The following is a 57,671-nucleotide window of genomic DNA, read 5'->3' as shown; positions in this document are numbered from 1 at the left end:
GTTTTCGTATGTTGGCCCTGATGTAATAAGTATTCGGGTGTCGGAAAGTTCAGCGGGCGTCTGGAAGTGATTGATGACTTCTTGTAAAATGTATTCAGGCTCTGCCATTCGCCCTTTTCCGACCAAATGGCTGGCGAGCTCACCGGATTCTGGCTCAATGATTTTTACACCCCAGTTTCGAAGAAGTGTCAGTGAGTGTTGAGTAGATGGATGGGCAAACATGTCAAGGTCCATCGCAGGAGCTACCATTGTGGCTGACTTATTGGAAAGATACGTTGTGATCAGCAAGTTATCCGCTACACCTGATGTCATCTTCCCAAGTGTGGTGGCTGTCGCAGGAGCTATAATCATCAAGTCCGCCCATTGCCCTAAGTCAACATGGCTGTGCCAAGCTCCCGTGCGTTTCTCAAAAAAATCCCATACAACAGGGTTGCCACTAAGTGTTGATAGTGTTAGGGGGGTAATGAACTCTAGTGAGGAAGGAGTCATTACGACCTGAACTTCTGCCCCCTCTTTGATGAGTAGACGGACTAGGAGTGCACTTTTGTATGCGGCTATGCTTCCTGTGATACCGAGAACGATATGTTTACCTTTTAGTCGCATTACTGTCCAGCCGTATTTTGATCAATTGGAGTTGATACTTGGTGTCTCGTGGAAAGTCACTGTTCATCATCCAATGGAAGTAGTTAGGCTCTTCTTTTAGTACATGCTCTACCGACTTTCCTTTGTATTTGCCAAAGTTGAATATTTCATGACCTTTTTCATCGTATATAAATCGCCCTGCAAAGTCAACATTGCGATTGAAGTGCGTATACTCATCAAGTCCATCAATGTCGGATGGAATATCATCGTATCTATGCAGTTGTCCTAGTAAAACCTCGTATGTTGCTCTCGTATCGGCAGTTGCGGTATGGGCATCCTCCAACACTTTGTCGCAGTAGAACTTGTAGGCGGCAGATAGCGTGCGTTGCTCTTTTTTGTGAAAAATCACCTGAACATCAACTATCTTTCGGCTCCGAAGGTCTATTGGGACCTCTGCTTCAAGAAAGGATTCGGCTAAGAGGGGTACATCAAATTTTAGGCAGTTGTATCCACCTAGGTCAGAGTTTTCAATGAATCCTGCAATCTTTGATGCGAGATCGGCAAATGACGGTGAGTCTGCTACGTCTTTATCGGTGATTCCATGCACTGATGACGAACTTTCCGGAATAGGACATTTGGGGTTGACTAGCGAATGAAATGTCTCTTCTGTGCCATCCGGGTGTATCTTCAGCATTGAGATCTCAACAATCTTGTCTTTTGTCGGATCTACTCCTGTTGTTTCAAGATCAAAGAATACAACAGGTCGCTTTAGGCTTAGTTGTCTAGACATAGTGGTGATATATAGCCGGGTTGATTAGATCATGGGCATTACAGCAGCTAATGCCTCCACACCCTCGTTCATTTCCACTGGCTTGATCAGCATGGGTCTTGCACTGTCGCCAAGTTTCATTAGGATGTTTTGGCTCGGAAGGCTCTGCAATGCATTTTTCAGGTGTAGTGACTTCACACCAATGCTCATGGGCTCACTGCTACTGAATGATATGGGGACTTTTTCTTCGCTACTTGCGCTGTAGTCATTGTCTCGAGCGGTGATTGTCAACTCACTTGACGTCATCTGTAGGTTGATCAAGTCCAATACTTCGCTGGCAAAAATGGATACGCGACGTACAGCGGACAAAAACTGCTCACGATCCGCCACCATTTCTTTATCATTCTCTACCGGAATCACACTCTCATAATTTGGGTACTTACCATCTAATAACCTAAACTGTAGCTCAATGCCATTGAATAGGATCTCACCCATGTTGTCGTAGATTTTTATTTTGACCTCCAAGTCGTCGTCTCTCTTTTGGATTAATGCTTTCAGAAGCAGTACGATTTTTCTTGAGAGAGTGAAGGTGTCTTTAGTGTTCTCTCTTGGAACGGAGGGGTCTGCGCCGGCACCAATCTCGTGATGGATGTTGTGGTTACGACACATGGCGAGCAAAAAGCCATCAGTGCTTACAAAGGTAACGTGATCTGGACGTGCATCAACGTGGACACCGGTTACCAATGGTCTTGATTCATCGGTGCTGGCCGCATATACTGAGAGGTCTATCCCTTGTTGCAATTGATCAACCCTTAGATCTAGGTCAAATTTCATGCCACCTAGAGGGTGAGCCTCCGGGTAGTTGTCACCAGCGGTGTACATGAAGTTGAAAAAGCCACCTTGATAGGTTACATTAATACTTGATGAACTTGGATCTAGCGTCATTGTTATGTTTTGTGCAGGAACCTCTTTCAGTGGTTCGAGCAGTTGATCCGGTCTAAGGCAAAAGGATATAATCTCTCCTTCCACACTCTGGATAGGCATAGTCATGAGCAATCTAGTATCATCGTCAGCCGCTGTGAGTTGTAGCTGTTCTCCCTTTATCTCAAAGAGCACAGAGTATGTGATGCCTATGCTGTGTTGTTTTGATCCGGCGGTCAGCCTATTTGCAACTTGTAGTAGGTCCAGTAATTGCGAGCTCGATAATGTAATGATCATAGTGAGTCTATTTATCTTGAGTGATGGTTTATTTTTATCCGTAAATGTACAAAGAAAAAAGGATCTCCTCTTATGTAGGGATTGGGCTGATTTTCTGTCTGATGACCTAGAGGCTAGAGTATGAATGGGTATGCTACCCGCCTGCAATGACAGGTTTACTTACTGTCATTTCCTTCAAAAAGTCTGCACCATGTCAAAAACTTGATCGCATCGTCCTCTGACTTTTTTTGTAAGTCCAGCAGGATACTTTCCGGTTTCTTCTTTTTCTTTAGGTCTCCACTTTTTGAATAAAAGCAATCGGCATAGCAGATGATCTGCTCCTCAAGGGATATCGGTACCATTTCACGAGCCGGTAGTGGAAGTCGTTGGCGAATGATTGCCTCCAGAGTGAGTCCTACTCCTGTGTGTCGCTCACATACCAGTGCATGCCGTTCAAGCCCTTCTTTCCTAAGTAGGTCTGCCCCTAAGACTCCGTGCATGATGTATGGGAAATCCCCTGTACAACCGATGCTTGGTGCGTCTGTGAAAATCATACCAACGTCATGCAACATGCCTGCCTCGTACAGAAAGCGCTCATCTAGCTTCCACTCAGGATGACGGTTCGCAATTTCCAGGGACAACGCTGCCACACATTCGCTGTGCTCCAAAAGGGTAAGGTAGGCTTTGCTCCCTTTTTGGTAGTACTTTTTGTAGATCTTTTTAGGTAGATCAGATGTGATTTTTGGGACCTGTTTCACCCCTCTTTAGCTTCTATAACTTGAGGTCATACGACATTCTGCATAGCCAAACTTTAGCTTGGCTTTAATCAAAATCGGTGTCAGGCTTTCATCTCTCGTTAACCATACTTGTACCGACTTCCTTGAGTTTTCAAAAGCCTTGTCGTTGATGTTGATATCAACCTTTAGAGTTGAAATAACTTCTCCATTTTCAAGTTTGTAGCTTTCGTACCCACTCAGCTCATAATCTGCATAGACGATGTTTTTCCCATCGGGGACCACAAACTTGTACCGTGTGCCAATCCTTAGTGTTTCTGGGTTGATACTCCTTACGAGTGCCATGGTGGAGAGCATGTCCACTACAGCGACTTCTTTATTATTGATGTGGTATACAGTGTCTATTCTTACTGCAGTCGGTGTCCACTCTTTTATTTTGGCAACGATTGCTCCGCTGTCTTTATAAGAAAATACGGTCTCGCTGATGAGGTAAAAGTTTTTTTCATTGGTCCTTTTCTCAAACCTCATCAGTTGCTTCGATGGAGAATACAGTGCCTCAAGAGTATCTCTCATGGGGTAAAATTGATCTCCTATGCCTTGGGTCTGAAAGAGTAGTTGCGTGAAGTAGTGCTTGTTCGTAGTTGGCTTGTTGATCAACCTAGCCTCACCTACTTTTCCTCTAATAAAACCCCACGAAAAATCCACGTCGTAGATCAGTGTTTCGGTTTTTCCAAGGCTTTTTGAGTTTCGGAGTGCAGAACGCTGAGCATGTGCCACCTCGGTGCACATGCTTATTCCAATAGACAATAATATAAAAGCTAGTGTGTATAGGCCTTTATTCATGGTTTTTTGGATGCGGAATGAGGTCAAATCCTGTGTATGGACGGAGGGCTTTGGGGATAAGGATTCCTTCGGGGGTTTGATTGTTTTCCAGCAGCGCAGCCACGATTCTTGGCAATGCCAGTGCACTACCGTTGAGTGTATGGCATAACTCTGTTTTGCCATCTTTTTTGTACCGGCATTTTAGGCGATTAGCCTGAAAACTTTCAAAGTTGGATACAGAGCTGACCTCCAACCATCTTTCTTGTGCAGCGGAGAACACTTCAAAGTCAAAGGTCAAAGCACTTGTGAAACTGATGTCTCCACCACATAGTCGGACGATTCGGTAGGGTAATTCAAGTTTTTGGACTAAACTCTCCACGTACCTTACCATCTCATCAAGTGATTGATAGGAGTGCTCGGGCGTGTCGATCCGGACAATCTCTACCTTGTCAAATTGGTGAAGACGATTCAGACCCCTCACATCTTTCCCATAGCTGCCTGCCTCTCGCCTAAAGCACGCTGAGTAAGCTGTTAGTTTGATCGGAAGGTCCTTGGGGTCTACTATGACATCTCTGAAAATGTTGGTCACCGGCACCTCGGCTGTTGGGATGAGGTACAGATTGTCCTCATTGATGTAGTACATCTGTCCTTCCTTATCCGGAAGTTGCCCAGTGCCAAACCCGGAGTCTTCGTTGACAGCTAGAGGTGGTTGTATCTCGAGGTATCCTGCTTCGCGAGCGTTGTCCAGAAAGAATGAGATCAGTGCGCGCTGCAGGCGTGCACCGTAGCCTTTGTATACAGGAAATCCGGCTCCGGTTATCTTTACACCCAGTTCAAAATCAATGATATCATACTGCTTTGCCAGCTCCCAGTGAGGTAGTTTGTTGTCTGGTGACAGATCCGGCTTCGTGCCTCCCATCCGCTCTATCACGTTGTCTTCTGCTGACTTTCCGCAGGGTACAGTTTCAGACGGTGCGTTGGGAAGAAGTACAAGTACATCGTACAGGTCTTTTTCTGCGGAGTTTTTCTTCTCCTCTAGCTCTTTTGCTTTTTCCTTCAGGCTATTTACTTGCTCACGGAGTTTTGTTGCTTCATCTCGTTTGCCCGAGCGCATGAGTTCTCCAATCTCCTTGGACATCTTATTTTGTGTCGCAAGTGTGTCGTCAAGGTCGCGCTGGCTGGATCGCCGGATTTCATCAAGTTCTCTTATTCGGTCAATTGATTCGCGAGCATCTACATTCTTGATACTCAGTCTCCTTATCGCTTCCTCGCTGTTTTCAAGTAAATATTTTGTCGTTAGCATAATCTCTCTAACCGGTTACATGATGTGTTGTTTTGGGAGTGCAACCACGCAATCCCTTTCGCAAAGATAGTTTTTTTCGTTGATATGGGTGCAGAGGAGGAATGACGCATGAGAGTCCAAAAAGAATAGGGTGTACCAAAAAGCTACTTTGGTACACCCTATCTATTATGTTGTAGGCACTTTCTACCTACCGGAGTTTAGTGCTTTCCGAGGTAGTCAGAGACTGATTCGTGTGTTTCGCGGATAGCCTCTTTTCCTTCAGACCAATTGGCCGGGCAAACCTCGCCAAACTCTTCGTAGTGGTGTAGTGCGTCAACCATACGAAGTGCTTCGTCAACGCTACGTCCCAAGGGCAAGTCGTTGATCACCATGTGGCGTACAATACCCTTTTTGTCAATTAGGAACAGCCCACGATAGGCTACAGGATTGCCTTCAAATGTCAGGTTGCCTTCCTCGTCAATATCCTCCTCGCCAGCCAGGACACCGTAGTTCTGTGCTATGGTTTTGCTAAAATCCGAAACGATAGGGTAGGTAACTCCCTTGATACCACCCTGCTTGAGGTCTTGGTTCAGCCACGCAAAGTGAGAGAAGTGCGAGTCTACCGAGCACGCAACGACCTGTACGTCTCGTTTTTCAAACTCCTTTAGCTTGTCTTGGAAAGCGATCAGCTCCGTAGGACATACAAAAGTAAAATCCATCGGGTAAAAGAAGAAGAGGACATACTTTTTGTCTCTAAACTGACTTAGGGTAAAGTTCTCAATGAAGTTGGTGCCTTGTACGGCGGTTGCCGAAAAGTCGGGTGCTTGTTTTCCTACTAGTGTGTACATAGTTGTTCTGTCTAATAAATTGTTCGTTACTTAATTCATGACCATCCAAGCAATCTGCCCGGAGTGTCTCGATTCATCCTTATAACATAGTATTGGATGGATTTGTTCATTCAGATTGTTTCTAGACGGATTTGTGGTGAGGTCGTGTCGATCGTTTTGTTTGCCAAGTGGTGCTCACGCTTTTGGAGTTGCCAGGAAATACATTAACTTTGGCTTGGGGAAAATGCACCGATTTCGTTTAACTTCACACAGTGGCAGGAATGACAAAAATCTCTTTTTCACAGTTTGGAGAAAACTCTCCTCTCTCTCGACTTTTTGGGATACAATACCCTATTATATCCGGCGGAATGGCATGGTGCAGTGGTCATCATCTTGCAGCGGCTGTGTCGGAGGCTGGAGGTCTTGGACTGCTAGGAGCAGGCTCGATGTCTCCGGATGTACTGCGGGAGCATATTCGCAAGACCAAGAGTGCAACGAGCAAGCCCTATGGTGTCAACCTGCCGCTCGCATTTGGCAATACCGAGGAGAATATACGGGTGATTATGGAGGAGAGAGTGCCAATTGTCTTTACGTCAGCCGGCAATCCCAAGACCTACACCTCAACACTAAAGGAGGCCGGAATCAAGGTCGTGCATGTGGTGAGTAGCTCTAGGTTTGCAGTCAAGGCCGAGGAGGCCGGAGTGGATGCAGTGGTCGCAGAGGGGTTCGAGGCCGGAGGACACAACGGTAGAGAAGAGACTACAACTCTATGCTTGGTTCCATCGGTCGTAAAATCGGTCTCGATACCTGTGATTGCGGCCGGTGGTATTGCATCGGGTGCGGCTATTGCGGCAATGTTTTGCCTGGGGGCTCTAGGCGTCCAGATTGGTACCGCATTTGCGCTGACAAGTGAAAGCTCTGCTCACTTGCGCTTCAAGGAGTATTGCGTCTCGCTAGGGGAGGGCGATACCCAATTGCTGTACAAGGCAGTGTCTCCGACCCGCCTAGTGAAGGGCCCTTATTTTGACCTGATAAAGGAGGCAGAGGCTCGAGGAGCCGATGCGGATGAGCTCAGAGCCATCCGCGGGATCGGCCGTGCGCGCCAGGGAATGTTTGAGGGTGACCTAGAGCATGGTGAACTGGAGATGGGACAGGTACTCTCCGAGGTTTCCGAGATACGTTCGGTGTCGGATCTGATGAAAGAGCTCGTACAGGACTATTGGGATACTGCTGAACGGTTGGACGGCTGACAGTTGGTTTTTCTCTCCCTAAATTTCTAGCTTCCCGATGAGATCGTTTATGTCAGAAATATTGTGCCTGGTCATGTACGAAACGATCCCGTCAATGATCTTGAGCGGGGCCAGAGGATCAACAAAGTTGTAGGTCCCTACTTGGATGATCCGTGCACCACAGAGCAAAAACTCTATTGCGTCCTCGGCTGTGCAGATTCCACCCATACCGATGACCGGTATCTTCACGGCATTGTAGACTTGCCAGACCATCCGCAGAGCTATCGGCTTGATGCACGGTCCGGAGAGGCCACCGGTGACTGTCGAGAGTTTTGGACGCCGCCGCTCGGCATCAACGGCCATCCCTAGAAAAGTATTGACAAGTGATACGGCATCAGCTCCTGCATCTTCGGCCACCTTTGCCATGAGGGCAATGTCGGTGACGTTTGGTGTCAACTTCACGATCAGTGGCTTGTGGTAGACTGCTCGTACAGCGCTGATGACCTCTTTGGCGGCGTCCGGTGATACCCCAAAGAGCATCCCACCATGCTTGACGTTGGGGCAAGATATATTTAGCTCAATGGCCGGAATCTTCTCTAGTCCGTCTGCAATTTCTGCGACTTTTACATAGTCCTTTTTTTCGGAGCCATTTACATTCATGATGATATGAGTGCCTAGCTGTGTGGCTCGAGGGTAGATGTGCTCTACAAAGTGAGCTATGCCACCATTTTGTAGCCCGACGGCATTCAGCATCCCGGAGGCTGTTTCGGCCATTCGTACAGGGGAGTTGCCTTCTCGGTGCTCGTATGTTGTCCCTTTGGCAAAGATCGCACCTAGTCGGCTCACATCGTAGACTTTACTCATGAGCAACCCATCCCCAAAGGTTCCGGATGCGGTACATACAGGGTTTTTGAAAACTATTCCTTTGAGATTGACAGATAGATTCATGGTTGGCTTACCAAAGTAGTTCGTTTACATCAAATACCGGGCCGTCTGTGCAGACTGTTTTGTGACCGGCGACTGTTGGCTCTACACAGCAGAGGCATACTCCGAGTCCACAAGCCATCATGTTTTCGAGCGAGGCTTGACAGGTTAGCCCCATACTTTTGCTCCAGTTGGCCACAGCTTTCATCATTGGAGTCGGACCACAAGTGTACACCTCTGAGAAGGCCTCACTTTTTAGGATCGTGTGGTCGGTGACATAGCCTTTTTCCCCCAAGCTCCCATCCTCTGTCGTGATATAAAGTCGCCCCTGCTCGGAAAAACTGTCCAGGCTCGGGAAGTGCTTGCCACTCCGCGCACCCAATAAATATGTGGGGGTTATCCCTTGTTCCTTTCTGAGGTGTTCGCCCAGCTCCAATAGCGGGGCTATCCCCACGCCACCGCCTACTAGCAGGGGCTTCGTCCCTTTGGGGGCGGCAAAGTGGTTGCCTAGAGGTAGTAGGACTTGCCATAGATCTCCGGGTTGGGTCAGGGCCAGAGCCGAGGTCCCCTTTCCCACAACCTGTATAAGCAGCGATAGGCTCCGGTCGGTGTGTCTGTAGATGGACAGTGGACGCCTCAAAAACACTCCGGATGATTGAGGCAAACGGATTTGTGCGAACTGTCCCGGGAGGATGTCCGGTAACTTCTCTGAGGATTTCAAGGTGACCTCAAATAGGGAGGCTGAAAAAAAATGTACGCCAGATACCGTTAGGCTAAGATCTACTATGGGGCGATTGTTATTCATTCGTATTGTTTGTTGTTTCCCGATAGGGTAATAGTTGGACCCCTAAGTGTTTTTGCGAGGTCCTCATGGATACCCGAGCAAAGATACAGTATTTGGGGCAAAAAACGGTTTCGTTCGGCGGTGCGTACGTTGTGGGTCCCAACCTTTTGTTTCCAGAGTGGTCTCAAAAATCTCCTCACTCGGGGTTAAAAAGTCATCGCTATGTACTTCCAAACTATTTTCTTCGGTTGAAAAACTTAAAATCACAGTGTGATTTGAAGAGATCACTTAGTGATTTGAATAAACCACACAGTGATTTGAATAAATCACACTGTGATTTTATCTTTTTCTCCGACCCGGCGCTCTTTTTCTCGGATCCGGTCAAGTTTTTCTACTAGAAAAAGATGTTTTCTTCCTCGTCCGACAGAGCAGGACACTTTTCGACCAAAAACGTCCTGCCTTTTTCTTCTCTCTGTTTTTCCGAAGGTCTCTCGTGCCACAATATAAGGGTGTGGCACTGCTTTTGCATAGATTATGCTGACAGTAATATATTGATACAATCAATGAATTAGTTATGAGTACCAACAAAAAAATAGAAGGAAAAATAGGGGTGCAGAGCGACAACATGTTCCCCATCATCAAGAAGTTTTTGTACAGCGACAATGAAATCTTTCTTCGGGAGATCGTGAGTAATGCCGTCGATGCGACTCAGAAGTTGCGCACACTTTCCTCCAAGGGTGAGTATACCAAGGAGGTGGGCGACCTAAAGGTCGAAGTCAAGATAGATGGCGACAAGCTGATTGTCAGTGATTCCGGTGTGGGTATGACGGCCGATGAGATCGAGAAGTACATCAACCAGATCGCTATATCCGGAGCTGAGGAGTTTGTGGAGAAGCATAAGGACGATGCCGCCTCAATCATTGGGCACTTTGGGCTTGGCTTTTATTCTGCCTTCATGGTCGCAGACGAGGTGGAGATCTATACACAAAGCTACGATGAGTCTGCCCCCAGTATGCGGTGGCAGTGCAAGGGGGATCCGGAGTTTGTGCTAGAGGAGGCCGAAAAACGCCCTCGTGGTACGGATGTTATTTTGCATATCAACGAGGATAACAAGGAGTTTTTGGACCGCATAAGGGTCAGGGCGCTTCTTGAAAAATACTGCCGTTTTCTCCCAGTTCCCATTGTTTTTGGCAAGCAGGTGGAGTGGAAGGACGGCAAGGAGGTGACCACAGACAGGGATCTAGTCATCAATGACACTCACCCTCTTTGGACCCAGACACCAACTGACTTGGAGGACAAGGACTACTTGAGCTTCTATCAGATGCTCTATCCGATGAGCGACGATCCTCTTTTTTGGATTCACTTGAATATTGACTATCCATTCAACCTGACGGGTATCCTTTACTTCCCACAAGTGAAGTCCAACATGGACTTGCAGAAAAATAAAATCCAGCTCTACTCCAACCAAGTATTTGTGACTGACAATGTGGAGGGGATTGTCCCGGAGTTTTTGAGCCTACTCCATGGGGTCTTGGATTCACCGGATATCCCGCTAAACGTCTCGCGGAGCTACCTTCAGGCTGATCATAATGTGAAGAAGATTTCTGCATACATTACCCGTAAGGTCGCAGAAAAGCTTGGTGAGCTCTTCAAGGAGGACCGGAAAGCGTATGAAGAAAAGTGGCCGGCTCTGGATCTTTTCATGAAGTATGGGATGCTGAGTGAAGAGAAGTTCTACGATCGTGCAGAAAAGTTTGTGCTACTCCAGGACACCAATGACAAGCTATATACTCTGGAGGGGTACCGTACCCTCATTGCAGCAGAGCAGACAGACAAGGAGGGGAATGTGGTTTATCTCTATTCGGCGGACAAGGAAAAACAATACGCATACATCAAGGCTGCTGAGGATTGTGGCTACAATGTGTTGTTGCTCAAGGGGCCGCTGGATATCCACTTTGTCAGCATGCTAGAGCAAAAGGTCGCTCAGTCTCGCTTTGTCCGGGTGGATAGTGATACATGTGACAATCTGATCCCCAAAGAAGGCAATAAGGCGGATGAGTCGGCTGTGAGCGAGGAGGACAAGTCGTTGCTTGTCTCACTTTTTGAAAAACAATTGCCAAAGCTTGGCGATGATCAAATCCTCAGTGTGCAGGCATCGCACCAGGGAGAGAAGACCAAGCCACTCGTCGTCATCCAAAGCGAGTACATGCGTAGGATGAAAGATATGGCCCAGATGCAGGCCGGTATGCAGATGTATGGAGCTATGCCGGATAGTTATGTGCTGAGTCTAAACCTTGATAACCCACTGGTACGAGAGATTGCCACCACTTTCAATGCCGATGAATCGGCCGAAGAGTCAAAAAAGATCTTGGCGGATAGGAAAGGGGAGCAAGCTAGACTTGATGTCATTCAGCAAAAATTGAGCGGAACCGAAAAGCTGGAGGACTCCGAAAAAGAAGTGTTGAAAAAAGACAAAGAGGAGACCATGGCAAGGATAGATGAGCTCAATGCCGGCTTGAGTGCTATCTACAAAAAGTTTGGAGATAAGCATGAGGTGTTGGCTCAGCTCATTGACCTTGGGTTGCTCTCTTGTGGATTGCTCAAGGGCGAAGCTCTTGATGCATTTGTGACTCGGTCATTGCAAATGATCAAGTAAGCAAGAGTGAGTGCTGTTGGTCTGCCGGTCACTACATAGGTGAGTGGTCAACGATCAATGCAGAAAAGTAAACTTGTTTGCTCGCAATATACTGTCATGGATAGTACTCGGGTATCAAGCTTTTACAAAACATACATTGCTGAGTAGGTCTGGTACTGAGTTCTTCGGAAATCCAAAGTTTGGCTACCTTTGCGAATATTTGAAAAGGTTTTCAAGCTAATGAACTCAGAAGCAAACAACTTCTTTTTGCAGAGAAGTAACCAACCCGAAGAACAACGTCCGACCTATCATGTATCTAAAATAATGCCAGAGCTTTGGGCACTCCTCTCCGATATGGAGAGAGAAAGCCTGATGCTCTGGTCTCGTTTTGAGAAGGTTGACAAGGATGGAGTTATATTTGATGGCAACCGATCACCGGAGTATCTATACGTGCTTTGTGAAGGGCAGGTGAAGCTGACACAAGCTAGAGAGCGTCCGCAGATTGTCCAGTTGGTTAGCCCTTCTGATTATTTTGGACATGTTCCTTTTCTTGCTGGAGTGGATGAAGGGCTGGTAGCTATGGCTATTGAGGAGTCACTGATTTGCTCATATCCAATCAGTTTTTTTGAGTCTATCCTAGAGGCAAATACGAGTGTTGCAAACTTTTTCCTGAAAGAATTGTCCCAGCGGCTATGGCAGAGCTACAGGCTTTTGATGTCTTTGACTCAAAAACACTTGCGAGGTAGACTGGCAGATGCGATCCTGCTCCTGCGTGATACTTTTGGAGTAGAGGCTGATGGCGTAACCCTCAAGGCGAAATTTTCTCGGTCCAATCTCTCGGAATTGTGCAACATGAATAGGGGAAATGTCACCAGGACGCTCCGAGAAATGGAGTCGGAGGGGGCACTGCTACGAAGTGGCCTGGAGATCAAGATTACCAACCTTGAGTTGCTATATCAAATAAGCAAACTCGGATAGGACTAGCCACAAAGTGATAACGGTCACTGACACACCACAAGGGGCTCACTTGCTGGGCACTGAGCCTATTGGACGCTTGCTCAGGCACTATGCACTTCCTGCGATTGTAGGGAGTGTGGTAAATGTCTTGTACAATGTCGTGGATCGCATATTCATAGCTCAGGGGGTGAGCAGTATCGCTCTTTCGGGATTGGCTGTGACATTGCCGGTAATGACGTTTGTGCAAGCGTTTAGCATCTTGATTGGAGCCGGTGCTGCCACTAGGATTTCTATCCTTTTGGGGCAGAAAAAACGTGATGAGGCGGAAAACTTGCTCGGAAATGCTTTTTTGCTCAGTATTTTATCAAGCATCTTGGTGGTTGTGGGGTGTATGGTTTTCATCAGGCCACTACTGCTCAATTTCGGTGCTTCAGCGGAGTCGCTTCCCTATGCACTTGACTACCTGTCTATTGTACTCCCCGGAAACATCTTTGCGAATATAACCTACTCCTACAATGCCGTAATGCGCTCGACGGGCTACCCCAAGAAAGCAATGTATACGATGATGATTGGAGCGGTGATCAACTTCGTGCTTGATCCACTGTTTATATTTGTCTTAGGGTGGGGAATAAGGGGTGCCGCTGTTGCGACGGTCATCAGCATGGTCGTGGGAATGGTATGGGTTTTGCGTCACTTTCTCAGCAAGGACTCACTGCTGCAAATTCGCACCAAGTACTTTAGGCTACAAAGGCAATATGTACTGGGGATTATCTCGATTGGCATATCGCCCTTTATGATCCAGATACTGGCCAGCTTGGTCATCGTGATAAAAAATACCTCACTGTATCGGTATGGACAACTTTCGCCGATTACGGAGTTTAGTGGTGATCAGGCAGTCGCATCACTAGGAATTGTGAATAGCATCGCTATGCTGATTTTGATGGTGACTTTTGGCATATCGCAGGGGATACAGCCGATTATCGGTTACAACTATGGTGCGGGTAATTATGAACGCGTAAAAAAAACCTTCAAACTCGCTGTCATTGTCAATGTATCACTTGGACTAATTGGCTCTCTGCTGGCTTTTTTCGCCCCGACCCTTTTGGCCAGAGTATTCACACAGGATCCTCATTTGATCAAGGTTAGTGCCACTGCTATCTCAATAGAGATAATAGCTATGTGGGCAGTTGGTTTCCAAATCACCAGTGTCCAGTTTTTTCAAAGTATTGGTAAGGCTTGGCGGGCTATGGTGCTGAGCTTTTCCAGGCAAGCGATCTTTTTGATCCCTCTTTTGCTGGTACTACCAAGTGCGTTTGGTGTGATGGGGGTATGGATGGCACCACCTATTGCGGATGTCTTGTCGGCTAGCTTATCCATCATTTTTGTCACCCTGTACTTCCGACGTGAGGAGAAGTAACGGTACTATTGAGCAACGTATGTGGTGCATCGGTCGGATCAAGTGATGTCGTGGAGTCGTTGGTATTCGATGAACGTAGGGTGCTTGCTGTCCTTTTCTGAAAGTATGATGTGATCCGCATCTATTGGCCATTGGATATTGAGAGTTTGGTCACTCCATATGATGCCTCTCTCTGCTTCCGGGTGGTAATAGTCGTCGCACTTGTAGTGCAAAATTGCTGATTCGCTCAGTGTGATAAAACCATGTGCTAGCCCTTTGGGAATAAAAAGCTGTTTATGGTTTTGATCAGAAAGGTCAAATGCCACGTGTTGGCCATAGGTGTCTGAGCCGGGACGTAAGTCCACTGCAATGTCAAGTATGTGCCCCTTGAGCACCTCGACCAGTTTTGCTTGGGCATACGGAGCGGCTTGAAAATGTAGCCCACGCAGGACTCCATATGTTGATCTTGATATATTATCCTGTACAAAAGTGGTCTTTAGGACTTCTTGGTACTTTGCTTCGGAGTAGGCTTCGAAAAAAAAGCCACGGGTATCTTCAAATACCTGTGGCTCTATGATTATGACACCTGATATTTTAGTCGGAATAACGTTCATTGTGAGGTGGACTTAGATAGGGCTACCACTGCGACGCTTTGTGATGTATACCTTGAACCGTTTATTTGTCTCTAGGTCAGTCTTGAACTTGATGGCGGAGGGAAGTACCTCATTCGATATAGAGGAGGATACTCCTGCACCCTGTCTGCCGTTGCTTTTGGCTTGGGTGCGGTCAATCGGTACAATCACCACTTTGAGGTCTTCGTCCGGATGCGCTTTGATGTGCTGTAGGATCAATGTGGAGATGTTGCCAAAAGTATAAGAACTGGATCCGGAGATGTTGGACGCTCCAATGTAGGTGGTATAGGGCTCGTTGAGCTCCGTGTGCTCTTTCTCAAAGAAGGACTGCAAGCTGTCCTTTGGCAGTAGCAGTAGATATTCCGGTATAGGAAGTGCGTATACACCTTGCTCATTGGCCTCGCCCACTATGGTTAGCGGTGTGGCATTTAGTTGCTTTGTGTACCCAGTCTCCGCTTTGAGCATACGGGAGATTTGTGCTGTTGGGATCGTGATTTCCGTGAAGACACCGGCCGGAGATTTGATATAAGTGTATTCGTCACTTGAGGTTAGCAACCGATCAAGACCACTATTTCCGTAGCGTGACAGTTGTGGCACCTCAGAGGTGTGTGCCAGCTCTTGGATGTGGGTGTTTTCTATGATTGTGTCAATCGTAAAGCCGTCCTTCTTGTACAGCGTGTCTTTGTACTGATAGTAGAGAGAGAGGGCTGTCTTGGAGACTTTTAGGACATTGCCTTTTCCGGCACTGCTCCTAAGGTATATTCCGGGAAAGTATTCGGAGAACTTCTCTTGGCTGGAAAAGATGGGGTCGCCATTTCTTGACTTGTCGTAGAGCTCTTGTCCTATACCCGGGTGTAGGAGGTCGAGCGGTATTTGTACCACTCTCTTTTTATTGATGGTGTCGTTTCCGCGCTCGGCAGTGTAGGACTGCTCTCCTAGCTTGACATCAGAAAGGTACCCACTTACGTCACCTACAGAGTACCGCCTGTGGGGCAGTGGCTTTGACAGCTTGTAGGCCTCCACTTGCATGGGTTGTAGTTTGTCCCCTGTGAACTGGTCATAGTACAACGTGATGAAAGCCGAGTCTACTTTATGATTAATCGGTGTCTCACTGAACTTAAACCCCTCCGGGACATATAGTTGGGTTAGGTATTCGGTGCGTACCTCTCCATACTCTTGGTTGGGTATATACCCGAGGTAACTGTATGATGAGCGGACGTAGATACTATTCCATGTCATGCCTGCGTCTTGGGAGACTTGTCCCGAAACATTTGCCGAAACGGTACGGTACGTCAGAGGGAGCTCATGCGTCTCTATTTCAACCTTGCTGTAGTCGGGTATGATAGAGAGTCCGGTACTGTCGTTGCGATTGTCACAAGCCACTATGAGTACAGCTATCCAAAGGATAATGGCTATTGTGGCTCCTTTTCGATTATTATAGGTCATCTGATATTTTTCTATGGCGTTGCCTTCTAAAAATGCCTCTCCTTTATTGCCAAGACTTGCAAAGTAGCGAGGTAAAGGTAATGATTTCTTACAAAAGCAATCGTTGGTTACTCTTTGGATACGTTCTTCAATAGCTCATCGTAGAGATCGGATATTGCCGAAAAAGACTCTTCTACAGGTAGATACTCTAGGACGTTGACATTCTTTGACTCTTTGGCCCACTTGACCACATCTTTGCTGATGTCCTCTGTGCCAAATACTATTCCGTCGATGTAGTTGAAAATAAGCTTGGTCAGATCCTCGCGTGTCAGTGGTGAGCCATCCAGTAACTCATGGGTTATCCCATCATACTGAAGTACCTCGGTGAGATTTTCGCCAAAAGGCGTCTCAGGTGTCTTGTCGTAGACCGAAAATACCAACTTTGCGCCAGATAGTGCGGGGTCAGCCTTGAAGAGTGTTTTTAGGTACAGAGGTGCCAATCCAGTAAACCAGCCTTGGCAGTGAATGATGTCCGGGACCCAACGTAGCTTTTTGATAGTCTCAAAAACCCCTCGTGTGAAAAATACGGCTCTCTGTACGTTGTCATCATACAAGCGTCCGGTGCTATTGTCGAGGACGGTGCCTTTTCGGGCAAATAGGTCATCGTTGTCAATGAAGTACACTTGCATTCTTTGGGGGAGTAGGCTGGCAACCTTTACGATAAGCTGATGCACACGATCATTAACCGTCAGGTTGACTCCGGATAGCCGAATCACTTCGTGTAGCTGGTGTCTGCGTTCGTTGATGATGCCATAGTTGGGCATAAATACCCGTATGTCATCTCCTCGCTCCAGCATGTCGAGAGGAAGGTGTTGAGATTGATTGCTTACGCTTTCTTCCACATAGGGGGAGATTTCTTGAGCTATATATAGTATCTTTCTTTTCGTCATAGGCATCGATTCATTGTCTTTTTTGCATGCTTCGTACAAGTACGCTTCTCCCCAATCTCTACCCCAAAGGTACCAAAAAAAAGTGACTTTGACTTGATGTCCTGAGGATTGCCCAGCCCCGCTTTATCCGAGTTTGGGGCTAATATGAGGGCGTTTTGTTAACTTTGCACCGAATGAGACTGTCGCATAATGCTACATTCTCCAAGTGTAATGAAATACAGAAAATAAAAAACAGATACTATAAGCTATGGTTCGTGTGCGTTTTGCCCCTAGTCCCACAGGTCCACTACATATTGGTGGTGTGCGGACGGCTCTCTACAACTATCTTTTTGCTCGCCATCATGGTGGAACTATGGTGCTCCGTATAGAGGATACGGACAGTAAGCGCTTCGTACCCGGAGCTGAAGACTATATTGTGGAGTCGCTCCGTTGGCTGGGCATCGAGATTGATGAGGGTATTGGCTGTGATGTTCAGCCCTATGGCCCTTACCGTCAGAGTGAGCGTCGAGATATTTACCGCAAGTATGTTCAGCAACTTCTGGATGCAGGTAGGGCCTACTATGCGTTTGATACTGCCGAGGAGCTGGAGGAGGTGCGTGCACGCATCCCCAACTTCAGCTACGATGCTGCTACGCGTGGCCAGATGAATAACAGCCTTTCGCTTACGCCAGATGAGGTGAGGGCCAAACTCGAAAGCGGGGTCCCGTATGTCGTGCGCTTCTTGGTTGAGCCAGGACGAGAGGTCGAGGTGAATGACTTGATACGAGGAAGTGTGGTCATCAACTCCACTCAGCTTGATGACAAAGTACTCTACAAGAGTAGCGATGACCTCCCCACATATCACTTGGCCAACATTGTGGATGACCATCTCATGAAGATAACGCACGTGATCAGAGGAGAGGAGTGGCTACCGAGTGCACCTTTGCACGTGTTGCTCTATGAGGCATTTGGGTGGGCCGATACCATGCCACGCTTTGCGCACCTTTCTCTGATCCTAAAGCCTCAGGGAAGTGGCAAGCTGAGCAAGCGGGACGGTGATCGTCTCGGATTCCCGGTTTATCCCTTGGAGTGGACGGATCCCGATACCGGAGCTGTCTCATCCGGCTATCGCGAGCAAGGCTATCTCCCCGAAGCGGTCGTCAATTTCCTCGCTCTCCTAGGTTGGAATCCGGGGACGGACCAGGAGTTCTTTGAAAACTTCCAGGATTTGGCCAATAGCTTTACCCTTGAGCGGTGTAGCAAAGCCGGAGCACGATTTGATTACGAAAAAGCAAAGTGGTTCAACCATCAGTATATTCGAGTAGAGCCAGTCGAACGGTTGGTGGAGGTGGTGCTGCCTCTGCTCAATCGAATCGGAATCACCCCGGAGCCTCAAAAGCTAGCTGCTGTCATCAATGTCGTACGTGATAAGGTGCAATTGATACCCGACTTTGTGGACGAAACCGCCTATTTCTTCAGAGCACCACAGGACTTTGACAGCAATGGGGTCAAGAAGCACTGGAAGCCCGAAACGCCACAATACCTCATGCGTATGCTTTCGCTTTTGCGTTCGCTGAGCGGAACCAACCCCTCTCCGGAGCAAATAGAGCAAGCCCTGTACGACGAAATCAATCAGAATGACCTCCCGATGGGAAAGGTGATGAATGGAATGCGACTTGCTCTGGTGGGTGCGGCACGTGGTCCCAGACTGCATGAGATCATAGCCCTTCTAGGTGTGGATGAGTCGATCCGTCGTGTAGAGTACGCAATAAGCCACTTGAAATAGTCATAACCAATCAGACCGTATAGTGGGTTTGGCGATTTCCCCAAACTTTACCATCCTTACTAAGTCCTTGGCAATCACCGAGGGCTTAGTTTTTTTAGCCCGTTCTCGGTCGAAAATCTAATTCACAAACGTATGAGATTGTAGTCTCAGCTGAAGAAGTTGGTTTTTCTTCCCTGTTGATTTCTTTGTCTCTGATTTCAAGCTTTTATCTGCACCTTCCGGATCAGGTGTTTTGCAATGACCTAGTGGTGGAGTAAGGTGGGGTTGGGGGGCCAAAAAGGCCGGCTCATCACTGATGAGCCGGCCTCGTATTCATGCACTCAGATCAATAGGGAGATGAGTACTCCGATCTATTCTCTATTCATCCGATAGTAGCCTAAACTCTGCCCCGGAAGCAAAGTCTGATCCATCTTGTGACGATAGAGCGTTGAGTCGGACATAGCGTGCCGATATGGGCTTGTCAAAGAGTACGCGTTGCTCTTCTCGTGAGTTTACAAATGTTCCTCTGGCGATGGCCTTGCTCCAGGTTTTTCCATCGTCGCTGATCTGTATGGAGTAGTCTTTGATATTGCCGTTGCTACTTCTATCTTGCCTTGGCAGGTAGCTAAAGCCCTTGATGTTGGTAGGTTCATTTGCATCAAATACCACCCAATGTGGGTAGCCTGCCACGGTCACGGAGTACATGCTGTGCCAGATTGTGGATGGATTGTTGTCTACGAGATTGTCCACACCGCCACCATGGGTTTCTTGGCTAGAGGAGTCCGCCACTCGTAGCGGGATGGCCTCTATCAGGGGGTAGGTAATTTCTGTGCGCATCCACGCTTGTCCCGATGGGTAGGCTGTTATTTTTCCACCTCGGCGTAGCTCAAAAGGACCGTCGTATGCTTGGGCTTTTTGACCATCAATGCTGTATTCGATGGCTGTGGGACCACTGAGCTTGACGACTCCGTGTTCGTCTCGGTCGGCAAGTACGACTAGGCTTTTGGGTGCTTGTACCATGGTTTCGGAGCCGGCCGGTACGATCATGAATCCGAATGTGTGTGGCACACTCATGATTCGATCTTCGGCGAGTGGTGCTCCTTGTCCGCAAGAGTTGCCCCCCAGACCAGTTGTGCCAAGGTTTAGGCAGAGGTGTGTTGCAGTGGATGTGGGCAACTGGTACGGGTGTGGAGCCATGGTGAGTTCCATTGCACTGTAGGGTAGCGCACTGGCGGACATGGAGTCACGAGCGATGAATGTCAGCCCACGGCCGGTGTTGCCTTTGGTGAGTTGTGCCCATCTCACTTGCTCTCTATTGCCCATGCTCTGTGGTTTGGGAAAGGGTACAAATTGGTCGGCCACGGTGCTGGTGTACTTCCCGAGATAGGCGCCACTGCAACGGTCGTTGTAGTTGTTCCACGGTCCTCTGCCGTAGTAGGTGTAGGAGTCCATTTCGCTTGGCAGCTCCATTGCATATCCGAGTCTGGCGAGAGCAAGGTTTTTCCTGCTTGGTTGGATGCTTGCCTCCATGCTGATGGCTCCACCAGGGTATATGGTCCACGCCTGTGTGGTGATGAAATGAAAGTCCTCGTCTCCAAATAGCTTGTCCACTTGGTCGATGAGTTTGTAGTGTCCACTATTGGCATCGGACGCTTTGGTGCCATAGGGAGCTTGGCTCTTGACCGTGTAGAGTAGGGTGTAGGTGCCATCGTTGTTTTTGTGAAATGTACGTGAGAGGACGACGTGGCGGAGGTTGTGCAGGCCATTTTGGAACCATCCTTGATAAGCCCAGTTGTCATTGTCCACCGGTGCCCTAAAGGCATTGAGGGCAGGTCCCTTGCCGGGGTTGATCATGTGGTCGCCATCTATGGTGTAGTCATAGATAGTTCCGGTCTTGTCGTCGAACGTAACCTCAAAGCCATCACCTGCAAAGCAGGTCTTGTGATTGTCGGTGACAACTTTTAGTGCAGGCTTGCCTTGGGATAGCTGTGCCAGCTGTGCCAGGGTAAATGGTCTGTCGCTGGGCTTGAGGATAAACTCCTCATCCATCTGGACAAATCCGGCGTTGCTCCATGGCCTGGCGTGCTTTGTCACCAGTTCCAATCGCAAAGTGTATTCGGCGGGGTCTTCTGCTAGGTCGGATTTCTTGTAGGGTAATTCGATAATGCGTGAGGTCCGAGGCAAAATACCGTTTATCTCCTGCCAGTCGGTAGCTTTTACTTCGCCATTTCTCAATAGCTTCACGACCAATGTCAGGTCGTCCAAGGTTGTGAAATAGCGTTTGTTGAATAGCTTGACCAGGCCGTTGTCGACATCTTCGTTGTACAGCCCGACATCTTGGTAGACTTTTTTGACTTCATAAAACTCGGGCTTGGGTTGATGATCCGGGAAAAGTATTCCGTTCATGCAAAACATCCCGCTATTCGGCTTGTCTCCGAAGTCTCCGCCATAGGCAAAGTACCGATCACCGGTCTTTTTGTCTACGGTATAGAGTGCTTGATCCACCCAGTCCCAGATCGCTCCACCCATGAAGAAGTTGGTGCTCTCTATGGCCTCCCAATAATCTTTCAAGTTGCCACCGGCATTGCCCATGCTATGGGCGTATTCGCTGATGTGAAATGGGTACTTGATGTTGTACTCCCCCTTCACTGCCTCACGGATCCAGGCGATAGAGGGGTACTGGTTTGAGCCGATGTCTACGATGTCGTTGTTTCGCTCATACTGCACCGGTCTGCTTTGGTCGAAATCTTTTATTGCATTGTATGCGGCTACAAAGTTGGCCCCCGGCCCGCCTTCGTTGCCAAGTGACCAGATCAGGATGCTTGGGCTATTGACGTGAGCAGCCACAAGCTCAATGACGCGCGATACGTGTGCATTCCGAAACTCAGGTACGTGGCTAAGGGAGGCGTCACCATAATAATAGGCGTGGCTCTCGATATTTGCCTCGTCTTCGAGGTAGAGACCATAGAGGTCGCAGAGGTAATAAAACTGTGGGTAGTTGGAGTAGTGTGAGAGGCGGATGTGATTGATATTGCCACGCTTCATCAGCATCAGCTCCTCGTACATTTGTTGAGACGTGATCGTGTTGCCGGTCTCGGGGTTGATCTCTTGGCGGTTGACCCCTTTCATTTTGATTGGTTTCCCATTCAGATAAAAATAGCGACCGGCTAGACCAAACTCGTCCTCGTTGGCCGGTGTGTCCTTGAGTTCTATTTTCCTAAACCCAACCGCAGTCGAGTAGGTCTGTTGGACCTTGCCTTTTCTGTCAATCAGCTCTCCGACCAGAGTGTACAGGTTGGGCTCCTCAGCACTCCACAGTTTTGGTTGCGGGTGAGTGATGACGGTTTGGGTGAGCGTTGTTTTTCCTTTTTGGGTGCTGCTCAGTGGCGTGGTGGTACTGATACCGGTAGGGGTGTTTTCTTGGCTGTACAGCTTGTTTTGGTAGAGCGTGTACCGCACTTTCCACCCTTTGGTCGCCTTCGTGGATAGGTTGCGAAGTTCTGTGGTGATATTGAGCGTCCCTTGTGTGTAGGTGTTGTCCAGATCGGGTATCACTTTGAGGTCGCGTACGTGTACGGCCGGCAGGCTTGTCAGATATACAGATCTGTAGATACCCGGTAGCCTCCACATATCTTGTGCCTCCAAAAACGAGCCATCACTGTTGCGGTATACCTCTACAGATACTTCATTGGTGCCGCGTACTAGGTATTTCGTGATATCAAAGGTGGCTGTGTTTCGAGAGTTTTTGGAAAAACCTACGTACTGACCATTGATCCAGAGGTAGAAAAACGAATTTACTCCATCAAAGTTGAGCAGAACTCGCCTTCCTGACCAGTTTTGGGGCAACTCAAAGGTACGCTTGTAGGAGCCAACCTCATTGCGATCCTTGTAGGTAACCCAGTCTTTGTCGGGAGTGCGCATCACGCCACCTTTCCAGTCACCTACCTCAACCTTGTGGTAAAAAATATAGGGTTGGTTGGCGTAGATCGGCACGCCGTATTTCAGCGACCCATCTTTTTGGATGCCGGCGACATTCCAGCAACTGGGTACATCTATTAGGTCCCATGATGTGACGTCATAGCCGGTCTTGAAAAAGTCGGCCGGGCGTTCGCCTGGATTTCCTACCCAGTGAAAGCGCCACTTTCCGTCAAGGTCTAGGTAGTAGGTTGTCTTTTCGGATGGCCACAGCTGACGAGCGCCATCTACGTCTTTGTACGAAAAGAAGATGGCATGTGGCTGTTCCCGGTTGAGTGCAATCTCTTGCGGTGAGTCCCACTCTGTCCCTTTGGGCATCGCATCACTTCGGTACGAGTAGCCTGGTACTGAGTGCATGGATTGTGCCAATACAGGTAATCCTTGCAGAAGTGCGGACATGGTCAATAGTGCCGAAAAGAGTCGGCAATGTGTTTTTGACATATTTCTAAATCCTTTTGTTATGAGAATTTGGTATACGGTGTCAGGCCTTTTTGTTTTTTTATATATAGTAAGCCAGCTACGAAGATACGAAAAAAAGGATTAGTTTCCATATTTACTGTTATTGCCAACATGAAAGTATCAGAGATAAGGGCTTCTTTTTGACCGGAAGAGAAATCGAAACTACTTGGCCCCGGTTTTTCTTCTAGCCATCTAAGTGATCGTTTCTATCCGCGAAAAGTTTTGCTTCTATCCGTGAAACCGAACGCTTCTATCCGTCAAAAAAACAGTCTCTTTCAATTGCTTGATTATCTGTTGTTTGCGAGGTGCTAAAAATGGTCTGTAAACATGGCCTCTCTGTAGATGTCTTGTGGATTGTTTTTCCATCCTTTTCCCTCCTTGAAAGGTAGCCACTACAAAAAGTGCTGGGTTGGTACATGACACCTTGGTGACGTAGGTGTATATTTTCGTATATTTGTGGCATAGAAGAAAAAAGCATATCAGGCCGGATAACTCGATCAGTTTTTTTGATGAGTCAGAAGCCAAACACGTCTCTCATAACTCTAGGTAGGTTTTGATAAATAAAGTTCGCCGATGACGTATTTGGTCACTTGTCGGCGGCTAATTTTATGTTCACTAAAAACACGTTACTTTTGATATGGAACCAAATGTTGAGTTGATACTTGCTGTCTTTAATGGTCAGGACAGACCCGGGGTAACGGCTTCAATCACATCCGTGCTAGCTGATCATGATATTACGATTCTCGATATTGGTCAAGCAGATATTCATAATCATCTTACCTTGGGTGTCCTTTTTGCGACCACCTCAAATACCAGTGGGGCCATACTGAAAGATCTTTTGTTCAAGGCTAATGATCTCAATGTTTCTGTAACCTTTAGGATCGTCGATCCGGAGGAGTACAGCAAGTGGGTGGGGCTCCAGGGCAAAAATAAGTATATCGTGACGATCCTCTCCAAGACTATTTCTGCCGGTATGGTGGCTGCAATCACTAGTGAAGTGGCTAGCCAAGGTATGAATATTGATGACTTGAATCGCTTGACCGGTCGTATCCCTCTCACCAAACATGAGCGCGTGCCACAGGCTAGTATAGAGATTTCGGTACGTGGTACCCCTATTGATAGGGAGCAGTTGCAAAAGCGGCTGATGGAGATTGCAGATGAGTTTCAGATGGATGTCTCCTTCCAGCAGGATAGCATGTTTAGGCGAATGCGTCGCTTGATATGCTTTGATATGGACTCCACACTTATCAAGACCGAGGTAATCGATGAGCTTGCCGAAGCAGCAGGTGTGGGAGATAAGGTGCGGGAGATTACGGATCGGGCAATGCATGGCGAGATTGACTTCAAGGAGAGCTTTGAGCAACGAGTGCGGTTGCTGAAGGGGCTTGATGTCTCGGTAATGCGCAACATTGCGGAGAACCTTCCCCTAATGGATGGGCTGGAGCGCACCATGCGTATTCTCAAGAAAGTAGGCTTCAAGATCGCTGTTTTGAGTGGAGGATTTACCTACTTTGGCAAGTATCTGCAGGATCGATTTGGGATTGACTATGTTTATGCCAACGACCTTGAGGTGAAGGATGGTAAGCTGACCGGACGATACATCGGTGATGTGGTAGATGGTAGGCGAAAGGCTGAGCTACTAAGGCTGTTGGCTCAGGTGGAAAAAGTGGATATCCGCCAAACTGTGGCGGTCGGTGATGGTGCCAACGACCTACCCATGCTGAGTACAGCGGGGCTTGGAATAGCATTTCATGCCAAACCCAAAGTCAAAGAGAGTGCCAAGCAGTCAATTACGACTATGGGACTCGATGGAATTTTGTACTTCTTGGGCTACAAGGATTCTCAATTGGATGAGCTGGAGTTCCAAAATCTATAAGAAGTATTCAATTATGATTAAGCATATTGTACTTTTTCGGCTAGCCAGTGAACTATCCGGTGAAGAGAAGTCTTATCGTATAGCGGAGATCAAGAAGGCGTTTGAGAAACTACCTGATCGTATAGGCTGCTTGCATGACTTGAGTATTTCTCCAAACCTGAATCCCAAGGAACCCTTTGACTTTGCACTTGTGGCAACTCTTGATGATTTGGTTGATGTCAATAGCTATGCTAATCATCCGGAGCATGTTGATCTTGTGGGGAAGCTGATAAAGCCATACCTGCACTCTCGTGCCGCCGTGGATATTGAGGTGTGAGACAGGAGAAGTCTATATGCGGATCCGCAGGAGAGGGGCTTGTGGCAGATGAGATGCGGATGGCCGGCTTTGTGATCTTGGCACAAAACTATAGGGTGGGGCATCTAGAGGCTGATATTATAGCACTGGAAGGCGATGTGCTCTGTGTCGTCGAGGTAAAGACTCGGGCCAGCAGTGCCGCACTTAGGGACTTGGATGTCCTTATCCCTCCTCAAAAGGAGCGTAACCTGATCACTCTGGGAGATTCTTTTGCACGTACTCACAGGCAACTGAATATTCGCAGTGTCCGATTTGATTTTGCACTTGTCTGCGCCCCAGCTCAGGGGCAACCACATATTACGTATATAAAGAATGCCTTTATCCCCGGAGCTTTGAAGAATTTTTGATCTTCATTCTTTTGCTTGGCTGAAAAAGTTTTGTTACCTTTGCACTCAAGCAAGGGGGTAGGTAGGATGGCGAGATAGCTCAGTTGGTTAGAGCGCAGGATTCATAATCCTGAGGTCGCGGGATCGTACCCCGCTCTCGCTACGTTGAAGTAAGGAATGCCTTCGGAGTAGGTTCTCCGAAGGCATTCCTTTTGTGTTGCAACGAAGTAATGTTTGCGGCTATTTTTACTTGCGTCTACTGCGTGAAGGTGTTTTATCGGAAAATCATTCAAAGTCTCTCGGAAAAATGGATGCTTGTTCCTCCCCGACTTTTCAACGACTCCTACTATGGCTCAACGATGGTGACCCAACCATGAGTATCTACCACGTCTCCATGCTGTATTCTGAGAAGGGTTTTGTACAGTACTGTGCTGATTGGACCGGCCTTGCCACTTTTGGAGAAAGTATATGACTGCCCGGTGTCTAGATCGTCTATCTTGAGTATTGGACAGATAACAGCGGCCGTGCCACACGCTCCGGCTTCATCAAATTCGGATAGTTCCGATACGTGCACCGGTCGATGTTCAACTTCCATCCCTAAGTCTTTGGCTATTTGCATCAGGCTTTTATTGGTAATGGACGGAAGAATGGATGCTGACTTTGGGGTAATGTACTTGTTGCCTTTGATCCCAAAAAAATTGGCTGCTCCACACTCATCTATGTACTCCTTCTCTTTGGAGTCCAAGAAAACAACTGCAGAGTAGCCTCTTTCGTGAACTATTGCCCCGCTTTTTAGTCCTGCAGCATAGTTGCCACCAACCTTTATTGCACCGGTTCCGAGAGGTGCCGCACGGTCATAACCACGCACAATCGCCATTGGTGTGGGACTAAACCCATCTTTGAAGTATGGACCTACCGGACTTGCAAACATGACCATCATATACTCAATGGCCGGACTGACGCCTACGTGGGCTCCGATCCCTATGACCAAAGGACGAATATAAAGTGATGCTCCACTTTCGTAGGGAGGTACGTAGTCTATGTTTTTTTTGACTAATAATTTTACTGCTTTAATAAATGTTTTTTCGGGAAATGGAGGCATCATAATCCCTTCGCACGAGCGTCTTAGCCGCTTGGCGTTTTCTTCCACACGGAATAGTCTGACCTGGTTGTCACTTCCCCTGTATGCTTTCAAGCCCTCAAATGCCTCTTGGCCGTAATGAAGGCATGTCGCCGCCATATGTATGCTTATGGTTGGGTCGGAGGACACTTCAAGGTCACCCCATCTGCCATCCTTGTAGCAACACCTTATATTGTAATCGGTAGGATAATAACCAAACCCAAGATTAGCCCAATCGATCTTTTTCACTTTGTTTGCCTCCCTTTTTGGTGGTTAGCTTTTTCTCTGCTTCAAGCTGTTTTACCTTTTGTTTGAGCTCAGAGATCTCATCTCCTTGGTTTTGAATGGTGATCAATAGGGCATTTAGTTCCTCATTCTCGATAGAGCTTGGGTATTGCTCTTCTACACGTAGGTGAAAGTCGCTAATGACGTTCATATAGTTGTTGAACGCTTCATACTCATTATCGTATGGGCTAAATAGCCTGACGTCTCCGGCTTCTGAGGACATGTAGTAAAAGTGGTCACTACTTTGTAGGTAAGTCCAATCCTGAAGCAATCTTCTATTTTTGGAAAGGCGCGTGCGCTCTGCAAACTCTTGGGTCTTGTTGAATGCTTCTCGCTGTATCACATTTCCCAGCCAGCTATTGGTGTTTTTTTCTTCTTCGGACCATGAGATCGTGTCGGGAATTGAGAGTGTGTCTTTGGGTTGAAGGCTCTTGATTGAGTCGGATGGGGTGGCAAAGCCTATACCCTCTCGTCCTAGATATGCCGGTAGTGCACGGAAGAAGTCAAAGATACCTGAGTCGGAGGGATTACCGGATCCGATGACATCGTAGCTCATGTCTATGTTGACTACATCACCTTCTTGGAGGTCTTTTGCAATCCACGCTGCATACTTGTCAGCGGTAAGTGGGTATTCATTCCATCCGTAGTTGCAAAAGTTCTTGGAGATGTCCTCTGTTAGGCGAGCGTTACGCAGTAGGATCTTTAGATCTGAGGTAACCGCACTTTTGTAGACTTTGTTCGGGCTCTTCCATCCTAGTACATGCTTGGCTCCCTCTGTGATTACTCCTTTGAATCCCATGTCAAAAATGCTTTGGCCGATAGAGTCGTCATATATTAGCTCTGAATTTCTAAAGATTTGTGGCCTCTGTCCGAACATGAGTTCAACCTTATTGGCATGTTGCTCTACTTGAGTCCGAAATTCCTTCTTGTCCTCTGCTAAGGATGCCAGAGAGTGTGCATATGTTTCGCCTAAAAACTCCACACAGCCGGTCTTGGCGAGTTCTGTGAAGCTGTCAATAAGCTCAGGAGCATACATTTCGATCTGGTCCAAGGCCACACCGGATATTGCAAAAGCCACTCGGAAACGATATCCACTATCTTTGATCATCTGAAGGAGCATTTTATTGGCCGGTATATAGGATTGCTCTGCTATACGTCGGAAGATATCTTCGTTTAGGAAGTCGTCAAAGTAGTAGTGGTCATTGCCTATATCGAAGAAGCGGTAGCGCTTTAGTCGAAATGGTTGGTGTACTTGAAATACAAAACTAATGTTCTTGTTGCTTGTTGTCATGGTACCATCCAGTATATTGTTACTCTTGCCTATTCTGCAGTTAGTGCTTGATGATTAGGCTATCGTATATGTTTCTTATTTTCTCTCCTACTTTTGTCCAGGTTATCTTGTTTACCTCCTCCAGGCCTTTTGTTGATAGGAATTCATGCAAGGCCGGATATGAGACAAGGCCGTACATAGCATTGGCCAGCTCCTCTACATCCCAGTAGTCTACCTTTATAGCGTACTTTAGGATCTCGGCACAGCCACTCTGCTTGGATATAATACAGGGGATGCCACACTGCATAGCCTCCAAAGGGGATATCCCGAATGGCTCAGAAACGGATGGCATCACATACACATCGCTTGCCTTGTAGATCTCGTACACCTGCCGTCCTCTCATGAAGCCGGTAAAGTGGAAGCGGTCGGATATACCCCGTTCAGCGGCTAAGGTTATCATATCATTCATCATATCTCCACTGCCAGCCATTACAAATCTTACGTTTTCTGTTTGTTGTAGGACGCGACTTGCTGCTTCCACAAAAAACTCTGGCCCTTTTTGCATCGTTATTCGCCCTAAAAAGGTGATTACTTTATCCTTTACTCCTTTCTTGTCTTGGATTGCAAGGATAGAGGGATCTAGAGGGGTGACTGCATTGTGTACAGCTGTGACTTTTCTGGGGTCTTGGTGGTATTTCTCAATGACGGTTTGGCGCGTAAGTTCGCTTACGCACATGATGTGGTCAGCGTGATCCATTCCGTCTTTTTCAATGGCATAGACTCGTGGGTTTACATTTCCTCTGCTACGATCAAAGTCGGTCGCATGCACATGTACGACAAGTGGAACCCCCAGCACTTGTTTGGCGTGAATCCCGGATGGATAGGTTAGCCAGTCATGAGCATGAATGATGTCATAGTGCTCTGAGCGAGCAATGACTCCGGCAACAATTGAGTAATTGTTGATCTCGTCATATAGGTTGTCAAGGTACCTTCCCGAAAACTCTATGCAACCAAGATCATTCGTTAGCATGTAGCTAAAGTCCGCATAGATATGATCCCGGAGTCTATAGTATAGCTCAGGGTCCATGACTTTTCCGATCCGCTCTTGTACGTAGTCGTATGGGACATCTCGGTAGACAATAGGAACCTCTGATGCCCCAATAATTCGCATAAACGAAGTGTCCTCATCGCCGGATGGGCGTGGCATCACGAACGTTATGTCCACGTCAGGTTGCTCAGCCAATCCTTTTGTCAGTCCATAGCTAGCTGTCCCCAATCCACCCGATATGTGAGGAGGAAACTCCCAGCCAAACATCAATGCTCTCATTACTATTCCTGTTTTTCGTGATCTGTACTCCGAGCCTTATTGTGATCAGGAGAGGAGACGTGGTGGCTCGTAAGACTTAGGTTAAAAATATCTTCAGTTCCTTGACTTAAATACTCATCTATTCGTGTCCGGATTCTTAGAATTGCGGTCAGGCTCATCAGGAACGATATCGCACCCCTTCCGCTATAAGGTGGTGTACCATCATACATTTCAGAGACACACGATATGCCATGAAATCTAGCCTCCTCCTCAAATGGTATCAGCATCCTATCCACGAAATTAATCCCTTCGCGCCTAAAAAGCTTGAGGTATGCACCAAGGTAGTAGTAGATAAGCCATGGCCAGACTCCGCCCTGCATATAGGCATATCTACGATCGTTGATGGCACCACTTAGGTACCCTTTGTAGTAGGGGCTCTTGGGACTGAGTGTCCGGAGCCCTTTTGGCGTTTTTAGTTCGCGCGTGACGATGTCTAGGACCGTACGTTGCAGTTTGCGCGAAAGGGGGGAGTACGAAAGTCCGGCTGCAAAGATCTGGTTAGGTCGGACGCTCCAGTCTGTTGGTTTGTTGTCAGCAACATAGTCAAAGAGGTAATCATGCTCGTTGACAAAAACTCTGACAAAACTTTCTGACACGCGATCAATATAGTCGTCCAAGTGCGGATCTTTCAGGTCAAAAATGTTTCGGTAAAAACAAAGGTTGTTGTACCACAAAGCATTGTACTCCACTATGTAGCCACGTCGATCTACCACGGGCCAGCCATCAATGGTGTTGTCCATCCATGTGATAGGCTCCGATAGTTCTGATGGCTCGGCATAGAGTAGTGTGTTTTCTCGCACCTCCATCATGGGTATTTTGTTTTCCCAGATATAGTTCATCGCACGCTTGATCGTGTCTCCATATTTGGTGAGTGTCTTTTCGGTACCTTCCCATCGGTAGTAGTCCTGTATGCAGTTGACCAGCCACAGTATTGAGTCGGGTTGTGATATTCCCTTGATGATGGCATCTTCCTTACCCTCATCTAGGTAGCTCCATAGGGCTGGTATGATGGTCGCCATCACTTCGTCATAAAGTTGAGGGTTACCGGTCCCGAAGCTTGCGGCTGTCAAGCTCACCAGTGTGTCACGCATGCGTGGCCCAAACCAAGGGCTCCCGGCGATAAGGTACGTGTGCTCATCATCGGGTTTGAAGATACATTGTGTCACGGCATTTTTTAGACAGTCCACATAGGTCTCAATAGGCTTGGCTGCTTCATATGCGTTCATATAGCACTGCTTGAGCGATGCACTGTCTATCGCTGTATCGCATGCTGAGAAAATGATTTCTTCTCCTTTCTTTATGCCAAATTCAAAGTATCCCGGGGTTGGAAGGTCTTCTGTACATGGATTTCCACGAATGAACTCCTTGTCATAAAAGAAGTTTTTGTACCACAGAGGTTGATGGTTCCAGGTTACATCGTTTTTTGAAAGTTGCATGTAGAGTCTCGGAAATCCATCGTAGAGACAAAGAGACAGACCCTGATCCTCCTTTGTGTAAGACCAATCAATCGCCGGGTTTTCATGCGTCAGTTCGCGAACGGTCCTGAACGCCAAGAACGGCCGAAGCCGCAGGGTGGTATCAGAGTGTGCCTCAAGCAACTTGTATTTGACAAGCAATTGGTTTTTGTCCGCAGCAAGGATAATCTCTTTGGATAGTATTACTCCTCCGACCCGGTAAATGTATTTGATGCTTTTGTCATCCGAAAACTCTCGAATGTATTTGTGCCCATTGGGGCTGAAGTGGTCACCGGTGTATTTATGTACCGCAAGGTTGAACTCCGCACCGTGCTGGATGACCGTCTCATCTAGCGAGGATAGCAGTAGGCGAGCGGGGTTCCCGGCATTGAAATCCGGAACAATCAACATTCCATGATACTTTCGTGTGTTGCAACCTACGAGAGTGGTACACATTATCGCCCCCCTGTCGTTTCGCCGAAGGACTTCTTTGTCAAGGGCTTCGCGAAGATTGGTCATTATGGCTCGATCAAATTTTAGGTAGCTCATAGGTATGTTATTTATCGGGGACACAGTCCAGGTGTCATTTGTTATGCTTTTTTGAGAGTGTATTTCTCGTCCTTCATATGAATGTTCGGTCGTGTCCGTCATTACACTTGTGATTAAAGGGCATATATTAGTACACCATACACACCAAAAGTACCGTTATTTCCTGAAATAATCAAGTGAAAGCTCTTTTCTCAATGAGACACCCTTTACCGTGTGAAAAACGCCTGTTTTTCATGGGAAAACAAAACGCTTATAATATATTGAAATACAATATGTTGTGTTTGTTCGGTTTTTTCACGGGTAGAAGCGATCAGTTTCACGGATAGAAGCAAAACTTTTCACGGATAGAGGCGATTGCTTTGTTCCATAAAAGAAAAAAGTACAGACAATGCAAGGGGGCATTTTCATTGGGCCTGTTTGTTGTAAAAAATAGGTACTTTTGCACGGAGTAAAGAAATACCTACAAATGGGTATTAAGACCACAAAGCAAATATAGCGCTATTGATCGTGCTATCGTGAAATGAGCCGATGATGATTTTGAGCGCTGTGTTGGGTTTGAACTTAGTATGGATGCCGTAAAAGGAATTGTATGCGGGGTGCATGCGGGGGGAATAGATGTACGGGTGATTCAGCAGTCTGCCTGTAGTGGCTGTCATGCTCGTGCGGCCTGTACATCGCATGAGTCTTGCGAGCGCATGGTCTCTGTCAGAGACTATCCCGACGGAGTGAAGGTGGGTGATACTGTGTTGTTGGTCGCCAAGGAGAGTATGACCCTGAGGGCGGTATTGCTTGCCTTTGTGGCACCACTGGCTTTGATGTTGATTGTGGCTGTTGTACTCACTGGTTGTGCTGTACAAGACCTAGCGATTGCGTTGGTATTGCTTGCTCTGCTATTGATGTATTGGGGAGGGGTGTATCTTTGTCGTGGGTATATTGATCGCAAACTTGTGTTTTGGGCTGAGCCTGTAGAGCAACGACTCTAGTCCTCACTTTGACGAAATAAAAACAAACAAGAAATATTCACTCATGGTTGTTGGAATAACAATACTTTTTCTGTCACTAGTCGGAGCCATTAGCTCGGTTTTGTTGTTTACCGTGGCGAAACACTTCAGGGTAGTTGAGGATCCTCGGATAGGCGAAGTAAATGCTTTGTTGCCTCAGGCAAATTGTGGAGGGTGTGGCTACCCGGGGTGTGCAGGCTTTGCCAAAGCTTGTGTGGAATCGGAGACTCTGGATGGGCTTTTTTGTACGGTAGGGGGAAATGATACAATGGCCGGAGTGGCTGAAGTCCTTGGACGCTCAGTGAAGAAGGAGGATCCCAAAGTGGCGGTCGTGCGCTGTAATGGGAGTTGTGCGAATAGGCCTCGTACCAACCTGTATGACGGTGTTCACTCCTGTGCAATCGCTGCGCAACTGTATGGTGGAGAGACCGGATGTTCGTGGGGATGCTACGGCATGGGGGACTGTACACTGGTGTGCGACTTTGATGCCATACATATGGATCCTATCACCGGGCTACCCGTGGTGGATGATGATAAGTGTACTGCTTGTGGTGCGTGCGTGAAGACGTGCCCCAAGATGATTCTGCAGCTACGAAAGAAGGGACGCAAAAACAGGCGGATATATGTGGCCTGCATGAACCAAGAAAAAGGCCCTGTCGCCAAAAAAGCGTGTGCGGTATCTTGTATTGGCTGTGGTATGTGTTTCAAGCAGTGTGAGTTTGAGGCTATTGAGATAAAGAACAATCTGGCCTATATAGATGATGTCAAGTGCCGACAGTGCCGTAAGTGTGCCACTGTTTGTCCTACATCCGCAATACATGAACTCAATTTCCCGCTTCCCAAGAAAGTTGAGCAAGAAAAAGCGAAAGCGGAGGAGGTGACCCTATCGTAGACTTTAGGGAATAGGTAAATACGCAAGAGAGTAATCTGAAAAATCGATACTAAAATATCTATGGCTAAGACTTTTAGGATAGGGGGTATTCACCCGTGTGCCAATAAGCTATCGTCCGGGACCCCTATTGTGGCACTGCCTCTTCCCGAGAGTGTGCAGATTCCGATTTCGCAACACATTGGTGCACCGGCTGTGCCTGTGGTAAAAAGGGGGGATGCCGTGAAGGTAGGAACCTTGATTGCCAAGTCTGCCGGTTTTGTGTCTGCAAATATACATGCATCCATATCCGGAAAAGTACACAAGATCGAGGAGGTGGTTGATGCATCCGGGTACAAAAAAACCGTCATTACGATCAAGTCCGATGGTGAGGATGTATGGGAAGAAGGGATAGACAGGAGCGAAACCCTGGAAAAAGAGGTGAAGCTTGCAGCGGAGGATATCGTCTCTCGCATCAATGAGTGTGGAATTGTGGGAATGGGAGGTGCCACATTTCCGACAAACGTGAAGCTCACTCCCCCAAAAGGAATGACCCCCGAAGTGATCATTGTCAATGGCGTGGAGTGTGAGCCATACTTGACTGCCGACCACCGTCTCATGCTGGAAAAGGGTGAGCAGATCCTGATCGGCGCAACAGCCCTGATGAAAGCTACGGGGGTCGGGCGAGTAGTAATAGCCATAGAAGAGAATAAGCCGGATGCAATACAGCACCTCTCGGAGCTTGCACAGGAGTACTCAGGGATTGAGGTCCAACCACTCAAGGTAAAGTACCCACAGGGAGGAGAAAAACAGTTGATAGATGCCGTCCTACATCGGCAAGTGAAGAGTGGACAGCTCCCAATCTCTGTGGGGGCAATTGTCCAAAATATAGGCACGGTCTATGCTATATATGAGGCGGTACAAAAGAATAAACCGCTCATTGAGCGAGTCGTCACGGTGACAGGAAAACACCTTGCACAGCCGGCCAACTATCTTGTCAGGTTGGGAACCTCAGCCTCCGAACTTATCGAAATGTCCGGGGGCGTACCTGAGGGTACCGCGAAAATAATCAGCGGAGGCCCCATGATGGGAAAGGCTTTGGTAGAGGAGGGGGTGCCGGTCACTAAAGGAACCAGTGGAATCCTATTCCTTGATGAAAAGGAGACAAAGCGCAAGCCAATGAGAAACTGTATTCGTTGTGCCAAGTGCGTAAATGTTTGTCCTATGGGGCTCAACCCAGCCTTCCTAATGAGAGATACGGTTTTCAAAGACTGGGAAACCCTAGAGAAAAATCATATAATGGATTGTATAGAGTGCGGCAGCTGTAGCTATACATGTCCAGCCAATCGTCCGCTATTGGATCGTATCCGACAAGGAAAACAGATTGTGGGCGGGATTATTCGTTCAAGAAAATAACACTAGAATAGCGATTAAAAAAGATGTTGAAGTCATTGCTCGTGTCGCCATCACCACATATCCACAGTGGTGACACCATCGAGAAAAACATGTATGGGGTGATTATAGCCCTCCTGCCGGCTCTCGTGGCATCGGTTCTGTTTTTCGGGATTGATGCACTCTTGCTAACCATTGTGTCGATTGTCTCCTGTCTGGTGTTTGAGTTTTTGATTGCTCGGTACTTATTGCGGGAAAAGCAACTCACTATTCAGGATGGATCCGCTCTTCTTACCGGCCTCCTGTTGGCCATGAACCTCCCTGCCAACTTGCCGATATGGATCGTTATTGTCGGTGCACTTGTCGCAATTGGCTTGGGTAAAATGGCTTTTGGTGGCTTGGGCAACAACATATTCAACCCTGCTATCTTGGGCCGTGTTTTCTTGTTGGTATCTTTTCCCCAACAGATGACGACTTGGCCGGCTCCAAGAAGGTTGATGGAAGCCACTGACGCAGTGAGTTCTGCAACCCCACTGGCTATAGTAAAAGGGATTGCCAAGGGAACCGAAGGGTTTAGCGTTGACCAATTGAGTACCGCCTGGGACGTGGTACTTGGGCAAATGCTTGGATCTCTGGGAGAGGTTTCGGCCATTGCCTTGTTGCTGGGATTTGTCTACCTGCTTATAAGACGAATTATCACTTGGCACATTCCGGTCTCTATACTGCTTACAGCATATCTATTTGCCGGAATCATGCACCTTATTAATCCGACACTATACGTATCTCCGTTGATTCACATCGTAAGTGGTGGTATGCTACTCGGTGCGATATTTATGGCCACAGACTATGTGACCTCTCCAATGACCAAATCAGGGCAGATCATTTATGGTGTGGCAATAGGACTGATAACAATGCTTATCCGCCTTTTCGGCGCTTATCCCGAAGGTATGTCCTTTGCGATACTGATCATGAACGCCTTTACCCCAATGCTCAATCGCTTTACCTCCCCAAAACTTTTTGGAGCCGGTAATTTAATCCAAAAATAGATGAAGAAACTAGCCTCAACCCTGCCAAATATGTTGCTGTCACTCACAACAATCTGTTGTGTTGCAGCGGCACTGCTCGCAGTTGTTTACTTGGTTACCAAGCCGACAATTAGCGCACAAGAACAACAGACCCTTCTGGAGGGAATCAGTAAGGTGACACCGGAGTTTGATAATTCCCCATACGAAGAAAAGGTTACCGTCACGCTAGATAATGATGAACTCGTGATCTATCCGGCACGAAAAGACAAAGCCCTTCAGGGTGTAGCCGTGGAGTCCGTTTCCCATAATGGTTTTGCTGGAGATGTAAAGGTCCTTGTGGGATTGGATATGGCAGGAAATATCATTGATTACACGGTGCTTTACCAGGCAGAAACTCCCGGTCTGGGAGCTAAAATGGACCACTTTTTTCACGAAGAGGGCACACAGCACTATGTTCCGGGAATGTCCGTGGCTACCCCACTTGCTGTGGCAAAAGATGGGGGAACGGTAGATGCCATCACTGCTGCCACAATATCTAGTCGAGCTTTTCTTGATGCTTTGAACAAGGCATATACCGCCTTTCAGCTAGCCTTAGACCAAAACCTTCTATCGAAATGAACAAACTGAAAATCATACTCAACGGTATCATTGAGGAGAACCCCACCTTTGTGTTGCTCCTCGGAATGTGTCCTACGCTTGGTACCACGTCCAGTGCGACTAATGGTCTAGGTATGGGGCTTGCCACTACCTTTGTACTCATCTGTTCCAACTGCGTTATATCATTGATCAAGGCATTTATTCCAGATACCGTGCGTATTCCTGCCTTTATAGTAGTGATTGCAACTTTCACCACGGTCGTGCAGATGATTCTCCAGGCATACGTGCCCGTACTCTACTCTGCACTGGGTATTTTCCTGCCCCTGATTGTCGTCAATTGCATTGTTCTTGGACGTGCAGAAGCCTTTGCAGCAAAAAATGGTGTCTTGGACTCTGCGCTTGATGGTGTGGGTATTGGGCTTGGGTTTACTTTGGCTTTGACTCTCCTAGGATGTATTCGTGAATTGCTGGGCAATGGAACTTTGTTTAATTTCAGAATATTGCCGGCTGACTATGGAGTCCTGGTCTTTATCCTCGCACCTGGGGCCTTTTTGGCTCTTGGAATGCTCATAGCCACAAAAAATTATTTCTCTAACCGCCAAAAGGCATAGCCCCCCAAAAAAGACATGGAGTATTTTGTTTTGTTCATTACTGCTGTTCTTGTCAACAATGTGGTGTTTTCCCAGTTCCTTGGGATTTGTCCTTTCCTAGGCGTTTCAAAAAAGTTGACAACAGCGGTTGGCATGGGAGCCGCTGTAGCTTTTGTCCTGACCTTAGCTACTTTGGTCACATTTGCTATCCAAAAGCTCATCCTTGATCCATTTGAAATAGGATATATGCAAAACATTGCATTTATCCTAGTCATAGCTTCTCTAGTACAGATGCTTGAGCTTGTCCTAAAAAAGGTATCACCAGCCTTGTTCCAGGCCTTGGGTGTATTTTTACCTCTTATCACTACGAACTGTGTTATCCTTGGTGTCGCGATTATGGTAATTCAAAAGGACTATAATCTCTCCAAAGCACTTGTTTATGCAGTCTCCACTGCAGTGGGATATGCTTTAGCGATATGTGTGTTTGCTGTTATTCGTGAACAGTTGGACAAAACAGCTGTACCGGCGTCATTCAAGGGAACTCCTATTGCTCTCATTGTGGCCGGGATCCTTTCTCTAGCTTTTATGGGATTTACGGGACTCGTGTAGATCAAGTCTTTTTTGTTTACCTTTGTCTCTAAGAGTAAGTATTTAGAAAACTACACGTCAACCACATTAACACAACCAATATAATGAGCAAGCATAGCATACTCGTCACCGGCGGAATGGGGTACATTGGATCTCACACCACAGTTGAGCTTATTGAAGCCGGATACGATGTGATCATCGTTGATGACTTGTCCAATTCTAATCCGTCTGTATTAGACGGTATCGAAAAGATAACGGGAAAAAGACCAACCTTCTACCATGAGTCTTGCAACGATCTAGATGCTATGGAGAGGATTTTTTCCGAGGAAAAGAACATCTCTGGGATCATTCACTTTGCAGCGAGCAAAGCTGTTGGCGAGTCGGTACAGAAGCCCCTCTTGTACTATAGAAATAACATAACCTCTTTGCTAAATATGCTTGAGGTCATGGAAAGGCATTCTGTCAAAGGGATCGTTTTTTCATCCTCCTGTACAGTGTACGGACAACCAAAGATGTTGCCGGTCACTGAGTCTGCTCCGATACTCCCTGCTACATCACCTTATGGCAATACCAAGCAGATAAATGAGGAGATCATCGCGGATGCGATACACGCAGGTGTTCCTTATAAAGCTGTTATCCTAAGGTATTTTAATCCCATTGGAGGCCATGAGTCGGCACTTATCGGTGAGCTCCCTACCGGAGTCCCCCAAAACCTAGTTCCGTACCTTACTCAGGCGGCTGCCGGAGTGCGCAAGGAATTGACCGTTTTTGGTGACAACTACGACACTCCGGATGGCTCATGCATACGTGACTACATTGACGTGGTAGATCTCTCAAAAGCTCATGTGAAAGCCATTGAGAGGATGCTCAAAAATGAGTCTGAAGATAAGGTGGAATACTTCAATATCGGTACAGGGCGTGGTGTGAGTGTCTTGGAGCTTATCCATACCTTTGAAAAAGCAACCAACGTCAAAGTGCCATACAAGATAGGACCAAGACGTGAAGGTGATATTGAACAAGTATGGGCTGATCCAACTCGTGCTAATACTGTACTTGGTTGGAAAGCTGTAAGGCCACTTGATGAGACTCTAAGAAATGCATGGAAGTGGCAACAAAAAATAAAAAGTCAGCAGATCTAGTGAGCAATACTCTTGTAAAGTAATATAAAAATCCCCAATTACTACCATGTCTATGATATACAACGACTATTTGGTCTTCTCCGGGACAAATAGTTTGTACCTTACCGAGGAGATTTGTAAGAATCTCAATTGTGAAATGGGAAAAATGCGTGTTGACCGCTTTGCTGACGGAGAGTTTGCGGTGAACTATGAGGAGTCCATCCGCGGAAAAGATGTCTACCTCGTGCAGTCAACCAATCCCTCCTCGGATAATCTGATGGAGCTTTTGCTGATGATAGATGCAGCAAAGCGTGCAAGTGCACACTATATATCAGCTGTGATTCCCTATTTCGGGTGGGCTAGGCAAGACCGCAAAGACAAACCAAGAGTTTCTATTGGAGCTAAGTTGATCGCAGACTTGCTACAGACTGCCGGAATTAGCCGTCTGATTACCATGGATCTTCATGCCGATCAAATACAAGGCTTTTTCAATGTTCCGGTGGATCACTTGTATGCCTCGACTATTTTTACGGAGTATATCAACGACAACATTGACCGCGATAACTTGGTCATTGCGACCCCTGATGTGGGGGGTACAAAGCGGGCCAATGCATATGCCAAAGCTCTTGGCGTTCCTCTTGTGATTTGTCATAAGCTGAGACTCAAGGCAAATGTCGTGGCGGAAATGAGAATTATTGGCGATGTTGAGGGTAAAGATGTCCTCCTGATTGATGATATTGTTGATACAGCCGGTACGATAACTAAAGCGGCAAACCTCATGATGGAAAATGGAGCAAAATCTGTACGAGCCCTTGCTTCTCACGCCGTTATGAGTGATCCTGCCACATCACGAATAGAGCAAAGTGCTCTTACCGAGATGCTGTTCACAAATTCAATCCCCTACCACAAAGGCGGTAGCAATATCAAGTGTTTGTCTGTGGCACCGCTTTTTGCGGAGGCTATCCGTAGGGTAAGCAGACACGAGTCCATCAGTGATGGACTCTATGGAATGTAATCGAGGGATCTTTTTCCTTGATCATCAAACCTCAAAAGCGTAAGGCGACTCAGAATTCGACGATTTCTGAGTCCTTTGCGCTTTCTTTTCGGCGTATGCTCTTGGAGTGGTTCCGTCTAAACGGACGTGACCTACCGTGGCGTGGAACCAAAGACCCATACAAAATTTGGGTCTCTGAGATTATTTTACAACAGACTCAAGTCGTACAGGGCCGTGCATACTATGAACGTTTTATCAATGCTTTACCCGACGTAAAGGCCTTGGCAAGTGTTTCTGATGACAGCTTGTTGGTACTTTGGCAGGGGCTGGGATACTACTCTAGAGCGCACAACCTCAAGTATTCAGCACAGTTGATAATGGAGCGCTATGCCGGCGTGTTCCCGAATACAGTTGATGGGGTCGCCTCTCTAAAAGGGGTAGGCCCTTACACTACAGCAGCAATTATGAGTATTGCATACGACTATCCATTGGCTGTCGTCGATGGAAATGTCTACCGAGTACTTAGTCGGCTTATGGGATCCGAGCATCCTATCGATACTGTGCCGGGAAGAAGGTACTATGCCGATTTAGCTAATCTTTTGTTGGATCCCAATTTTCCTTCTCACTACAACCAAGCCATGATGGACTTGGGAGCACTCGTCTGTACGCCGCGCAACCCCTCTTGCGAGGATTGCCCTGTTTGTTCTTTGTGTCAAAGCCGTGGCACCACCTTGGTCAACCTGCTTCCCCGGAAAGAAAAACGCACTCAAGTTGCTGAGAGATACCTATATTTTTATCTGTATATCCATGATGGCCGTTTTGCTGTTGAACGTCGTGGAAAGTCTGGTATTTGGAAAGGTCTCTATCAGCTTCCTCTAGATGTAAGTGAGTCGCCAAAAACTTTACCTATGTGCCTGAAAGACTGGACTGTGGTAGATGAAATTATCCTTCCTGATCACCGCCTCTCACATCGTCTCCTTCACATTAAAGTATATATTTGTAATCAGAAAGAAGATGCTGTCAATGACAAGTCATGCGACTATGACTGGGTCAAAGTCTCCGAGCACCAAGACTTGGCTTTTCCAAAGCCATTGCGAGCTTTCTTGGATCAATACTTTTCTGCTTCATCTCTTCCATTATTTTGCAGTACTCCATAGCGAGTGCGCTGCTATTTTACGGGACATTCCACAGGGTTGCGCAGCTTTTCATTGAAGCTTTTTGAAAAAAGGCTTTTTCGTGGTACTAGTCACAATAAAAGACCGGATAGATAAAGATTTCTCCAATATCTATCCGGTCTTTTGGGTTATTTATTCGGGCGGAGAACCTTATTTTTTCTTAAACTCTGCCAGCCCGGAGTTGAGCCAATCAATGTACTTTTTGACGTCTTCGTCAAATCCATAGCTAGGAGCAAGGGGTTGCCCAGCGTTATCAAGCATGACGTAAAATGGCTGTGCGTTGCTACCAAACTTGTACCTCTGGAAGTAGCTCCACTTATCCCCTACAGTCTTGAGTTTACGTTGCTGCCCATTCTCAGTAATCAGAATGGTCTCAGGTAGCTGTGTCTTGTCGTCTACTATGAGTGTGATGAGGACAAATTGGTTGTCAATGATCTCTTTCACCGTTGGATCTGTCCAGACAGAAGCTTCCATCTTTCGGCAATTGACGCAACCATAGCCAGAGAAGTCGATAAGGACTGGTTTGCTCTGCTGGGCGGCATAGGCCATGCCTAAGTCGTAATCTCGGAATTGTGGGTGTACTTCCGCGTCGTATAGGTTGAAGTCTTGGGTGGTAAGAGGTGGTGCAAAGGCACTGATTGACTTCAGAGGCGCTCCCCACAACCCAGGTACCATGTAGACGGAGAATGCTAGAGAGATGATACCCAAAAAGAGACGGGGTACTGTGACGCGCTCAAGGGGCGTATCGTGCGGAAAGGTGATTTTCCCAATGAGGTATAGTCCAAGTAGGGCGAAGATAATGATCCAGAGCGATACAAAGACTTCACGATCCAGAATTCCCCATCCGTAAGCCAAGTCTGCAACCGACAAAAACTTGAGTGATAGTGCTAGTTCAAGGAACGCAAGGACAACCTTGACACTATTCATCCAGCCACCACTTTTAGGTGCACTTTGAAGCCAATTCGGGAAAATGGCAAATAGGGAGAAGGGTAGAGCCAGTGCCAGCGCAAAGCCAAACATACCTATTGCAGGCCCGAAGATATCTCCTCGAGATGCCGCATCGACGAGTAGTGTCCCGATGATTGGTCCTGTGCATGAGAATGACACGAGAACCAGAGTGAAGGCCATGAAGAAAATACTCAGTAGGCCTCCTGTGGACTCTGCTTTAGCATCAAGTTTATTGGTCCAGGACTGTGGTAGGACGATCTCAAATGCGCCAAAGAAACTGACTGCAAAGGCCACGAGCAGCAAGAAGAAAATGACATTAAACACTGCATTTGTAGCTAGACTATTGAGGGCACTAGCTCCAAATATTCCGGTGATGATTAGCCCAAGTCCTAGGTAGATGACGATAATCGAGATGCCGTAAATGATAGCATCGCTGATGGCTTTTTTTCGATTTTTGGTCCGCTTTAGAAAGAACGACACAGTCATTGGTATCATGGGCCAGACACAGGGAGTGAGTAGAGCTATCAGACCACCAATGAATCCGAGCGCTAGGATGATCAGAAGTGAGCTATCCGTGGCTTGTAGGTTTTTGTCTCCGTATGCCTTGAGTTCACTGATTATAGGTGTCCACATTGGATTTTTTTCACCTACTTCGTTAGAGGTGAGTAGTGGGGAGATTTCTCCGGCACCTTGAGTCTTGGTGCTGTCTTGCTCTTCAGCAATGGGGGCAGTTTCTTGCTGACCATCCGTAGTTGCCTGGCTTATCTTTAACGGTGTGGCAAGATCAGAGGATGTGATTTTGAAGCTTACCCTCGTAGGAGGTGTGCAGGTGTTGTCATTGCACCCCATGTAGATTAGGTCCCCGGCGAGTACGAACCCGGTTGGGTCGGTGATCTGAAACTCCTGTGTGAGTGTGAATGGTTTGGAGTACCATTGGAGATCCATGTCAAAGTTTTGGTCGTGATGGGTCTCTGGCTTGCTAGAGGCGGTGAGTTGGCTACTTGCCTTTACTCCTTTGCTCTCGTCTAGCTCAACACTGGTAGGAGTAGGGCCACCTTTGGGCAACTCTGTGCCGTAGACGTGAAAGCCGTAAGTGGGGGTGCACTTGAATGTCACCGTCAACACGCCATCCTCGGTGTTGGTGTGGTTAATTTGCCAGCTTGCGGCCTCAATGATCTGGGCCTGGGTCACAGTGCCCGGTTGTACAAATGGCACGATGAGCACCAATGACAGTAGTAGCAATAGTCTCGTGGTAGTACGTTTCATTTCTGTTGTATGAAGAAAGGTGTAAAAATTGTTAGTACCCAGTTTTTATCTGTCTTGTAGTCTGTCGTTGCGGAGCAGTGTGAAAAAGTGAGATGGAAATCCTCGCTTAAAGTCTAGCCGCTGCCCAGTCTTGGGGTGCCTGAAGGAGAGTCGAGTCTGGAGTAAGGCTATGTTTTTATCGGTCTTGAAGCTTGATTGCGAGCGAATGTCTCCAAAAATTTTGAGGTTATTGTCTTTCATGACTTTTCGGAGATTGTATATTCTAGCTCCATTGACAGAAACTTCAAGTATAGCCATGCCACTGTTTTCGCTACGCTTGAGGATTTTGTATTTTGTGCTGACACTACGGCTGTAGTGCTTGTCATCGGACTTGGTTTCACTGATTAGCTCTCCTGTGGAGTGGGTGAGCTCGCCTTCAACGCAGAGCACATAGACTTGGTCGCAGATGTACTTTTGCCAATGTCTGATCATTTCGGTCTTGGCGGCGATATTTTTTGCAAAAATAACGTAACCTTCCGTGTTGTTGTCTTGGCGAGTGATCATGAATAACTTGGCATCGGGTGTGGTCTGCTTGAGATGTTGGCTGACAATCCAAATGACCGTGTTTTCCTTTTTTCTGTGTCCAGAATTGACTGTTGGCAGTCCGGCTTTTTTGTACACCACTATGTAGTCGCTGTCTTCCCATATGACCTCAATGGTATTGTGTTTGAGTTCTCCGGGAGGGATGCCTTCGTGTACCGTAATCTTTGCTCCCAAGGGCAGTGCCTTGGTGGCTAGAGTTGTGACCATACCATCTACTGATACGCGCCCAGTACCCAATAGCCGCTTTGTGGCCGTCCGTGATCGCTCTGATTTTTGTTGCAGCACTTCAAGAAGGGTCCCTTCAGACGTAACCCGGTAGGTTTCTTGTACTGGGCTTGGGTTTTCTTCTTTTGTCAGTTCTGATCGCTTTCGCGAAGGAGTGCTACTCATTTTGTCTTATGTATATTATTGTTTTTGAAGTCTACGCTGATCCAAAGGGTACGAGTTACCTAGATTTGATGACGCAAAGTTAATCATTTTCATATATCTGAGAGTGTTTACTTGATGGATTATGCTTATTTTGGAGAAAAGCAGTATTTCCTGTAAGTTTGTGAAGATAATCAACGTTTCAGCAGTTAGGTGTCTTGTGTCGGACATGAGATATCCCTGATTTGATAAAAAAAGAACTGATGATAAAAGCAACAGGGTTGATCCCTGAGTGGTCTTCTCAGGATGCCGTGTTACTCTCATGGCCTACGGCAGAAATGGATTGGGGTATGTATCTACAGTCCGCAGTCAATTGCTATAGCGAGATGATACATGCTCTACTGGAGTTTGTGGATGTCTTTGTTATGTGCCAAACAAAGGATGAGGTTTTGAATTCCCTGGGGGACCTTTCAGGGGCAAACTATCGGCTTCGCTTTGTTGAGCACATGCCACTCAATGATACTTGGATTCGTGACTATGGTCCCCTTTGTACCCTACAAGATGGCGAACGGGTCGTTGTTGATTTTAGGTTCAACGCCTGGGGGCAAAAGTTTGCTTCGGATCAGGATAACCAGTTGATTCTGAGACTCTATGAACGTGAGTTCTTTGAGCCGAGTGTCTGGGTCAAAAACAAGCAAAACATAGTATTGGAAGGTGGGGGTATTGAGGTGAATAGCATGGGGGTTGCCCTAACGACCTCGCCTATGTTGCAGGCGCCCAATCGGAACACTTGGTTGCCCGAGCATGCTCAGTGTGCGGAGATAAAGGCAGCTTTGGGGGTAAAGCAACTATTGGTGCTGGATATGGACCCTTTGGAGGGAGATGATACCGATGGACATATTGATACGATGGTACGTTTTGTGGACGACCACACTCTCGTGACGGTGGTTGAGGGAGACTTCCCTTTCCCTTCCGTCCTACTGCCGATGCCAATGCCTAAGTACTATGATGGACGTCAACTGCCTGCAACGTATGCTAACTTTTTGATTACCAATGGAGGAGTCCTTGTCCCCACCTACAATGATCCGGCGGACGAGGTGGCAATAGGGGTTTTGCAAGAACTGTTTGAGGACCGAAAGGTCGTTGGAGTTGACTGCAGGGCTTTAATCTTGCAAAACGGATCGTTACACTGTGCCACGATGCAATTGCCCGAGGGCTTCTTAAATAAGGCGATGCCATGAAGATAGGAATTATTCAACAACACAACAATCCCAACCTAGAGGATAATAAAAGAAGACTTGCTGAAAAAATTCGAGGCTTAGCGCGAGATGGTGCACAGTTGATTGTGCTACAGGAGCTTCACAATAGCTTGTATTTCTGTCAGGAAGAAAATGTGAAAGTATTTTCTCTCGCTGAATCTATTCCCGGACCATCAACGGAGTTTTTTGGAAATATAGCCCATGAGTGTGGTATTGTATTGGTAACCTCTTTGTTTGAAAAAAGAGCTCCCGGACTATATCACAATACAGGGGTTGTTTTGGAAAAAGATGGCTCCATAGCCGGAGTCTATCGCAAAATGCATATTCCGGATGACCCCGCATATTATGAGAAGTTTTACTTTACTCCGGGTGATTTAGGCTTTGAACCAATAGATACCTCTGTCGGGAGGCTTGGGTTATTGATTTGTTGGGATCAATGGTATCCTGAGGCCGCTCGCCTAATGGCGATGGCTGGTGCAGACCTCTTGATCTATCCGACAGCGATAGGAACGGAAAGTACCGATACCCCTGACGAGCAATACCGTCAATTGGACGCATGGCGTACAATACAGCGTGCTCATGCTGTCGCAAATAATTTGCCGGTGGTTGCTGTAAACCGAGTCGGCTACGAGCGGGATCCATCAGGGCAGACGGGGGGAATTACTTTCTGGGGCAACTCTTTTGTGGCAGGACAACAAGGAGAGATACTCCGAGAACTTTCGCAAGTAGATGAGGAAGAGTGTGTCGTGGAGGTTGATCTCCTCCGGACAGAGATAGTGAGATGCTGGTGGCCTTTTTTCAGGGATCGGAGGATTGAGCACTATGGCGATCTCACACAGAGATTTCGCAGGTAAAGAAATATATTCATAGATAAGACGACAATACTTATTATGTTGAAACTGGTGGAGAATGATCAATGGCTACAGCCCTTTGAGCCTGCTATAAAAGGCCGGATGGACTACATGTCTGCAAGAGAAAAAGAACTGACGGTAAATTGCGGAGGAGACCTCTCCAAATTTGCCCTAGGTTATCTTTACTATGGCTTGCACAAGGAAAAGGATGAGTGGGTGATGCGAGAGTGGGCTCCCAATGCCACTGCTATATATTTTCTCTGTGACGGAAATGGTTGGAAGCGTCACGAAGCCTTTACGATGAAGAGACTGGATGGTGGTGTGTGGGAACTCTATATGCCGGAAAATGCCATCAAGCATGGTGATCATTACAAGCTTTTGGTTGAGTGGCCGGGAGGAAGTGGAGAGCGCATCCCGGCATGGTGTCGCTATACTGTTCAGGATCCGGATACAAAGATTTTCAGCGCACAGGTGTTTGATCCCGAGCAGCCTTACTCATTTCTTTACAAGCGCCCGGTACTCAAGGATGAACCGCTTCTGATATACGAGTGTCACATAGGGATGGCGACAGAGGAAGAAAAGGTGGGGACTTATGATGAGTTTAGGGTGCAAGTACTTCCTCAGATCAAACAGAAAGGATATAATGCCATTCAGATCATGGCAGTGATGGAACATCCCTATTATGGATCGTATGGTTATCAGGTGTCCAGTTTCTTCGCTCCTTCATCACGTTTCGGTACTCCCGATGACTTCAAACGATTGGTGGATGAGGCTCATGAGCTCGGGCTATTGGTCATCATGGATATTGTTCACTCCCATGCGACGAGAAACGAGGAGGAGGGTATTGCAAAATTTGATGGGACCTTCTCTCAATACTTTCATGAGGGCGATCGCATGTTGCATCCTCAGTGGAACTCAATGTGTTTCGACTATGGGAAAAATGAAGTCTTGCACTTTTTGTTGTCCAACTGCCAGTATTGGCTGGATACGTACCAGCTTGATGGTTTTAGATTTGATGGGGTCACCTCCATGCTCTATATGAGCCATGGAGTTAATCAATCCTTTTGTACCTATAGCGACTACTTCAATGGCACCCAGGATGGAGATGCAATCATGTATCTGCAATTGGCCAATAAGTTGATTCATCAGATTTATCCTCATGCGATTACGATAGCCGAAGACTTTAGTGGTATGCCGGGGATGGCGCGTCCTATCGAAGAGGGCGGAATTGGTTTTGATTACAGATTGCAGATGAATATCCCTGACTTTTGGATTAAACTCATCAAAGATCATGTGGATGAAGACTGGAAGCCTGGGTCAATATGGTGGGAAACGACCAATCGACGCAAAGACGAAAAAAATATCTCTTATGCTGAGAGTCATGACCAAGCCATGGTTGGTGACAAAACTCTGATTTTCCGGCTTGTTGACCAGGCTATGTACTGGCACATGGATCGGGCGGATGACAATGCCGAGGTTGCTCGAGGGATTGCCTACCACAAGATGATACGTCTCGTGACGGCGACGACCAATAATGGAGGATATCTCAATTTTATGGGCAATGAGTTTGGACATCCTGAGTGGATAGATTTCCCCCGCGAAGGCAACGACTGGAGTCACCAGTATGCACGCAGGCAGTGGAGCTTGGCGACCAATGGGTACCTAAAGTATAGTTGGCTCCAAGATTTTGATACCGATATGCTCAAACATATTTGTAGCGTGAGCCATTTTGACCAACTCCACTTGGTGAAACTTTGGGAGCAAAACGATCAGCAGGTTTTGGCTTACGAGCGCGAGCGTTTTGTGTATGTCTACAACTTCCATCCAACTGAGTCGTATGTAGACTATCGTGTGCTTGCCCCCTGTGGAAAATACCGAATCATCCTTGACACGGATGACAAAAAGTATGGAGGGTATGGCTTCCAAGATCATAGTGTTGAGCACTTCACGAAGCATGATGATACCTTTATGTACGATGGGAAGGGGTGGCTGAGCCTCTACCTGCCGGCCAAGAGTGCGATTGTGCTTGAGATGGTAGATGTTCAAGATAACTCTAGAAGAAAAAATAAATGAATAACAATATTTCCAATAGCTCAATAACATCACTCCTTCGATTCACTCCAGCCTACAAGACCACCTTGTGGGGAGGAAAGCGGATCTATGAATACAAGGGACAAAAGGCACCGGCTGATAATGTAGGCGAGACGTGGGAGATTTCCGCAATGCCCGGCGATGAGTCTGTGGTGTCTGGTGGGCTTTACGATGGACAGAACTTGGCTGAACTCACAAAGACCTATGGTGCTTCACTGCTTGGAAAGCATGTTTTTGAAAGGTTTGGCTCACACTTTCCTCTACTCATCAAGCTGATTGATGCCAATGATGACCTAAGCATACAAGTTCATCCGAATGATCAGTATGCCAACAACAACCATGGAGGTAAGTTGGGCAAAACTGAAATGTGGTATTTGCTCGATTGCACCAAGGATGCCAAGATCTATGCTGGGTGGAAGAAAGAAACCAATCCCTCTGATTTAAAAGAGATTGTAAAGACCGATGCAGTACTTGACTACTTGATGCTTCACAAACCTGTCCGAGGAGATGTCTTTTTCCTTCCTGCCGGCAAAGTGCACAGCATAGGGGCCGGGTGTTTCGTCCTAGAGATTCAAGAAGCATCAGACCTTACTTATCGCCTCTTTGACTTCAATCGCACCGATGCTCAGGGCAATAAAAGAGAACTTCACATAGACCGAGCGGCTGATGTCATTGACTATAAGGTGGATACCACCGGAATTCTCCACTACGACAAAACGGTCGAAAACCGGCCGGTCATATTGGCTAATTGCCCCTACTTCTGTACCTCTATATGGAGGCTGACGGAGCCAACACTCAGACTTCCGCTTGAGGAGCGTGACTCGTTTACAGTCCTATTTGTCGAGGAGGGAGTAGTGGAAGTGGAGACCGAGGACGAAAAACTCTTGCTCTCGGCTGGCAACATGATCCTGATTCCTGCAGCACAGCAAAAAGTCCGAATCAACCTTACCGGCAATAAGGCGCATCTTATCGATTGTTACATACCATGAGAAGATTCCTTCATGCGGTGTTGATACCGCTTCTCATTACCAGTTGTGGCTTGTTCCAAAAGGAAGCCACTGCTCCTCGGTACGTGACGATACTTGCCGTAAACGACATGCATGCAGAGCTGGATAACTTTCCCCGCTTTGCATTCATTGTTGACAGCCTTAGAGCAATCTATCCGGATCTGCTTCTCGTGTCTGCTGGAGACAATCAGACCGGCAACCCTGTCAATGATATGTATCAACCGACCGGTTGGCCGATGATTGCCCTTATGAATGAAGTCGGTTTTGACCTTTCAGCTGTTGGCAATCACGAGTTTGACTCCAACAGCACAGGATTTGAGTATTTGAGCCAAAAAGCGAATTTTCCCTTTTTGTGTGCCAACTTCAAGAAGCCTGATGATTCGGTGCTCCAAGTAAATCCCACTCACCAGATTACCCTCAAGGATGGCACCAAGGTGGGCTTTGTCTCTTTGCTAGAGGTGAGCAAATTGACCGGATTGCCTAGTAGCCACCCGGACAAGGTGAGGTCTTATACCTTTTATCAGCCACTCAGTGTCGTAGATCGCTTTAAGTCCTTTGCCGACTCTGTTGACTTGGCTGTTTTTGTGAACCACATTGGATTTGAGGATGATCAAGTGCTGGCAACCATGCTTAGCCCGGATCGATTCCCGCTCATTATTGGTGGCCATACACACACGCTTGTACCTGATGAAACCAGTGTGAATGGAGTCCACATAACCCAAGCCAAGAGCAATCTTGCCTACACGACGCTTATCCGTGTTCGGATCAATCGTGATGGTACCAAGCAGGTAACTTCCAAAAACATTTCGGTGGGAAAGGAGGGCTCCGTTGACCCAAAGGTCAAAAAGATGGTGCATGATTTTACGACCAATCCCACACTGCAACGAAAAGTGGCCTACAATCCGCAGGACCTCCAAGACAAAGCACAGATTGGCTATATGATGATGGATGGACTGAGAAATGTGTGCCACACTGACTTCGCTTTGATCAATGGCGGTGGAATCCGTATCCCCTCTCTGTCAAAAGGGGATATAACGGTCATGCAGGTCTACCGTACTGATCCCTTCGGCAATGAGGCCTTGGTATATCGCCTGACCGGTGAACAATTGCGTGAGTTGATTATGGCGCACTGCAACGGTGACAAGTACCATATCTGCTACCCATCGGGCTTCCGAATCATCTATCGCATGACGCCCAACCGTTCGTGCGATGATATTGAGCTCACACTCCCTCACGGCGAGCCACTGGATCTCAACCGCTCCTATACCGTCGCAATCAACAGCTACCTTACCTCGGCGTTTTTGCCAAAGGGGATAGCACCGCTCCATGCCACACACACCATGACAGCGGAGCTGATTGTCCAGTACCTGTCGGCACTCAAAGTGGTCCCCAACTACCAAGCAGAAAACCGAATAGAGATTATCGAGAAGAACTAAACAAAATATACTAACCAAAAAAAATTACATCATTTATGTTCAAAAAAAACATTGGTATGCTTGCGTCACTCTTCGCACTCGTCCTCGGATGTGTAGCATGTGGCGCTAGCTCAAATCAAGACAAGACAGCTCTGCCCGGTATCATCAAGACTGAAGTTCCCGAGCGTCCTGCCGGCCAAGAGGATATGCTTGGCTATGCCGCACCGGCCATTGATACGGTTCGTGTCGGTTTTATTGGTTTGGGAATGAGAGGTCCCAGCGCGGTTTCTCGCTTCACTCACCTTGAGGGGGTAAAGATTGTTGCCCTCTGCGATCTGCACGAGGATCGTGTTCAAAAGAGTCAGGAAATCCTGACCAAAAGCGGTTTGCCTGAGGCTGCCGGTTACTTCGGGAGCGAAGATGCTTGGAAGGAGTTGGTAGATCGTGACGACATTGACCTAGTCTATATCGCCACCAACTGGCAGACACACGTTGAGATGGCCAAGTATGCCATGGAGCATGGCAAACACGTGGCGATAGAGGTGCCGGCAGCCTTTACGCTGGAGGAGATATGGGACCTCATCAATACTTCGGAGCGCACACGCATGCACTGCATGATGCTGGAAAACTGTGTGTACGACTTCTTCGAGATGACCACGCTCAACATGGCGCAGCAGGGCGTCCTAGGCGAAATCCTCTATGCCGAGGGTGGCTACATCCATCAGCTTGAGGAGTTTTGGCCATACTATGAGGGAAATTGGCGCATGGACTACAACCACAAGCACCGTGGCGATGTCTATCCCACGCACGGTATGGGACCGGCTTGCCAGATCCTGAATATCCACAGAGGTGACAAGATGAATACACTTGTCTCCATGGATTCTGATCCTGTATCCATCCCTGCCTACCTCAAGGCTCATGATCAGGATGCATCGGAGTTCCAAAACGGTCAGCATACCTACTCCATTATCCGTACCGAAAAAGGAAAGACCATCCTTATCCACCACGATGTGGCGACCCCTCGTCCCTACTCACGCCAGTACAATGTGGCCGGTACCAAGGGCTACGCTTCCAAGTACCCAACGCCTGGCTTTGCCCTACAGCCGGAGAGCTTGGAGGGAACCACCTTGCCTGATCACGAAAACCTCACCGCACACTCTTGGATGAAGGCTGAGCAGCAACAAAAACTCATGGAGCAGTACAAGCACCCCATCACAGCAGAGCTGGAAAAGACGGCCAAGGAGGTTGGAGGACACGGTGGTATGGACTTTATTATGGACTATCGACTGATCTACTGCCTGCGCAATGGTCTACCGCTGGATATGGACGTCTACGATATGGCAGAGTGGTGCTGTGTCATTCCGCTCAGCAAGCTCTCAATCGAGAACGGTAGCATGCCTGTTGAGGTGCCGGACTTCACACGTGGAGCGTGGAATCGTATCCAAGGCTACTCCCATGCGATGAAGAAATAACCCGTAGGCGGAACCACTTCTTGGTTCCGATAATTACGGAGGAGGTTGTGTCCGATAGTGCGGACACAACCTCCTCTCTTTTTGGGGCGACGCTATCGCAGTGTCTCGGGGCGACCTCTAGTAGTCAATCCCCGGTCGGGATAGGGTGCCGTACAGTGTATAGTAGTGCTTGACCTCCCGCATCTCCGTCACTAGGTCAGCGTAGTCGATGAGTGCTTGTGAGGCGTAGCGGCCGGTGATGATCACCTCTGTGTTTTTTGCACGTTGTTTGAGAGCGTTGATGATGCTCTCCGTGCTCAGTAGCCCATAGTATTCGGCAATTGTCAGTTCGTCCAGGATAACCACATCGTAGCTGCCACTTGTCATGAGTTGTACGACATGCCTGATGGCGGATTGCGCTATCAGGATATCCAGTTCGCTTGGTGGTGCGTCAATGAAGCAACCACGACCGAGTTGCTCTATGAGCAATCGTTCGTTGCCTATTAGTTCACCGAGAAAGGTCTCATGGTAGCGCATGTCCTTTACGAATTGACCGATATAGACGGAGAGTCCGGCTCCGAGAGCTCTGAGTGCTAGCCCAAATGCGGCGGTGGTTTTGCCTTTGCCGTTCCCGGTGTAAAGGTGGACGTAGCCCATTTCCTTACGCATGACAGAAGATGTGGCCGATTGGGGTCAGAAGCGTTGCCACAGGACGAAGACCGGCTTCGTCACCTTTATGGTGAGTTTGGAGCGTGAGAGCTTTCCCGTCGTTTTGTCGCACACGAATACCTGCACCTGGTTGCTGTCACGCGAGGCGACAGCCAGATAGTCATCCGTCGGGCTTAGTGCGAAGTGTCTGGGGTGCAGTCCGGTGGGGAAAAAGCCCACTTCGCTCAGCTTACCGTCTTGGTCTATTTCATAGCTGATGATTCCGGGGTTGGGGTCTCTGAATGAGGCGTAGAGGTGTCGGCCGTCATGGCTGATGGCGATGTGTGCGCCCACAGAGTGCGTGCCGGTGTCAATGGTTTGGAGGGGAGTCAGCTGTCCGTTGTTGTGCCGGTAGACGTAGATTCTAGGGCTGTGCTCTGCGATCAGGTAGGCGTGTTGCCCACTGTCGTCTAGGATGATATGGCGAGGACCGGTCCCTTTGGAGAGGCTTGTGTGCTCGGTGTCGATGGTGAGTGGAGGTGTGGAGCGACTGACGTTGAAGTGAAACACCTTGTCCTGACCCAGGTCGGGTACAAAAAGCTCCCTGCCATTGGGCGACAAGACGACCGCATGTGGGTGCGATATCCCAGCCGTACCTAGCTCAATTCGCCAATCTGCCTGCCCCAGTTTGCCCTCTTTGTCGGTATTGAATAGAGTGATCGACCCCGAGCCGTAGTTGGCGGTCAAGACCTTGTCATCGATAGTGCTGACATAGGTCGGTTCACTGCCCAGTGTGTAGGATTGGTTTAGGAGGGTCAGCTCACCGCTTATTTTATTCAGGCGGTAGGCCGACACAGTGGCTTGCTCCCGAGTCTCATTTGTCACATAGAGTACACCGGTCTTTTTGCTGATGGTCATGAAGGTGGGCGAAGGGGTGTGTACCTTGCCGGTATGCTCAGCGTGCAGGGTTCCTGGGTCGATACTAAAGCTCTGTATGGTCCCGCCCTGCTCTGTGCCACCCAGTGCGCCTATCAGCATAAGGTCGTGGCCGACGCTTGGCTCCGTCCGGTGGTGGTACCCGGGGTTCGAAAAAAGGCCGCATCCGGTTGTGAGCATGGAGGCGACGATCAATAGTGCGAGTCTGTGGGGTGTATATTTCATCTCTTTTTGTCTCTAAAACGTGGTAATCTGCTATGCAACTGACACAAAGGTATCTTAAAAATAGGAGACCATGAAACTGAGCTGTCTCCCATTTGCTCTGCGAGAGAAGACTCCTGCCCTTGGCGTGGGCTGCACACTGTATATGGGCTGCATGGAGAGTGCGAAAACTTAGGTCCCATAGGATGAGACTGTAGTTTCAACGGGGAGAAACTGTAGTTTCAATGTGGAGAAACTGCAGTCTCCAACAGGAACTATTAGGGGAAAGGGCATTAGGGAGAGGATTGCGGGTAAGTAAATGGAAATGAGAGCGGTTCGCACGATATCTCTGTGATTTGCGCTGCGAGGTAAAGTGCAGAAAGCGTGGATTTGAGCAGAAGTTCCGTTACCAAATCGTTAGCCCATTCTCCGAATGGTAACGAAGAGGTAGGAGTAGGTAACTGACGGAAGAGTATTCAGTAAGTGAACTCTCTGCATTTCTGGTGCTGTTGCTCTGATATACAACGCTTTGCGTAGCTGGGAATGCTTCGGTAACGGGTAACTTTGCCCATAGAAATAGAAGCGTATGCAAACAGACAAAATGAAGGTGTTGCTCTACCTCAAAAAGAGCGGATTGGACAGGTCGGGGCTAGCTCCGATTATGGGGCGGATAACCTATGGGCGAACGATAGCTCAATTCAGTTGCAAGCTGTCGTGCGACCCCAAGCTGTGGAATGCTCGTGAGAGCAGGCTGAACGGCAAGAGCCGTGAAGCTGTCACAACGAATGGCAAGTTGGAGCGCTTGCTGCTCTCGGCGCAGTCGGCTTATCAAACCCTTTGTGAGCAAGGGATTGTCTTTACAGCGACTGACATCAAGGAGTTGCTACAAGGTTGTATGCAAAGCCAAATCACCTTTTTGGAGCGGTACGATCAAATGCTCGAAGAGATGAAGCAAAAGGTGGGTATCGAGATAAAGGCAACAGCTCTGAATAGTTACTTTACTATTCGAAAGCATTGAGAGCCTTTATCGAGGAGAAGTTCCACACTTCAGATATTGCTTTCGGACTGATAGAGGAAGACTTCTTGGATTGCCTACAACACTACTCTGTCGGCAAGCTGGGGCATTCGCAAGGTCATTATCGTAAGATGGCATTAGCGGTGAAGAAGGTCTGCCGTTTGGCATATCGTGAAGGGTTGATAACGAGACAACTGTTTGCTCACGTAACGATCGAACGAGGGGAGAACAAACAACCTCGTGCATTGGATAGAGCATCGTTGGATAAGTTGCAGTGCCTCACCTTTGAGTCGTATGAGGTGGAGCTAGAAACTGCTCGTGACCTCTTTCTCTTCGCCTGTTATACGGGTGTTGCCTACTGCGATATGGTTGCCCTTAGTCGGGAGCATCTCTTTACTGATGATGAGGGGGCATTATGGCTTAAGTTCCGTAGACAGAAGACTAATACGCTTTGTCGTGTGAAACTCTTATCTGAAGCGGTCCGTCTGATGGAGCGACATCAATCAGAGGAGCGTGACACACTCTTTGCCCCTATTCCTTATTCGGTTTACCTCGCCCAACTTAAAGCTCTACAACTTCGAGCAGGTATCTCTATTCCCCTTTCGGCACACGTTGGTCGCCACACCTTTGCGACCTTGATTACTTTGGAGCGGGGAGTGCCAATCGAAACAGTGAGCCGAATGCTGGGGCATAGCAATATCCAAACGACCGAGCGATATGCTCATGTGACTCCGAAGAAGCTTTTCGATGAGTTTGAGCAATTTCTCTCTTTCACTGAAGACTTAACCTTAACCTTGTAAGAGCTATGCGCAGTACATTCAGAATACTATTCTACATCAATAAGAGCAAGACCAAAGCAGACGGCACAACGGCAATCCTTTGCCGTATTACCATAGACGGAGCGAGCGCAGTGATAACCACAGGCGAAAGCATTGCCCCCCACGATTGGAGCGTGAAGCGAAGGGCGACAAAGGAGAAGAAGACCAACCAACGTCTGCAAACCTTTCGGGAGAAAGTCGAACAAGGCTACAATACCTTGCTTTACCAATATGGAGCAGTGAGTGCCGAGTTGCTGAAGAACTACTTGCAGGGTGTCGGGAAAACTTCAACGACCCTGCTGGCTCTTAGTGCGGAAGAACTCAAAGCCCAACGAGAAAGCAGTAGTGCGGGTACGTATAGGAACAATCGGTACGCCGATAGGCAGCTTAACTCTTTTGTGCTCAGTCGCAGTGAGCGGGATGTCCCCTTGTCAGCTCTTACGATTGAGTTCTTTGAGGATTATCGCTTCTATCTGAAGATGGAGGGCTATGCGCCTGCAACGATAAATAGCCATCTCTGTTGGTTGAGTCGATTGATGTATCGAGCCGTCAGTCAGGGGACGATACGCTTCAATCCGTTTGAAGAGGTGAAGTATGAAGCCGTGGAGCGCAAACCTCGTTTTCTGAGTAAGGGCGATGTGGCAAAGCTCTTGGCATTCCCGTTGCAGGATGAAGGAGCAGAACTAAGCCGAAGAATGTTCCTTTTCTCCGTCTTTACAGGCTTGGCATTTGTTGACTTGCAGGGGCTACGAGCTTCGCAAATCGAGACGAACAGCGAGGGAAAGCGGTATATCCGCAAGGCAAGACAGAAAACGGAGGTGGAGAGTTTGATCCCCTTGCATCCGATAGCGGAGCAGATACTTGCCCTTTACACGAAGGCGAAGAGCAGAGGAGATAACAAGATATTTCCCGATACAATGAGCGACTGGAAGCTACTCCGTCATCTCAAAGCCGTGGGGTTGGCTTGTGGCATCCGCACTCCGTTGACTTGGCACTGTGCAAGACACACGTTCGGCACGCTAACGCTAGAGGCTGGTGTGCCTATTGAGAGCATCGCTAAGATGATGGGGCATTCGTCTATTGCCAGCACGCAAATCTACGCCCAAGTCACCGACCAAAAGATTGCAAGGGATATGGATAAGTTGATCAAGAGAAAAACGAAATAGAGCGTACAAGAAGAGTTCTTTTACACGAACATTTGCGTTAATGTCTGAAACTCTTCTATTGAGATTTGGATGTTTGCTTTGCATTTCATACCTTTGCTTCAAAGTTCACTCAGTAGTCGGTTTATTTTCTGATAAGAGTAGAACATATATATAGGTTTATATGGCAAGAAAATCAAGCAAAGAGAACATAGTAAAAGAAGCATTTAGGCTTTTCATTTTAAAGGGATATGACAGAGTTAGTATTGCCGAAATTGAGAATGCTGCAAATGTTTCAAGAGGATTAGTGTTTTACTACTTCAAGACATTAGTGTCCCGTTAAAATCGGGACCAGTTAAATATTAATCAAATAACCCCGGAAAGAGGGGACAATCGAGTTCTT

General features: G+C 47.6%; 47 protein-coding genes, 1 tRNA gene and 1 pseudogene (1 of these 49 running past the window's edge). 28 read left to right on the top strand and 21 right to left on the bottom strand.

The window, feature by feature from the left end; all coding sequences use genetic code 11:
• The 7 genes from coaBC to AC1EK1_RS01795 all read right to left on the bottom strand — a co-directional run.
• On the bottom strand, positions 1-603 hold the 5' portion of the coding sequence (coaBC, locus tag AC1EK1_RS01825) for a bifunctional phosphopantothenoylcysteine decarboxylase/phosphopantothenate--cysteine ligase CoaBC (protein ID WP_480305344.1). 600 nt of this gene lie to the left of the window's left edge; 603 of the gene's 1,203 nt are visible here — the first part of the coding sequence; the start codon lies at positions 601-603; its stop codon lies beyond the left edge, outside the window.
• Positions 587-1,372, bottom strand: coding sequence for an exonuclease domain-containing protein (locus tag AC1EK1_RS01820; protein WP_480305343.1), 786 nt, complete (start codon positions 1,370-1,372; stop codon positions 587-589). The genes coaBC and AC1EK1_RS01820 overlap by 17 nt, the downstream gene beginning before the upstream one ends.
• A 24-nt stretch (positions 1,373-1,396) precedes the next feature.
• Positions 1,397-2,569 (bottom strand): DNA polymerase III subunit beta, encoded by a 1,173-nt coding sequence (gene dnaN, locus AC1EK1_RS01815; RefSeq protein WP_480305342.1) that lies wholly within the window; start codon positions 2,567-2,569, stop codon positions 1,397-1,399.
• Between the two features lie 155 nt (positions 2,570-2,724).
• Positions 2,725-3,306, bottom strand: a complete 582-nt coding sequence (locus tag AC1EK1_RS01810; protein WP_480305340.1) for an HD domain-containing protein — start codon at positions 3,304-3,306, stop codon at positions 2,725-2,727.
• Positions 3,307-3,312: 6 nt separating this feature from the next.
• Positions 3,313-4,125, bottom strand: a complete 813-nt coding sequence (locus AC1EK1_RS01805) for a DUF3108 domain-containing protein (RefSeq protein WP_480305338.1) — start codon at positions 4,123-4,125, stop codon at positions 3,313-3,315.
• Complete coding sequence (serS, locus tag AC1EK1_RS01800; protein ID WP_480305336.1) at positions 4,118-5,407, bottom strand: serine--tRNA ligase; 1,290 nt, start codon at positions 5,405-5,407, stop codon at positions 4,118-4,120. The genes AC1EK1_RS01805 and serS overlap by 8 nt, the downstream gene beginning before the upstream one ends.
• A gap of 197 nt (positions 5,408-5,604) precedes the next feature.
• Positions 5,605-6,234 carry a peroxiredoxin gene (locus AC1EK1_RS01795; protein WP_480305335.1) on the bottom strand — a complete coding sequence of 210 codons (630 nt, stop codon included), beginning with the start codon at positions 6,232-6,234 and terminating at the stop codon, positions 5,605-5,607.
• A 260-nt stretch (positions 6,235-6,494) separates the two neighbouring features.
• Between AC1EK1_RS01795 and AC1EK1_RS01790 the strand changes: the two genes are divergently transcribed.
• On the top strand, positions 6,495-7,463 hold the full coding sequence (locus tag AC1EK1_RS01790; RefSeq protein WP_480305334.1) for an NAD(P)H-dependent flavin oxidoreductase: 969 nt from the start codon (positions 6,495-6,497) through the stop codon (positions 7,461-7,463).
• 18 nt (positions 7,464-7,481) lie between these two features.
• Here AC1EK1_RS01790 and AC1EK1_RS01785 read toward each other — a convergent pair whose 3' ends face one another.
• Positions 7,482-8,390: a dihydroorotate dehydrogenase gene (locus AC1EK1_RS01785; protein WP_480305332.1), complete on the bottom strand. Its 909-nt coding sequence runs from the start codon at positions 8,388-8,390 to the stop codon at positions 7,482-7,484.
• Positions 8,391-8,397: 7 nt separating this feature from the next.
• Complete coding sequence (locus AC1EK1_RS01780; RefSeq protein WP_480305331.1) at positions 8,398-9,171, bottom strand: dihydroorotate dehydrogenase electron transfer subunit; 774 nt, start codon at positions 9,169-9,171, stop codon at positions 8,398-8,400.
• Between the two features lie 553 nt (positions 9,172-9,724).
• On the opposite strand from AC1EK1_RS01780, the gene htpG reads away from it, so the two are divergent.
• The 3 genes from htpG to AC1EK1_RS01765 all read left to right on the top strand — a co-directional run bounded on the left by htpG (position 9,725) and on the right by AC1EK1_RS01765 (position 14,159).
• On the top strand, positions 9,725-11,806 hold the full coding sequence (gene htpG, locus AC1EK1_RS01775; RefSeq protein ID WP_480305330.1) for a molecular chaperone HtpG: 2,082 nt from the start codon (positions 9,725-9,727) through the stop codon (positions 11,804-11,806).
• Positions 11,807-12,025: 219 nt separating this feature from the next.
• Entirely contained in the window at positions 12,026-12,763 is a 738-nt protein-coding gene (locus AC1EK1_RS01770) for a Crp/Fnr family transcriptional regulator (RefSeq protein WP_480305329.1), read from the top strand.
• Positions 12,764-12,776: 13 nt separating this feature from the next.
• Entirely contained in the window at positions 12,777-14,159 is a 1,383-nt protein-coding gene (locus AC1EK1_RS01765; protein WP_480305327.1) for an MATE family efflux transporter, read from the top strand.
• Positions 14,160-14,197: 38 nt separating this feature from the next.
• Here the strand turns inward: AC1EK1_RS01765 and rfbC are convergent, their stop codons facing one another.
• From rfbC to AC1EK1_RS01750, 3 genes are all read right to left on the bottom strand, one after another.
• The gene (gene rfbC / locus AC1EK1_RS01760; RefSeq protein WP_480305325.1) at positions 14,198-14,752 is read right to left on the bottom strand and encodes a dTDP-4-dehydrorhamnose 3,5-epimerase; all 555 of its coding nucleotides are present in this window, start codon (positions 14,750-14,752) and stop codon (positions 14,198-14,200) included.
• A 12-nt stretch (positions 14,753-14,764) separates the two neighbouring features.
• Positions 14,765-16,216 carry a DUF4270 domain-containing protein gene (locus AC1EK1_RS01755; protein WP_480305324.1) on the bottom strand — a complete coding sequence of 484 codons (1,452 nt, stop codon included), beginning with the start codon at positions 16,214-16,216 and terminating at the stop codon, positions 14,765-14,767.
• 107 nt (positions 16,217-16,323) lie between these two features.
• Positions 16,324-17,145, bottom strand: a complete 822-nt coding sequence (locus tag AC1EK1_RS01750; RefSeq protein ID WP_480305323.1) for a glycogen/starch synthase — start codon at positions 17,143-17,145, stop codon at positions 16,324-16,326.
• Between the two features lie 247 nt (positions 17,146-17,392).
• Here AC1EK1_RS01750 and gltX point away from each other — a divergent pair, with 247 nt between their 5' ends.
• Positions 17,393-18,910, top strand: a complete 1,518-nt coding sequence (gene gltX / locus AC1EK1_RS01745) for a glutamate--tRNA ligase (RefSeq protein WP_480305322.1) — start codon at positions 17,393-17,395, stop codon at positions 18,908-18,910.
• Between the two features lie 357 nt (positions 18,911-19,267).
• Here gltX and AC1EK1_RS01740 read toward each other — a convergent pair whose 3' ends face one another.
• Positions 19,268-23,305, bottom strand: coding sequence for a glycoside hydrolase family 2 TIM barrel-domain containing protein (locus tag AC1EK1_RS01740; protein ID WP_480305320.1), 4,038 nt, complete (start codon positions 23,303-23,305; stop codon positions 19,268-19,270).
• A 655-nt stretch (positions 23,306-23,960) separates the two neighbouring features.
• On the opposite strand from AC1EK1_RS01740, the gene serB reads away from it, so the two are divergent.
• The 4 genes from serB (at position 23,961) to AC1EK1_RS01720 (ending at position 26,043) form a co-directional block, all read left to right on the top strand.
• Positions 23,961-25,199, top strand: a complete 1,239-nt coding sequence (gene serB / locus AC1EK1_RS01735; protein ID WP_480305319.1) for a phosphoserine phosphatase SerB — start codon at positions 23,961-23,963, stop codon at positions 25,197-25,199.
• Positions 25,200-25,212: 13 nt separating this feature from the next.
• Positions 25,213-25,515: a Dabb family protein gene (locus tag AC1EK1_RS01730; RefSeq protein WP_480305318.1), complete on the top strand. Its 303-nt coding sequence runs from the start codon at positions 25,213-25,215 to the stop codon at positions 25,513-25,515.
• Positions 25,512-25,901 carry a YraN family protein gene (locus AC1EK1_RS01725; RefSeq protein ID WP_480305317.1) on the top strand — a complete coding sequence of 130 codons (390 nt, stop codon included), beginning with the start codon at positions 25,512-25,514 and terminating at the stop codon, positions 25,899-25,901. Before AC1EK1_RS01730 ends, AC1EK1_RS01725 begins: the two co-directional genes overlap by 4 nt.
• A gap of 68 nt (positions 25,902-25,969) precedes the next feature.
• Positions 25,970-26,043: transfer RNA gene (locus AC1EK1_RS01720), tRNA-Met, on the top strand.
• Between the two features lie 183 nt (positions 26,044-26,226).
• Here AC1EK1_RS01720 and AC1EK1_RS01715 read toward each other — a convergent pair.
• From AC1EK1_RS01715 to AC1EK1_RS01700, 4 genes are read right to left on the bottom strand one after another with little or no spacing between them, the layout of a single operon-like run.
• Entirely contained in the window at positions 26,227-27,249 is a 1,023-nt protein-coding gene (locus tag AC1EK1_RS01715) for a branched-chain amino acid aminotransferase (protein WP_480305316.1), read from the bottom strand.
• A complete protein-coding gene (locus tag AC1EK1_RS01710) occupies positions 27,227-28,576 on the bottom strand; it encodes a glycoside hydrolase family 57 protein (protein WP_480305315.1) in 1,350 nt (449 codons plus the stop codon). The genes AC1EK1_RS01715 and AC1EK1_RS01710 overlap by 23 nt, the downstream gene beginning before the upstream one ends.
• A 40-nt stretch (positions 28,577-28,616) precedes the next feature.
• On the bottom strand, positions 28,617-29,882 hold the full coding sequence (locus tag AC1EK1_RS01705) for a glycosyltransferase family 4 protein (protein ID WP_480305314.1): 1,266 nt from the start codon (positions 29,880-29,882) through the stop codon (positions 28,617-28,619).
• Positions 29,883-29,884: 2 nt separating this feature from the next.
• Complete coding sequence (locus AC1EK1_RS01700) at positions 29,885-31,924, bottom strand: glycogen debranching enzyme N-terminal domain-containing protein (protein WP_480305313.1); 2,040 nt, start codon at positions 31,922-31,924, stop codon at positions 29,885-29,887.
• Between the two features lie 566 nt (positions 31,925-32,490).
• Here AC1EK1_RS01700 and AC1EK1_RS01695 point away from each other — a divergent pair.
• The 10 genes from AC1EK1_RS01695 (at position 32,491) to mutY (ending at position 41,254) form a co-directional block, all read left to right on the top strand.
• Positions 32,491-32,907 (top strand): SoxR reducing system RseC family protein, encoded by a 417-nt coding sequence (locus tag AC1EK1_RS01695; RefSeq protein WP_480305312.1) that lies wholly within the window; start codon positions 32,491-32,493, stop codon positions 32,905-32,907.
• A gap of 43 nt (positions 32,908-32,950) precedes the next feature.
• A complete protein-coding gene (locus AC1EK1_RS01690) occupies positions 32,951-33,817 on the top strand; it encodes a Fe-S cluster domain-containing protein (RefSeq protein ID WP_480305310.1) in 867 nt (288 codons plus the stop codon).
• A gap of 60 nt (positions 33,818-33,877) precedes the next feature.
• Positions 33,878-35,209: an electron transport complex subunit RsxC gene (gene rsxC, locus AC1EK1_RS01685; RefSeq protein WP_480305309.1), complete on the top strand. Its 1,332-nt coding sequence runs from the start codon at positions 33,878-33,880 to the stop codon at positions 35,207-35,209.
• Between the two features lie 23 nt (positions 35,210-35,232).
• Entirely contained in the window at positions 35,233-36,231 is a 999-nt protein-coding gene (locus tag AC1EK1_RS01680; RefSeq protein WP_480305307.1) for an RnfABCDGE type electron transport complex subunit D, read from the top strand.
• A complete protein-coding gene (locus AC1EK1_RS01675; protein ID WP_480305306.1) occupies positions 36,232-36,828 on the top strand; it encodes an RnfABCDGE type electron transport complex subunit G in 597 nt (198 codons plus the stop codon). It begins immediately after the preceding gene.
• Positions 36,825-37,418, top strand: coding sequence for an electron transport complex subunit RsxE (gene rsxE, locus AC1EK1_RS01670; protein ID WP_480305304.1), 594 nt, complete (start codon positions 36,825-36,827; stop codon positions 37,416-37,418). Before AC1EK1_RS01675 ends, rsxE begins: the two co-directional genes overlap by 4 nt.
• Before the next feature lie 15 nt (positions 37,419-37,433).
• Positions 37,434-38,006 carry an electron transport complex protein RnfA gene (locus AC1EK1_RS01665; RefSeq protein WP_480305303.1) on the top strand — a complete coding sequence of 191 codons (573 nt, stop codon included), beginning with the start codon at positions 37,434-37,436 and terminating at the stop codon, positions 38,004-38,006.
• An 83-nt stretch (positions 38,007-38,089) separates the two neighbouring features.
• Entirely contained in the window at positions 38,090-39,124 is a 1,035-nt protein-coding gene (gene galE, locus AC1EK1_RS01660) for a UDP-glucose 4-epimerase GalE (protein WP_480305302.1), read from the top strand.
• A 52-nt stretch (positions 39,125-39,176) separates the two neighbouring features.
• The gene (locus tag AC1EK1_RS01655) at positions 39,177-40,118 is read left to right on the top strand and encodes a ribose-phosphate pyrophosphokinase (RefSeq protein ID WP_480305301.1); all 942 of its coding nucleotides are present in this window, start codon (positions 39,177-39,179) and stop codon (positions 40,116-40,118) included.
• 17 nt (positions 40,119-40,135) lie between these two features.
• On the top strand, positions 40,136-41,254 hold the full coding sequence (mutY, locus tag AC1EK1_RS01650) for an A/G-specific adenine glycosylase (RefSeq protein WP_480305300.1): 1,119 nt from the start codon (positions 40,136-40,138) through the stop codon (positions 41,252-41,254).
• Between the two features lie 168 nt (positions 41,255-41,422).
• Here the strand turns inward: mutY and AC1EK1_RS01645 are convergent, their stop codons facing one another.
• Together AC1EK1_RS01645 and AC1EK1_RS01640 are read right to left on the bottom strand one after the other, a co-directional pair.
• Positions 41,423-43,486: a protein-disulfide reductase DsbD family protein gene (locus tag AC1EK1_RS01645; protein WP_480305299.1), complete on the bottom strand. Its 2,064-nt coding sequence runs from the start codon at positions 43,484-43,486 to the stop codon at positions 41,423-41,425.
• Between the two features lie 45 nt (positions 43,487-43,531).
• Positions 43,532-44,275: a pseudouridine synthase gene (locus tag AC1EK1_RS01640; RefSeq protein ID WP_480305298.1), complete on the bottom strand. Its 744-nt coding sequence runs from the start codon at positions 44,273-44,275 to the stop codon at positions 43,532-43,534.
• A 422-nt stretch (positions 44,276-44,697) separates the two neighbouring features.
• Between AC1EK1_RS01640 and AC1EK1_RS01635 the strand changes: the two genes are divergently transcribed.
• Genes AC1EK1_RS01635 through AC1EK1_RS01610 form a run of 6 tightly spaced genes read left to right on the top strand, consistent with a single transcriptional unit; the run spans position 44,698 to position 52,529 of the window.
• A complete protein-coding gene (locus AC1EK1_RS01635) occupies positions 44,698-45,675 on the top strand; it encodes an agmatine deiminase family protein (protein WP_480305296.1) in 978 nt (325 codons plus the stop codon).
• Positions 45,672-46,547, top strand: coding sequence for a carbon-nitrogen hydrolase (locus AC1EK1_RS01630; RefSeq protein ID WP_480305294.1), 876 nt, complete (start codon positions 45,672-45,674; stop codon positions 46,545-46,547). The genes AC1EK1_RS01635 and AC1EK1_RS01630 overlap by 4 nt, the downstream gene beginning before the upstream one ends.
• A gap of 36 nt (positions 46,548-46,583) precedes the next feature.
• Positions 46,584-48,617, top strand: a complete 2,034-nt coding sequence (locus AC1EK1_RS01625) for an alpha amylase C-terminal domain-containing protein (RefSeq protein WP_480305292.1) — start codon at positions 46,584-46,586, stop codon at positions 48,615-48,617.
• A complete protein-coding gene (locus AC1EK1_RS01620) occupies positions 48,614-49,624 on the top strand; it encodes a type I phosphomannose isomerase catalytic subunit (RefSeq protein WP_480305290.1) in 1,011 nt (336 codons plus the stop codon). Before AC1EK1_RS01625 ends, AC1EK1_RS01620 begins: the two co-directional genes overlap by 4 nt.
• Complete coding sequence (locus AC1EK1_RS01615) at positions 49,621-51,078, top strand: bifunctional metallophosphatase/5'-nucleotidase (RefSeq protein ID WP_480305288.1); 1,458 nt, start codon at positions 49,621-49,623, stop codon at positions 51,076-51,078. Before AC1EK1_RS01620 ends, AC1EK1_RS01615 begins: the two co-directional genes overlap by 4 nt.
• A gap of 35 nt (positions 51,079-51,113) precedes the next feature.
• Positions 51,114-52,529 (top strand): Gfo/Idh/MocA family protein, encoded by a 1,416-nt coding sequence (locus tag AC1EK1_RS01610; protein WP_480305286.1) that lies wholly within the window; start codon positions 51,114-51,116, stop codon positions 52,527-52,529.
• Positions 52,530-52,646: 117 nt separating this feature from the next.
• Here AC1EK1_RS01610 and AC1EK1_RS01605 read toward each other — a convergent pair whose 3' ends face one another.
• Together AC1EK1_RS01605 and AC1EK1_RS01600 are read right to left on the bottom strand one after the other, a co-directional pair.
• Positions 52,647-53,177: a cob(I)yrinic acid a,c-diamide adenosyltransferase gene (locus AC1EK1_RS01605; RefSeq protein ID WP_480305285.1), complete on the bottom strand. Its 531-nt coding sequence runs from the start codon at positions 53,175-53,177 to the stop codon at positions 52,647-52,649.
• A 24-nt stretch (positions 53,178-53,201) separates the two neighbouring features.
• Positions 53,202-54,317 (bottom strand): lactonase family protein, encoded by a 1,116-nt coding sequence (locus AC1EK1_RS01600; protein ID WP_480305284.1) that lies wholly within the window; start codon positions 54,315-54,317, stop codon positions 53,202-53,204.
• A 562-nt stretch (positions 54,318-54,879) separates the two neighbouring features.
• Between AC1EK1_RS01600 and AC1EK1_RS01595 the strand changes: the two are divergent.
• The 3 genes and pseudogenes from AC1EK1_RS01595 (at position 54,880) to AC1EK1_RS01585 (ending at position 57,611) form a co-directional block, all read left to right on the top strand.
• A pseudogene (locus tag AC1EK1_RS01595) lies at positions 54,880-56,108 on the top strand (site-specific integrase).
• A 5-nt stretch (positions 56,109-56,113) separates the two neighbouring features.
• Positions 56,114-57,292 carry a tyrosine-type recombinase/integrase gene (locus tag AC1EK1_RS01590; protein WP_480305283.1) on the top strand — a complete coding sequence of 393 codons (1,179 nt, stop codon included), beginning with the start codon at positions 56,114-56,116 and terminating at the stop codon, positions 57,290-57,292.
• 160 nt (positions 57,293-57,452) lie between these two features.
• On the top strand, positions 57,453-57,611 hold the full coding sequence (locus AC1EK1_RS01585; RefSeq protein ID WP_480305281.1) for a helix-turn-helix domain-containing protein: 159 nt from the start codon (positions 57,453-57,455) through the stop codon (positions 57,609-57,611).
• The last annotated feature ends 60 nt before the right edge of the window (positions 57,612-57,671 follow it).

Source organism: Porphyromonas sp. C0026D3 (assembly GCF_056590775.1).
The sequence above is the reverse complement of the archived record's forward strand: the minus strand, read 5'-3'. Positions and strand labels throughout refer to the sequence as shown.

What these genes read in the sequence shown, in the direction of transcription:
- AC1EK1_RS01785 (WP_480305332.1), bottom strand. Translation starts at nt 8,390, where the DNA reads ATGAATCTATCTGTCAATCTCAAAGGAATAGTTTTCAAAAACCCTGTA.
- htpG (WP_480305330.1), top strand. Translation starts at nt 9,725, where the DNA reads ATGAGTACCAACAAAAAAATAGAAGGAAAAATAGGGGTGCAGAGCGAC.
- AC1EK1_RS01700 (WP_480305313.1), bottom strand. Translation starts at nt 31,924, where the DNA reads ATGAGCTACCTAAAATTTGATCGAGCCATAATGACCAATCTTCGCGAA.
- AC1EK1_RS01750 (WP_480305323.1), bottom strand. Translation starts at nt 17,145, where the DNA reads ATGACGAAAAGAAAGATACTATATATAGCTCAAGAAATCTCCCCCTAT.
- dnaN (WP_480305342.1), bottom strand. Translation starts at nt 2,569, where the DNA reads ATGATCATTACATTATCGAGCTCGCAATTACTGGACCTACTACAAGTT.
- AC1EK1_RS01635 (WP_480305296.1), top strand. Translation starts at nt 44,698, where the DNA reads ATGATAAAAGCAACAGGGTTGATCCCTGAGTGGTCTTCTCAGGATGCC.
- AC1EK1_RS01770 (WP_480305329.1), top strand. Translation starts at nt 12,026, where the DNA reads ATGAACTCAGAAGCAAACAACTTCTTTTTGCAGAGAAGTAACCAACCC.
- serB (WP_480305319.1), top strand. Translation starts at nt 23,961, where the DNA reads ATGGAACCAAATGTTGAGTTGATACTTGCTGTCTTTAATGGTCAGGAC.
- AC1EK1_RS01805 (WP_480305338.1), bottom strand. Translation starts at nt 4,125, where the DNA reads ATGAATAAAGGCCTATACACACTAGCTTTTATATTATTGTCTATTGGA.
- AC1EK1_RS01820 (WP_480305343.1), bottom strand. Translation starts at nt 1,372, where the DNA reads ATGTCTAGACAACTAAGCCTAAAGCGACCTGTTGTATTCTTTGATCTT.
- AC1EK1_RS01710 (WP_480305315.1), bottom strand. Translation starts at nt 28,576, where the DNA reads ATGACAACAAGCAACAAGAACATTAGTTTTGTATTTCAAGTACACCAA.
- AC1EK1_RS01645 (WP_480305299.1), bottom strand. Translation starts at nt 43,486, where the DNA reads ATGAAACGTACTACCACGAGACTATTGCTACTACTGTCATTGGTGCTC.
- AC1EK1_RS01740 (WP_480305320.1), bottom strand. Translation starts at nt 23,305, where the DNA reads ATGTCAAAAACACATTGCCGACTCTTTTCGGCACTATTGACCATGTCC.
- AC1EK1_RS01780 (WP_480305331.1), bottom strand. Translation starts at nt 9,171, where the DNA reads ATGAATAACAATCGCCCCATAGTAGATCTTAGCCTAACGGTATCTGGC.
- serS (WP_480305336.1), bottom strand. Translation starts at nt 5,407, where the DNA reads ATGCTAACGACAAAATATTTACTTGAAAACAGCGAGGAAGCGATAAGG.
- rsxC (WP_480305309.1), top strand. Translation starts at nt 33,878, where the DNA reads ATGGCTAAGACTTTTAGGATAGGGGGTATTCACCCGTGTGCCAATAAG.
- AC1EK1_RS01630 (WP_480305294.1), top strand. Translation starts at nt 45,672, where the DNA reads ATGAAGATAGGAATTATTCAACAACACAACAATCCCAACCTAGAGGAT.
- AC1EK1_RS01610 (WP_480305286.1), top strand. Translation starts at nt 51,114, where the DNA reads ATGTTCAAAAAAAACATTGGTATGCTTGCGTCACTCTTCGCACTCGTC.
- AC1EK1_RS01705 (WP_480305314.1), bottom strand. Translation starts at nt 29,882, where the DNA reads ATGAGAGCATTGATGTTTGGCTGGGAGTTTCCTCCTCACATATCGGGT.
- AC1EK1_RS01655 (WP_480305301.1), top strand. Translation starts at nt 39,177, where the DNA reads ATGATATACAACGACTATTTGGTCTTCTCCGGGACAAATAGTTTGTAC.
- AC1EK1_RS01600 (WP_480305284.1), bottom strand. Translation starts at nt 54,317, where the DNA reads ATGAAATATACACCCCACAGACTCGCACTATTGATCGTCGCCTCCATG.
- rfbC (WP_480305325.1), bottom strand. Translation starts at nt 14,752, where the DNA reads ATGAACGTTATTCCGACTAAAATATCAGGTGTCATAATCATAGAGCCA.
- AC1EK1_RS01730 (WP_480305318.1), top strand. Translation starts at nt 25,213, where the DNA reads ATGATTAAGCATATTGTACTTTTTCGGCTAGCCAGTGAACTATCCGGT.
- galE (WP_480305302.1), top strand. Translation starts at nt 38,090, where the DNA reads ATGAGCAAGCATAGCATACTCGTCACCGGCGGAATGGGGTACATTGGA.
- AC1EK1_RS01755 (WP_480305324.1), bottom strand. Translation starts at nt 16,216, where the DNA reads ATGACCTATAATAATCGAAAAGGAGCCACAATAGCCATTATCCTTTGG.
- AC1EK1_RS01585 (WP_480305281.1), top strand. Translation starts at nt 57,453, where the DNA reads ATGGCAAGAAAATCAAGCAAAGAGAACATAGTAAAAGAAGCATTTAGG.
- AC1EK1_RS01620 (WP_480305290.1), top strand. Translation starts at nt 48,614, where the DNA reads ATGAATAACAATATTTCCAATAGCTCAATAACATCACTCCTTCGATTC.
- AC1EK1_RS01615 (WP_480305288.1), top strand. Translation starts at nt 49,621, where the DNA reads ATGAGAAGATTCCTTCATGCGGTGTTGATACCGCTTCTCATTACCAGT.
- gltX (WP_480305322.1), top strand. Translation starts at nt 17,393, where the DNA reads ATGGTTCGTGTGCGTTTTGCCCCTAGTCCCACAGGTCCACTACATATT.
- AC1EK1_RS01790 (WP_480305334.1), top strand. Translation starts at nt 6,495, where the DNA reads ATGACAAAAATCTCTTTTTCACAGTTTGGAGAAAACTCTCCTCTCTCT.
- AC1EK1_RS01680 (WP_480305307.1), top strand. Translation starts at nt 35,233, where the DNA reads ATGTTGAAGTCATTGCTCGTGTCGCCATCACCACATATCCACAGTGGT.
- AC1EK1_RS01590 (WP_480305283.1), top strand. Translation starts at nt 56,114, where the DNA reads ATGCGCAGTACATTCAGAATACTATTCTACATCAATAAGAGCAAGACC.
- AC1EK1_RS01665 (WP_480305303.1), top strand. Translation starts at nt 37,434, where the DNA reads ATGGAGTATTTTGTTTTGTTCATTACTGCTGTTCTTGTCAACAATGTG.
- AC1EK1_RS01605 (WP_480305285.1), bottom strand. Translation starts at nt 53,177, where the DNA reads ATGCGTAAGGAAATGGGCTACGTCCACCTTTACACCGGGAACGGCAAA.
- AC1EK1_RS01675 (WP_480305306.1), top strand. Translation starts at nt 36,232, where the DNA reads ATGAAGAAACTAGCCTCAACCCTGCCAAATATGTTGCTGTCACTCACA.
- AC1EK1_RS01640 (WP_480305298.1), bottom strand. Translation starts at nt 44,275, where the DNA reads ATGGTCACAACTCTAGCCACCAAGGCACTGCCCTTGGGAGCAAAGATT.
- AC1EK1_RS01795 (WP_480305335.1), bottom strand. Translation starts at nt 6,234, where the DNA reads ATGTACACACTAGTAGGAAAACAAGCACCCGACTTTTCGGCAACCGCC.
- AC1EK1_RS01690 (WP_480305310.1), top strand. Translation starts at nt 32,951, where the DNA reads ATGGTTGTTGGAATAACAATACTTTTTCTGTCACTAGTCGGAGCCATT.
- AC1EK1_RS01695 (WP_480305312.1), top strand. Translation starts at nt 32,491, where the DNA reads ATGGATGCCGTAAAAGGAATTGTATGCGGGGTGCATGCGGGGGGAATA.
- rsxE (WP_480305304.1), top strand. Translation starts at nt 36,825, where the DNA reads ATGAACAAACTGAAAATCATACTCAACGGTATCATTGAGGAGAACCCC.
- AC1EK1_RS01625 (WP_480305292.1), top strand. Translation starts at nt 46,584, where the DNA reads ATGTTGAAACTGGTGGAGAATGATCAATGGCTACAGCCCTTTGAGCCT.